Source organism: Pseudomonas chlororaphis subsp. piscium (assembly GCF_003850345.1).
In the GTDB taxonomy this organism is placed as follows: Bacteria; Pseudomonadota; Gammaproteobacteria; order Pseudomonadales; family Pseudomonadaceae; genus Aquipseudomonas; species Aquipseudomonas piscium.
In genome coordinates this window covers 6,174,673-6,230,175 of record NZ_CP027707.1, presented here as the reverse complement: position 1 = coordinate 6,230,175, position 55,503 = coordinate 6,174,673, and the positions used below count along the sequence as shown (strand labels likewise).

54 protein-coding genes (2 of these 54 cut by a window edge) are annotated in these 55,503 nt (G+C 63.6%); 27 read left to right on the top strand and 27 right to left on the bottom strand.

The window, feature by feature from the left end; translation table 11 throughout:
- The 6 genes from C4K38_RS28260 to C4K38_RS28235 all read left to right on the top strand — a co-directional run.
- Positions 1 to 979: the 3' portion of a septal ring lytic transglycosylase RlpA family protein gene (locus C4K38_RS28260; RefSeq protein WP_025807696.1), read on the top strand. 23 nt of this gene lie to the left of the window's left edge; only the last 979 of its 1,002 coding nucleotides appear in the window; the start codon falls outside the window, past its left edge; its stop codon occupies positions 977 to 979.
- A 185-nt stretch (positions 980 to 1,164) separates the two neighbouring features.
- Entirely contained in the window at positions 1,165 to 2,322 is a 1,158-nt protein-coding gene (locus C4K38_RS28255; protein WP_053281076.1) for a D-alanyl-D-alanine carboxypeptidase family protein, read from the top strand.
- An 80-nt stretch (positions 2,323 to 2,402) separates the two neighbouring features.
- Positions 2,403 to 2,678 (top strand): DUF493 domain-containing protein, encoded by a 276-nt coding sequence (locus tag C4K38_RS28250; RefSeq protein WP_008152827.1) that lies wholly within the window; start codon positions 2,403 to 2,405, stop codon positions 2,676 to 2,678.
- A complete protein-coding gene (gene lipB / locus C4K38_RS28245; protein ID WP_053281075.1) occupies positions 2,678 to 3,325 on the top strand; it encodes a lipoyl(octanoyl) transferase LipB in 648 nt (215 codons plus the stop codon). Before C4K38_RS28250 ends, lipB begins: the two co-directional genes overlap by 1 nt.
- Position 3,326: 1 nt before the next feature.
- Complete coding sequence (gene lipA, locus C4K38_RS28240; protein ID WP_053281074.1) at positions 3,327 to 4,349, top strand: lipoyl synthase; 1,023 nt, start codon at positions 3,327 to 3,329, stop codon at positions 4,347 to 4,349.
- Between the two features lie 168 nt (positions 4,350 to 4,517).
- Positions 4,518 to 5,465 (top strand): S66 peptidase family protein, encoded by a 948-nt coding sequence (locus C4K38_RS28235; protein ID WP_053281073.1) that lies wholly within the window; start codon positions 4,518 to 4,520, stop codon positions 5,463 to 5,465.
- 65 nt (positions 5,466 to 5,530) lie between these two features.
- Here C4K38_RS28235 and C4K38_RS28230 read toward each other — a convergent pair whose 3' ends face one another.
- From C4K38_RS28230 to leuS, 5 genes are all read right to left on the bottom strand, one after another.
- Positions 5,531 to 6,853: a lytic murein transglycosylase gene (locus tag C4K38_RS28230; protein ID WP_053281072.1), complete on the bottom strand. Its 1,323-nt coding sequence runs from the start codon at positions 6,851 to 6,853 to the stop codon at positions 5,531 to 5,533.
- Positions 6,854 to 6,914: 61 nt separating this feature from the next.
- Positions 6,915 to 7,076 (bottom strand): alternative ribosome rescue factor ArfA, encoded by a 162-nt coding sequence (arfA, locus tag C4K38_RS28225; RefSeq protein ID WP_007927093.1) that lies wholly within the window; start codon positions 7,074 to 7,076, stop codon positions 6,915 to 6,917.
- 155 nt (positions 7,077 to 7,231) lie between these two features.
- Positions 7,232 to 8,269, bottom strand: coding sequence for a DNA polymerase III subunit delta (gene holA, locus C4K38_RS28220; RefSeq protein WP_053281071.1), 1,038 nt, complete (start codon positions 8,267 to 8,269; stop codon positions 7,232 to 7,234).
- 39 nt (positions 8,270 to 8,308) lie between these two features.
- Positions 8,309 to 8,914 carry an LPS-assembly lipoprotein LptE gene (locus C4K38_RS28215; protein ID WP_025807686.1) on the bottom strand — a complete coding sequence of 202 codons (606 nt, stop codon included), beginning with the start codon at positions 8,912 to 8,914 and terminating at the stop codon, positions 8,309 to 8,311.
- 88 nt (positions 8,915 to 9,002) lie between these two features.
- Entirely contained in the window at positions 9,003 to 11,609 is a 2,607-nt protein-coding gene (leuS, locus tag C4K38_RS28210) for a leucine--tRNA ligase (protein ID WP_053281070.1), read from the bottom strand.
- Between the two features lie 259 nt (positions 11,610 to 11,868).
- Between leuS and C4K38_RS28205 the strand changes: the two genes are divergently transcribed.
- Positions 11,869 to 12,189, top strand: coding sequence for a hypothetical protein (locus C4K38_RS28205; RefSeq protein WP_053281069.1), 321 nt, complete (start codon positions 11,869 to 11,871; stop codon positions 12,187 to 12,189).
- Positions 12,190 to 12,316: 127 nt separating this feature from the next.
- A complete protein-coding gene (locus C4K38_RS28200) occupies positions 12,317 to 13,087 on the top strand; it encodes a YdcF family protein (RefSeq protein ID WP_053281068.1) in 771 nt (256 codons plus the stop codon).
- 70 nt (positions 13,088 to 13,157) lie between these two features.
- On the opposite strand, the gene lnt is transcribed toward C4K38_RS28200, so the two are convergent.
- The 5 genes from lnt to miaB form a co-directional block, all read right to left on the bottom strand.
- Entirely contained in the window at positions 13,158 to 14,681 is a 1,524-nt protein-coding gene (lnt, locus tag C4K38_RS28195) for an apolipoprotein N-acyltransferase (protein ID WP_053281067.1), read from the bottom strand.
- 8 nt (positions 14,682 to 14,689) lie between these two features.
- The gene (locus tag C4K38_RS28190; RefSeq protein ID WP_007927086.1) at positions 14,690 to 15,529 is read right to left on the bottom strand and encodes a CorC family transporter; all 840 of its coding nucleotides are present in this window, start codon (positions 15,527 to 15,529) and stop codon (positions 14,690 to 14,692) included.
- Between the two features lie 5 nt (positions 15,530 to 15,534).
- A complete protein-coding gene (gene ybeY, locus C4K38_RS28185; RefSeq protein ID WP_053281066.1) occupies positions 15,535 to 16,029 on the bottom strand; it encodes an rRNA maturation RNase YbeY in 495 nt (164 codons plus the stop codon).
- A complete protein-coding gene (locus C4K38_RS28180) occupies positions 16,022 to 17,041 on the bottom strand; it encodes a PhoH family protein (RefSeq protein WP_025807675.1) in 1,020 nt (339 codons plus the stop codon). Before C4K38_RS28180 ends, ybeY begins: the two co-directional genes overlap by 8 nt.
- A 178-nt stretch (positions 17,042 to 17,219) precedes the next feature.
- Positions 17,220 to 18,548 (bottom strand): tRNA (N6-isopentenyl adenosine(37)-C2)-methylthiotransferase MiaB, encoded by a 1,329-nt coding sequence (gene miaB, locus C4K38_RS28175; protein ID WP_025807673.1) that lies wholly within the window; start codon positions 18,546 to 18,548, stop codon positions 17,220 to 17,222.
- A gap of 135 nt (positions 18,549 to 18,683) precedes the next feature.
- Between miaB and C4K38_RS28170 the strand changes: the two genes are divergently transcribed.
- Positions 18,684 to 19,010, top strand: a complete 327-nt coding sequence (locus C4K38_RS28170) for a DUF1820 family protein (protein ID WP_007927079.1) — start codon at positions 18,684 to 18,686, stop codon at positions 19,008 to 19,010.
- A gap of 59 nt (positions 19,011 to 19,069) precedes the next feature.
- Here the strand turns inward: C4K38_RS28170 and C4K38_RS28165 are convergent, their stop codons facing one another.
- From C4K38_RS28165 to C4K38_RS28150, 4 genes are all read right to left on the bottom strand, one after another.
- Positions 19,070 to 19,624 (bottom strand): tetratricopeptide repeat protein, encoded by a 555-nt coding sequence (locus C4K38_RS28165; RefSeq protein WP_053281064.1) that lies wholly within the window; start codon positions 19,622 to 19,624, stop codon positions 19,070 to 19,072.
- A 217-nt stretch (positions 19,625 to 19,841) separates the two neighbouring features.
- Entirely contained in the window at positions 19,842 to 21,125 is a 1,284-nt protein-coding gene (gene hemL / locus C4K38_RS28160; protein ID WP_053281063.1) for a glutamate-1-semialdehyde 2,1-aminomutase, read from the bottom strand.
- 24 nt (positions 21,126 to 21,149) lie between these two features.
- Positions 21,150 to 21,767: a thiamine phosphate synthase gene (thiE, locus tag C4K38_RS28155; protein ID WP_053281062.1), complete on the bottom strand. Its 618-nt coding sequence runs from the start codon at positions 21,765 to 21,767 to the stop codon at positions 21,150 to 21,152.
- A 17-nt stretch (positions 21,768 to 21,784) separates the two neighbouring features.
- A complete protein-coding gene (locus C4K38_RS28150) occupies positions 21,785 to 22,582 on the bottom strand; it encodes a hydroxymethylpyrimidine/phosphomethylpyrimidine kinase (protein ID WP_053281061.1) in 798 nt (265 codons plus the stop codon).
- Positions 22,583 to 22,874: 292 nt separating this feature from the next.
- Between C4K38_RS28150 and C4K38_RS28145 the strand changes: the two genes are divergently transcribed.
- The 4 genes from C4K38_RS28145 (at position 22,875) to C4K38_RS28130 (ending at position 29,307) form a co-directional block, all read left to right on the top strand.
- Positions 22,875 to 25,256, top strand: coding sequence for a hybrid sensor histidine kinase/response regulator (locus tag C4K38_RS28145; RefSeq protein ID WP_053281060.1), 2,382 nt, complete (start codon positions 22,875 to 22,877; stop codon positions 25,254 to 25,256).
- Between the two features lie 75 nt (positions 25,257 to 25,331).
- The gene (locus tag C4K38_RS28140; RefSeq protein ID WP_053281059.1) at positions 25,332 to 26,981 is read left to right on the top strand and encodes an acyl-CoA dehydrogenase family protein; all 1,650 of its coding nucleotides are present in this window, start codon (positions 25,332 to 25,334) and stop codon (positions 26,979 to 26,981) included.
- Between the two features lie 141 nt (positions 26,982 to 27,122).
- Positions 27,123 to 28,595 carry an AMP nucleosidase gene (gene amn, locus C4K38_RS28135; RefSeq protein WP_164487027.1) on the top strand — a complete coding sequence of 491 codons (1,473 nt, stop codon included), beginning with the start codon at positions 27,123 to 27,125 and terminating at the stop codon, positions 28,593 to 28,595.
- Positions 28,596 to 28,665: 70 nt separating this feature from the next.
- On the top strand, positions 28,666 to 29,307 hold the full coding sequence (locus tag C4K38_RS28130; protein ID WP_053281058.1) for a pseudouridine synthase: 642 nt from the start codon (positions 28,666 to 28,668) through the stop codon (positions 29,305 to 29,307).
- Here C4K38_RS28130 and C4K38_RS28125 read toward each other — a convergent pair.
- Complete coding sequence (locus C4K38_RS28125; protein WP_007927060.1) at positions 29,302 to 29,511, bottom strand: DUF2788 domain-containing protein; 210 nt, start codon at positions 29,509 to 29,511, stop codon at positions 29,302 to 29,304. The genes C4K38_RS28130 and C4K38_RS28125 overlap by 6 nt on opposite strands.
- Before the next feature lie 223 nt (positions 29,512 to 29,734).
- Entirely contained in the window at positions 29,735 to 30,214 is a 480-nt protein-coding gene (locus C4K38_RS28120) for an Lrp/AsnC family transcriptional regulator (RefSeq protein ID WP_009045772.1), read from the bottom strand.
- Between the two features lie 442 nt (positions 30,215 to 30,656).
- On the opposite strand from C4K38_RS28120, the gene C4K38_RS28115 reads away from it, so the two are divergent.
- Positions 30,657 to 31,664 carry a DUF6515 family protein gene (locus C4K38_RS28115; RefSeq protein WP_053281057.1) on the top strand — a complete coding sequence of 336 codons (1,008 nt, stop codon included), beginning with the start codon at positions 30,657 to 30,659 and terminating at the stop codon, positions 31,662 to 31,664.
- On the opposite strand, the gene C4K38_RS28110 is transcribed toward C4K38_RS28115, so the two are convergent.
- Positions 31,658 to 32,554 carry a cation diffusion facilitator family transporter gene (locus C4K38_RS28110; RefSeq protein WP_053281056.1) on the bottom strand — a complete coding sequence of 299 codons (897 nt, stop codon included), beginning with the start codon at positions 32,552 to 32,554 and terminating at the stop codon, positions 31,658 to 31,660. The two genes, C4K38_RS28115 and C4K38_RS28110, sit on opposite strands and share 7 nt — an antisense overlap.
- A 30-nt stretch (positions 32,555 to 32,584) precedes the next feature.
- A complete protein-coding gene (locus tag C4K38_RS28105) occupies positions 32,585 to 33,004 on the bottom strand; it encodes a periplasmic Zn2+ metallochaperone PmcY (RefSeq protein ID WP_053281055.1) in 420 nt (139 codons plus the stop codon).
- A 117-nt stretch (positions 33,005 to 33,121) separates the two neighbouring features.
- Here C4K38_RS28105 and hrpB point away from each other — a divergent pair, with 117 nt between their 5' ends.
- Positions 33,122 to 35,653: an ATP-dependent helicase HrpB gene (gene hrpB / locus C4K38_RS28100; RefSeq protein WP_053281054.1), complete on the top strand. Its 2,532-nt coding sequence runs from the start codon at positions 33,122 to 33,124 to the stop codon at positions 35,651 to 35,653.
- 7 nt (positions 35,654 to 35,660) lie between these two features.
- On the opposite strand, the gene C4K38_RS28095 is transcribed toward hrpB, so the two are convergent.
- Positions 35,661 to 36,740 (bottom strand): endonuclease/exonuclease/phosphatase family protein, encoded by a 1,080-nt coding sequence (locus tag C4K38_RS28095; RefSeq protein WP_053281053.1) that lies wholly within the window; start codon positions 36,738 to 36,740, stop codon positions 35,661 to 35,663.
- A gap of 88 nt (positions 36,741 to 36,828) precedes the next feature.
- On the bottom strand, positions 36,829 to 37,488 hold the full coding sequence (locus tag C4K38_RS28090) for a DUF7847 domain-containing protein (protein WP_053281052.1): 660 nt from the start codon (positions 37,486 to 37,488) through the stop codon (positions 36,829 to 36,831).
- Between the two features lie 180 nt (positions 37,489 to 37,668).
- Between C4K38_RS28090 and C4K38_RS28085 the strand changes: the two genes are divergently transcribed.
- From C4K38_RS28085 to C4K38_RS28075, 3 genes are all read left to right on the top strand, one after another.
- Complete coding sequence (locus C4K38_RS28085; protein ID WP_025807645.1) at positions 37,669 to 38,457, top strand: DUF2076 domain-containing protein; 789 nt, start codon at positions 37,669 to 37,671, stop codon at positions 38,455 to 38,457.
- 137 nt (positions 38,458 to 38,594) lie between these two features.
- Complete coding sequence (locus tag C4K38_RS28080; protein WP_023969253.1) at positions 38,595 to 39,074, top strand: NYN domain-containing protein; 480 nt, start codon at positions 38,595 to 38,597, stop codon at positions 39,072 to 39,074.
- Positions 39,075 to 39,106: 32 nt separating this feature from the next.
- On the top strand, positions 39,107 to 39,718 hold the full coding sequence (locus C4K38_RS28075) for a 3'-5' exonuclease (RefSeq protein ID WP_053281051.1): 612 nt from the start codon (positions 39,107 to 39,109) through the stop codon (positions 39,716 to 39,718).
- Between the two features lie 180 nt (positions 39,719 to 39,898).
- On the opposite strand, the gene C4K38_RS28070 is transcribed toward C4K38_RS28075, so the two are convergent.
- The gene (locus C4K38_RS28070; protein WP_025807641.1) at positions 39,899 to 40,351 is read right to left on the bottom strand and encodes an Lrp/AsnC family transcriptional regulator; all 453 of its coding nucleotides are present in this window, start codon (positions 40,349 to 40,351) and stop codon (positions 39,899 to 39,901) included.
- Between the two features lie 161 nt (positions 40,352 to 40,512).
- On the opposite strand from C4K38_RS28070, the gene yedA reads away from it, so the two are divergent.
- Positions 40,513 to 41,427 carry a drug/metabolite exporter YedA gene (gene yedA, locus C4K38_RS28065; RefSeq protein WP_025807639.1) on the top strand — a complete coding sequence of 305 codons (915 nt, stop codon included), beginning with the start codon at positions 40,513 to 40,515 and terminating at the stop codon, positions 41,425 to 41,427.
- A gap of 69 nt (positions 41,428 to 41,496) precedes the next feature.
- On the opposite strand, the gene C4K38_RS28060 is transcribed toward yedA, so the two are convergent.
- Positions 41,497 to 41,952, bottom strand: a complete 456-nt coding sequence (locus C4K38_RS28060) for a hypothetical protein (RefSeq protein WP_053281050.1) — start codon at positions 41,950 to 41,952, stop codon at positions 41,497 to 41,499.
- Between the two features lie 224 nt (positions 41,953 to 42,176).
- Here C4K38_RS28060 and rhlE1 point away from each other — a divergent pair, with 224 nt between their 5' ends.
- Positions 42,177 to 43,511, top strand: a complete 1,335-nt coding sequence (gene rhlE1, locus C4K38_RS28055) for an RNA helicase RhlE1 (RefSeq protein ID WP_053281049.1) — start codon at positions 42,177 to 42,179, stop codon at positions 43,509 to 43,511.
- Positions 43,512 to 43,695: 184 nt separating this feature from the next.
- Here the strand turns inward: rhlE1 and C4K38_RS28050 are convergent, their stop codons facing one another.
- Together C4K38_RS28050 and C4K38_RS28045 are read right to left on the bottom strand one after the other, a co-directional pair.
- Positions 43,696 to 44,937 carry a TIGR03862 family flavoprotein gene (locus C4K38_RS28050; RefSeq protein ID WP_053281048.1) on the bottom strand — a complete coding sequence of 414 codons (1,242 nt, stop codon included), beginning with the start codon at positions 44,935 to 44,937 and terminating at the stop codon, positions 43,696 to 43,698.
- A 444-nt stretch (positions 44,938 to 45,381) separates the two neighbouring features.
- Positions 45,382 to 46,302 (bottom strand): histone deacetylase family protein, encoded by a 921-nt coding sequence (locus C4K38_RS28045; protein WP_053281047.1) that lies wholly within the window; start codon positions 46,300 to 46,302, stop codon positions 45,382 to 45,384.
- Positions 46,303 to 46,376: 74 nt separating this feature from the next.
- Here C4K38_RS28045 and C4K38_RS28040 point away from each other — a divergent pair, with 74 nt between their 5' ends.
- From C4K38_RS28040 to C4K38_RS28030, 3 genes are all read left to right on the top strand, one after another.
- Positions 46,377 to 46,946, top strand: a complete 570-nt coding sequence (locus C4K38_RS28040) for a GNAT family N-acetyltransferase (RefSeq protein ID WP_023969471.1) — start codon at positions 46,377 to 46,379, stop codon at positions 46,944 to 46,946.
- Between the two features lie 101 nt (positions 46,947 to 47,047).
- Positions 47,048 to 47,917, top strand: coding sequence for an acyl-CoA thioesterase II (gene tesB, locus C4K38_RS28035; protein WP_009050999.1), 870 nt, complete (start codon positions 47,048 to 47,050; stop codon positions 47,915 to 47,917).
- Entirely contained in the window at positions 47,914 to 48,507 is a 594-nt protein-coding gene (locus C4K38_RS28030; RefSeq protein WP_009050998.1) for an HAD family hydrolase, read from the top strand. The genes tesB and C4K38_RS28030 overlap by 4 nt, the downstream gene beginning before the upstream one ends.
- 120 nt (positions 48,508 to 48,627) lie before the next feature.
- Here the strand turns inward: C4K38_RS28030 and C4K38_RS28025 are convergent, their stop codons facing one another.
- Positions 48,628 to 49,605: a hypothetical protein gene (locus C4K38_RS28025; RefSeq protein ID WP_053281046.1), complete on the bottom strand. Its 978-nt coding sequence runs from the start codon at positions 49,603 to 49,605 to the stop codon at positions 48,628 to 48,630.
- Positions 49,605 to 50,501: a KPN_02809 family neutral zinc metallopeptidase gene (ypfJ, locus tag C4K38_RS28020; protein ID WP_053281045.1), complete on the bottom strand. Its 897-nt coding sequence runs from the start codon at positions 50,499 to 50,501 to the stop codon at positions 49,605 to 49,607. Before ypfJ ends, C4K38_RS28025 begins: the two co-directional genes overlap by 1 nt.
- Before the next feature lie 138 nt (positions 50,502 to 50,639).
- Between ypfJ and pcaQ the strand changes: the two genes are divergently transcribed.
- The 3 genes from pcaQ to pcaG all read left to right on the top strand — a co-directional run bounded on the left by pcaQ (position 50,640) and on the right by pcaG (position 53,008).
- Positions 50,640 to 51,569: a pca operon transcription factor PcaQ gene (gene pcaQ / locus C4K38_RS28015; RefSeq protein ID WP_053281044.1), complete on the top strand. Its 930-nt coding sequence runs from the start codon at positions 50,640 to 50,642 to the stop codon at positions 51,567 to 51,569.
- A gap of 103 nt (positions 51,570 to 51,672) precedes the next feature.
- A complete protein-coding gene (pcaH, locus tag C4K38_RS28010; protein WP_053281043.1) occupies positions 51,673 to 52,392 on the top strand; it encodes a protocatechuate 3,4-dioxygenase subunit beta in 720 nt (239 codons plus the stop codon).
- A 10-nt stretch (positions 52,393 to 52,402) separates the two neighbouring features.
- The gene (gene pcaG, locus C4K38_RS28005; RefSeq protein WP_053281042.1) at positions 52,403 to 53,008 is read left to right on the top strand and encodes a protocatechuate 3,4-dioxygenase subunit alpha; all 606 of its coding nucleotides are present in this window, start codon (positions 52,403 to 52,405) and stop codon (positions 53,006 to 53,008) included.
- A 199-nt stretch (positions 53,009 to 53,207) separates the two neighbouring features.
- Here the strand turns inward: pcaG and C4K38_RS28000 are convergent, their stop codons facing one another.
- Entirely contained in the window at positions 53,208 to 54,935 is a 1,728-nt protein-coding gene (locus C4K38_RS28000; protein ID WP_053281041.1) for an FAD-dependent oxidoreductase, read from the bottom strand.
- Between the two features lie 209 nt (positions 54,936 to 55,144).
- On the opposite strand from C4K38_RS28000, the gene C4K38_RS27995 reads away from it, so the two are divergent.
- Positions 55,145 to 55,503: the start of an IclR family transcriptional regulator gene (locus tag C4K38_RS27995; RefSeq protein ID WP_053281040.1), read on the top strand. 418 nt of this gene lie beyond the right edge of the window; only the first 359 of its 777 coding nucleotides appear in the window; the start codon lies at positions 55,145 to 55,147; its stop codon lies off the right edge, out of view.

Here is a 55,503-nt window from a genome sequence, read left to right as displayed (position 1 = left end):
ACCCCTGAAGCTGGTGGCTCTTGCCGCGTTGTCCTTGCTGGTGGTCAGTTGTTCGTCAACCCAGGCGCCGAAACAGAAAGGCCCGGCGACGGCCGTACGTGCGACGCCAGGCCTGGACATCAACCGCGCCCACAAAGACGGCGCGCCCTGGTGGGACGTCGATGTATCGCGCATCCCCGACGCCACGCCGACCCTGCACACCGGCCCGTACAAGGCCAACCCTTATACGGTGCTGGGCAAGACCTATTTCCCGATGGCCGAATCCAAGCGTTATGTCGCTTCGGGCACGGCCTCCTGGTACGGCACCAAGTTCCATGGGCAGAACACCGCCAATGGCGAGGTGTATGACCTGTACGGCATGAGTGCCGCGCACAAGACCCTGCCGTTGCCGAGTTATGTCCGGGTGACCAACCTGGACAACCACAAGAGCGTGATCCTGCGGGTCAACGACCGTGGGCCGTTCTATTCGGATCGGATCATCGATCTGTCCTACGCCGCGGCCAAGAAGCTCGGTTATGCCGAGATCGGCACCGCCCGGGTCAAGGTCGAGGGCATCGACCCGCAGGAATGGTGGGCCCAGCGCGGCCGGCCGGCACCCTTGATGCTCAACGAGCCGAAAGCCGCGCCAGTGATGACGGCATCCACGGGGACCGTCGAGCAATGGACGCCGCCTGCGCAGCAGCACGCCGCGGCCGTTGTGCCGGTGCAGCTGGATGCAAAAAAAAACGCTTCTGCGCAAGCCTCTGGCCAGTATCTGCAGGTGGGCGCCTTCGCCAACCCGGACGCTGCCGAGCTCCTGCGCTCGAAGCTGAGCGGGATGGTGAGCGCTCCGGTGTTCATCAGCTCGATCGTGCGCAATCAACAGACCCTGCATCGGGTGCGCCTGGGGCCGATCGGCTCGCAGGGTGAGATCCAGCAAGTGCAGAACAGTGTCCGGCTGGCCAATCTGGGGCAGCCGAGCCTGGTAACCGCCGAGTGATCGGATACTGATTCATGGTTCGCCTGCGGTATTTGGGGGGTGAACCCAGGTTGTTGGCTCGTCGTACAACAAAAGCCCGGCAAGGGTCAGTGAGTGAACAACTGAACACGCGACAGCCCTTTAGAAGGCTGTCTGAATAGTTTTGTCCGCGAGGACAAGTTTCCATTAGCAATTTCGAGAGACGGATGAACATCACCACCTTTGCCAAACGCCTGTGTCTGCTTGTCCCGCTGATCATCACGCCTGCCGCCTGGGCGGTAGAAGTGATGCCGTCGCCACCGCAGCTGGCCGCCAAGTCCTATGTACTCATGGAAGCCAGCAGCGGTAACGTGCTGGTGGAGAACAACGGTGACCAGCGCCTGCCGCCAGCCAGCCTGACCAAGCTGATGACGGCCTACATCGCGACCCTGGAAATCCGTCGCGGCCAGATCGGTGAGAACGACCCGGTGACCGTCAGCGAGAACGCCTGGCGTACCGGCGGTTCGCGGATGTTCATCAAGGTCGGCTCGCAAGTGACCGTCAGCGACCTGCTGCACGGCATCATCATCCAGTCGGGTAACGACGCCAGCGTCGCGGTTTCCGAGCACATCGCCGGCAGCGAAGACGCCTTTGCCGACATGATGAACAAGACCGCCGGCGACCTGGGCATGACCAACAGCCACTTCATGAACCCGACCGGCCTGCCGAACCCCGAGCACTACTCGTCGGCGCACGACATGGCGGTACTGGCTCGCGCCATCATTCACGAAGACCCGGCTCACTACGCGATCTACTCGCAGAAAGAGTTCTTCTGGAACGGCATCAAGCAACCTAACCGCAACCTGTTGCTGTGGCGTGACAAGACTGTCGACGGCCTGAAAACCGGTCACACCGACGAAGCCGGCTACTGCATGGTGTCCTCGGCCGTGCGTGACGGCATGCGCCTGATCGCCGTGGTGTTCGGTACCAACAGCGAGCAGGCTCGCGCAGCCGAAACCCAGAAGCTGCTGACCTACGGTTTCCGCTTCTTCGAAACCCAGACCTTCTACCAGAAGGGCGCCGAGCTGGCTCAGGCCCCTGTCTGGAAGGGCACCACTTCCCAGGTCAAGGCCGGTCTGGCCCAGGACCTGAGCATGACCATGCCAAAAGGCCAGCTGAAGAAGCTCGCCGCCAGCATGACCATGAATCCACAATTGACCGCACCTATCGCCAAGGGCGATGTGATCGGTAAAGTCGAAGTGAAACTGGACGACAAGGTGGTGCATAGTGCCGACCTGATCGCTCTGGACGCGGTCGACGAAGGTGGTATCTTCCGCCGCATGTGGGATAGCATCCGCCTATTCTTCTACGGCTTGTTCAACTGATATTGTCGACCCGCGTGGCCCTCGCTCTGAAGTAGAGCGGGGGCCACGTCCGTCGCCACGGCTTACGAGGCCGTTACGCCATGACAGACACCGAAGTAAAGGCGCCAAAGATCGAATTCCCCTGCGCGGATTACCCGATTAAGGTGATCGGCGACACTGGCGTGGGTTTCAAGGACAAGATCATCGCGATCCTTGAAAAACACGCGACCGTTGACCACAAGACCCTGGCCGAGCGCCAGAGCACCAACGGCAAGTACACGACCATCCAGCTGCACATCATCGCCACCGGCCAAGAACAGCTGTACGACATCAACAGCGAGTTGCGGGCCACCGGTTTCGTGCACATGGTGCTGTGATGCCGCAAACGCTGGGCTTTCGCGAGCTCGGCCAGATGGCCTACGAGCCGGTCTGGCAGGCCATGCAACGCTTTACCAACGAACGCGACACCGACGCTCCCGATGAAGTCTGGCTGGTGCAACATCCGCCGGTCTTTACCCAGGGCCAGGCGGGCAAGGCCGAACACCTGTTGCTTCCCGGGGATATCCCGGTGGTGCAGGTCGACCGGGGTGGCCAGGTGACCTATCACGGCCCTGGTCAGTTGGTGGCCTATCTGCTGCTGGACGTGCGCCGCCTGGGTTTTGGTGTGCGCGACCTGGTCAGCCGGATGGAGCAGTGCCTGATCGAGCTGCTGGCCAGCTACGGCGTGACTGCGGCGGCCAAGCCGGATGCCCCTGGCGTTTACGTCGATGGCGCGAAAATCGCCTCCCTGGGCCTGCGGATCCGTCATGGTTGTTCCTTTCATGGCCTGGCCTTGAACGTGGACATGGACCTGCAGCCGTTTCGACGGATTAACCCCTGTGGCTATGCCGGGCTGGCAATGACCCAGCTGAGCGACCACACAGGACCGATTGAATTTGCCGAGGTAAGTGCCCGGCTGCGCGCGCAGCTCGTCAAACACCTCGACTATGCTGAGCAGACGACCCTAACGGGCGGAATCGACTGATATGACTACTGCGCAAGACGCTGTGCAAACCCTGATCCCGACGCTGGATGTTTCCGAGCGCCCGGCCCGTGCGAAAGTTGAAGCCGGCGTTAAATTGCGCGGTGCCGAAAAAGTCGCACGTATCCCGGTGAAGATCATTCCGACCACCGAACTGCCGAAGAAACCTGACTGGATTCGCGTGCGTATTCCGGTTTCCCCGGAAGTCGACCGGATCAAGCAATTGCTGCGCAAGCACAAATTGCACAGCGTCTGCGAAGAAGCGTCCTGCCCGAACCTGGGTGAATGCTTCTCCGGCGGTACCGCGACCTTCATGATCATGGGCGACATTTGCACCCGTCGCTGCCCGTTCTGCGACGTCGGCCACGGCCGTCCGAAGCCTCTGGACGTCGATGAGCCGATGAACCTGGCGGTAGCGATCGCCGACCTGCGCCTGAAGTACGTGGTGATCACCTCGGTCGACCGCGACGACCTTCGCGACGGCGGTGCCCAGCACTTTGCCGACTGCATCCGCGAAATCCGCAAGCTGTCGCCGAACGTGCAGCTGGAAACCCTGGTCCCGGACTACCGTGGCCGTATGGACGTAGCGCTGGAAATCACCGCCGCCGAGCCGCCGGATGTGTTCAACCACAACCTTGAAACCGTGCCGCGCCTGTACAAGGCCGCGCGTCCGGGTTCGGATTACCAGTGGTCGCTGACCCTGCTGCAGAAGTTCAAGCAGCTGGTGCCGCACGTACCGACCAAGTCCGGCCTGATGCTGGGCCTGGGCGAGACCGACGACGAAGTCATCGAGGTCATGAAGCGCATGCGCGAGCACGACATCGACATGCTGACCCTCGGCCAGTACCTGCAACCGTCCCGCAGCCACTTGCCGGTGCAGCGTTTCGTGCACCCGGACACCTTCGCCTGGTTCGCCGAGGAAGGTTACAAGATGGGTTTCAAGAACGTCGCCTCGGGCCCACTGGTACGTTCCTCCTACCACGCCGACGAGCAGGCGAAGCTGGCCAAAGAAGGCTTGGTCTCCTGATGTAACGCGCCCGCAAGGTCTTTTCCTTGCGGGCGTCATCTTCCGTTACGCCCGCGTCTCCCTCCCTTCATAGACTTTTCCTGCAAGCGCCGTGGCGTTTCGGCACTTCTGTTTGCCCGCTTTCATGTCTACTGTGCACTAGAGAATCCACACAGGGAGAACCATTGGATGACCCTCCAACCGACTGATGTCCTTTGTGCGCAACGGCCGGTGCCGGCGCTGCCTTCGCAAGGGCTGATCGGCTTGATTGCACCTGCCGGGCCCGCTGACCTGGATACCGAGCAAGCCGTTCGCTGGATGCGCGCTCGAGGTTATTCGCTGCGGATTTATCCTGGGGTCCAGCAGAAGGACGGCTATCTGGCCGGCAGCGACGAGGTCCGCCTGAATGACCTGCACGCCGCTTTCGCCGATGACGATGTCGATACCATCCTGTGCCTGCGGGGCGGCTACGGCAGCCCGCGCTTGCTCGACCGGATCGATTACGACCTGTTACGGCGCCATGCCAAGCCGTTTGTCGGCTACAGCGACATTACCGCGCTGCATCTGGCCATCAATCGTTATGCCGGTTTCGTGACCTTTCACGGGCCGATGCTCAATGCCGACTTGCTGGGCGACAAACAGCCACCGACTGAGTCCTCGTTGTTCAGCCTGCTCAGGGGGCAACTGAAGGCCGGCAGTCTGTTGGCTCATCCGGCGGCTTATCCCTTGACCGCCGTCGAGCCTGGCATCGCCTGCGGCCAACTGCTGGGAGGCAATCTGTCGTTGATCGCCGCGACCATGGGTACGCCGTATGAGATCGGTGGCGACGGCATCATTCTGTTCATCGAGGACATCAACGAGCCGCTGTACCGGATCGACCGTCTGCTGACGCATTTGCGCCTGGCTGGCAAGCTCGACAGGCTTCGCGGTGTGCTGGTGGGGGATGTGGCGGGAGTAGAGCCTCAGGCGCTTGCAGGGCTGCTCAAGCAGACCTTCGAACCCCTGCGCATCCCGGTGTTGGCGGGATGGCGCAGTGGCCACTGCGATCCGAACCTGACCCTGCCGATGGGGGCGATGGTCAGGCTGGATGCGGGGGAGAAGCAGTTGATCCTGGAACAGGACGTGGTATTCGGCTGATCAGCCCGTGCTCGCTTCCCTTGCGGGAGCGAGCTTGCTCCTGATGATTCGGCGCGCAGATCAGCTCAACGCGTGCGCAGGCTCTCCAGCAGCTTGTGGGTCGGGTAGCCGTCGGCCGGCCAGCCCAGCGATTGTTGCGCGCTGCGAATCGCCTTGCGGGTATTGGCGCCGATAATGCCGTCCGGGTTACCGGCATCGTAATTGTTGGCACTGAGCAGGTTCTGCAACTCGATACGCTCGGAGCGGCTGAGGGGCATGTCGTCCTTCGGCCAGATGCCGTTGATCAAGCCTGAACCGTTGAAGCGTTGCGACAGCAGGTTCACCGCCAGGGCATAGGACGAAGAGTTGTTGTACTTCAGAACGGCGCGGAAGTTGTCGAGGATCAGGAACGCCGGACCGCGATAACCCGCCGGCAGCAGCAAGGCCGCCGAAAGCTGCTCGGAACCGGCCGGAACGCTGGCGCCATTGGGCAGTTTCATGCCCAGGCGTAGCCATTCGGCCACCGGTTTACGGATCGCGCCGTCCGCCAGCGCATAGTCGAAGCCGTTTGCCAGTTCCACTTCGAAGCCCCATGGCTGGCCTTTCTGCCAGCCGGAGCTTTGCAGATAGTGCGCGGTCGAGGCCAGGGCGTCGGCCGGGCTGTTCCAGATGTCGCGGCGGCCATCACCGTCGAAGTCCACGGCGTGGGTGTTGTAGGTGGTTGGAATGAACTGGGTTTGCCCCATCGCGCCGGCCCAGGAGCCGAGCATCTTCTCGGGCTGGATGTCGCCGTGCTGGAGGATTTGCAGGGCGGCCAGCAGCTGGCTGTTGGCAAAGGCCGGGCGACGGCCTTCGTAGGCCAGGGTCGCGAGGGAGCGGATGACTGATTTATTGCCCTGGAACTCGCCGAAGTTGCTTTCCATGCCCCAGACCGCCACCAGTGCCTGGCGATCGACGCCATAACGCTGCTCGATCTGCTGCAGGATGTCGGCGTATTGATTGATCAGCGTCTGGCCCTTGCGCACGCGCAGCGGCGACAGGGCGCCGTCGAGGTACTCCCACACCGGCCGGGTGAATTCCGGCTGGCTGCGGTCGGCCTTGATCACACCCATGTCCGGGGTGATGCCGGCGAACACACGGTCGAAAAGATCGGCGCGGATCCCTGCGTTCAGTGCTTCGACCCGAAAGCCTGCCTGCCATTGGGCAAAGGTCTGGGTTGGCTGGATGTCCAGATTGTCGACGGCCAGCGGAGCGACGGTCGCAGGCGCGGCGAGAGGGGCGGCTTGAATGCTTTGGAGTGGCTGGGCATCGGCGGCGGTGGGTTTTTCCGCGCAGGCGACGAGCAGGGCAAGGCTGGAGGCAGCGATCAGTTGGCGCAGGTGCCAACGACGGGAAAGACAAAAGGGCATGCACAGGTCCAGAGAATACGAATCAGATACAGACCTTATCACGCCGGCGGGGTTCTCCGCTTTATGCAGCCAGAAAGTAAGAAGCCTCCCAGCTTTTAGACTGGAAGGCTTCGCGGCGGTAGCTGCCTTTGCCCTTGGCGGGTCGTTCCTGACGGCTGCGGAACAGGGGCTGGGCGATGATGGATTTGGCCTTGTTGGGGCCATGCTTGGATGGCTTGCTCATTTTGGGTTCTCGCTTGAGGTGGGTTTGCGCGGCAGATGATCGGTCAGCTTTACCCTGCTGTCCAGCCCCGCGATGTGTAGGGCTTTTCAGCAACTCTCGCCGATTCCTCCATTTCCTGTAGGAACGGGCTTGTTCGCTTCTGCAGGACGTTGGCTTTATTCGGCAGGGAGCGGCAGACGTTGTCCGGCCATCAGCAGCGACAGGCGGCTCAGGCTGCTCCAGGGCGAACCGGCGGCCTGCCCCTTGATCTGCGCATCGATACGCTGGGCATCGAGCAGCAATTGCGCCCAGCGCGGTGCGGAATAGCGCTGCAGGGCCTTGCTCATCAGCGGTTTGCGTTTGTCCCAGACGGGCGGACGGGCCTGGCTGAACACCTTGTCCAGCGGAGTGCCCTGGCTGTACTGCAACGACATATTGGCTAGCGCCCGCAGTTCCCGGGACAGCGCCCAGAGAATCACCGGAGGCTCGACACCTTCACCGCGCAGGCCTTCGAGCATGCGCAGGGCATGCGCCGCCTCGCCGTTGAGGATGGCGTCCACCAGCCCGAAAACGTCGAAGCGCGCGCTGTCGGCGACTGCCGCTTGCACGGTTTCCACCGTGATCTGGCCACCTTCGGCCATCAGCTTGAGCTTTTCGATTTCCTGGGCTGCCGCCAGCAGGTTGCCTTCGACCCTGGCCGCGATGAGTTCCACGGCGTCCTGGCTGGCGGAAAGCCCGGCCTGGGACAGGCGTTGGCGAATCCATTGCGGCAACTGGCTGGCATCCACTGGCCAGATCTGGATGAATTGGGTCTGCTCGCCGTCGATCAGGGCCTTGCCCCATTTGGTCTTTTGCGCGCTGCCATCGAGCTTGGGCAGGCTGATCAGCAGCAGGGTGTCTTCGGCCGGCCGTGAGCAATATTCGATGAAGGCCGCGGCGCCTTTGTCACCGGGCTTGCCCGAAGGCAGGCGCAGTTCCAGCAGGCGTTTTTCGGCGAACAGCGACATGCTTGCGCCGGCTTGCAGCAGCGTTCCCCAATCGAAATTGGCGTCGGCGCTGAATACCTGGCGTTCGTCGAAGCCCTGCTGGCGGGCGGCGCTGCGAATGGCATCGGCGGCCTCCTGGCACTGCAACGGGTCATCGCCACTGATGACGTAGACCGGTGCGAGCGTGCCTTGCAGGTGTTTGCCGAGTTGAGCGGGGGCGAGTTTCATAAGGAGGGGCAAGCGGGGCGCTTGAGCGCCCCGCAAGACTTACTGGTTCGGCAGCTGCATGGGCGACTGTTGCGGGGTTTCCGCCTCAGCCTTCTGCGCGGCTTCCAGCGCCTCGGCCTCGGCCTTGGCGCGGGCATCCGCGGTCTGCTGCAGTTGATCCAGCTGGGTCGGAGTCAGCAGTTGCAGGCGCAGCATCATGTTCTGCACCAGGTCGCGACGCATTTCCTTGCGCACTTCCAGCGACTCCTGGTCGGAACCCACCAGGTTGTTGCCGTCGTGGATGTAGACCTTCTGCACTTGCAGCTTGTCGCTGAGCAGGGTCAGGTTGTTCTGGCCCTGGATGTCGTAGTTCAGCACGGTGGTCATTTCATACTCGGCCGAACGACCGGCACCGGCGTAGCTCAGGCTGCGCTGGGATTCCTGTTCGCGGGTCAGCACCAGCTTGTAGGGCGCACCGGCATAGACCTTGACGCCACTGCTCTGCAGAACCTGGCGCAGCTGGGTCACGGTTTCGCCGTAAGCGTTACGCGCGCTCAGGTCGAGTTCCTTGATTGCCAGTTCGGTAGTGCCGGTACCGCGCAGCTGAAAGCCGCAGGCGCTCAGCAGTACGGCCAGGCCCATCACCAGGAGGTTGCGTTTGATCATCTTGTTGCTCCCCTTGAAACCATGTGGGCCGATAGGGCGGCCCTGGAGGTTTTATTCGGCGCCAGCCTTGGGCTGGCGCCTGATCCAATTAGCTAGCGACGATATTGACCAGCTTGCCAGGCACGACGATCACTTTACGAATCGTCAGGCCTTCGGTGAAGCGCAGCACGTTCTCGTTGCTCCGAGCGGCGGCTTCGACCTCTTCACGGCTGGCGCTGGCCGGCATTTCGATCTGGCCACGCAGTTTGCCATTCACTTGAATGACCAGCTGCAGGCTGTCCTGAACCAGGGCGTTCTCATCCAGCACCGGCCAGCCGGCGTCGATGATGGCGCCGTTGCGACCCAGCCGGCTCCATAGCTCGTGGCTGATGTGCGGGGTGATCGGCGCCAGCAGCAGGGCCACGGTTTCCAGGCCTTCCTGCAGCAGGGCGCGGTCCTGAGGGGTGGCTTGCGGTGCTTTTTCCAGCACGTTCATCAGCGTCATGACCTGAGCGATGGCGGTGTTGAATTTGTGGTTCTGACCGACGTCCTGGCTGGCTTGCTTGATCGCCAGGTGGATGGCGCGACGAATGACTTTCTGTTCGTCGTTCAGCGCAGCCAGCTCCAGTGTGCCCGGCAGGCCCTGGGCTACGTGAGACTGGGCCAGGCGCCAGACGCGTTTGAGGAAGCGGTGGGCACCCTCGACGCCGGAGTCGGACCATTCCAGGCTCATGTCAGGCGGCGAAGCGAACATCATGAACAGGCGGCAGGTGTCCGCGCCGTACTGATCGATCATCGACTGAGGGTCGACGCCATTGTTCTTCGACTTGGCCATTTTCTCGGTACCGCCGATTTCCACCGGCAGGCCGTCGCTGATCAGCTTGGCTCCGACGATCTTGGCCTTGCTGTCACGCTCCAGCTCGACATCGGCCGGGTTGTACCAGGTGTAGGCACCGTTGGCTTCGCGGCGGTAGTAGGTTTCGGCGACCACCATGCCTTGCGTCAGCAGGTTCTTGAACGGCTCGTTGGAGCTGACCAGGCCCTCGTCGCGCATCAGCTTGTGGAAGAAGCGGGCGTAGAGCAGGTGCAGGATCGCGTGTTCGATACCGCCGATGTACTGGTCTACCGGCAGCCAGTGGTTGGCTGCAGCTGGGTCGACCAGGCCACCCTCGTATTTTGGCGAGGCGTAGCGGGCGTAGTACCACGAGGACTCGACGAAGGTGTCCATGGTGTCGGTTTCACGCTTGGCAGGCTTGCCGCATTTCGGGCAGTTGCACTCGTAGAACTCGGGCATGCGCGCCAGTGGCGAACCGGCGCCATCCGGCACCACGTCTTCCGGCAGTACTACCGGCAGTTGGTCTTCCGGTACCGGTACATCGCCGCAGCTGTCGCAGTGGATGATCGGGATCGGGCAGCCCCAGTAGCGCTGGCGGCTGATGCCCCAGTCGCGCAGGCGGAACTGGGTACGGGATTGGCCGAGGTTCTTCTTCAGCAGGGCCACTTCGATGGCGTCGAAGGCGCCGGCAAAATCCAGGCCGTTGAACTCGCCGGAGTTGATCAGTTCACCGTGCTCGCCGTAGGCGTCCTGCCAAGGCGCAGGCGTTTCATCGCCAGCGCTGGTACGCACCACGTTCTTGATCGGCAGGTTGTACTGGGTGGCGAATTCGTAATCGCGCTCGTCGTGCGCCGGAACGGCCATCACCGCGCCATCGCCGTAGTGCATCAGCACGTAGTTAGCGACCCATACCGGGAGTTTTTCACCGGTCAACGGGTGCTCGACGAACAGCGAAGTCGGCAGGCCTTTCTTCTCTTGAGTGGCGATGTCGGCTTCGGCGACGCTGCCGCCCTTGCACTCGGCGATAAAGGCTTGCAGCGCCGGATCGTTCTGCGCCGCCAGGGTGGCCAGCGGGTGTTCGGCGGCCACGGCAACGTAGGTCGCGCCCATCAGGGTGTCAGGGCGGGTGGTGAAGACTTTCAGTGCGCCCGCTTCGCCGATGGAGGCCTGGTCGTAGGGGAATTGCACTTCCATGCCACGGGATTTACCGATCCAGTTGCGTTGCATGGTCTTGACCTGCTCGGGCCAGCCCGGCAGCTCGTCGAGACTCTCCAGCAGTTCATCCGCGTAGGCGGTGATCTTGAAGTAGTACATCGGGATTTCGCGTTTTTCGATCAGCGCGCCGGAGCGCCAGCCGCGACCGTCGATCACCTGTTCGTTGGCCAGAACGGTCTGGTCGACCGGGTCCCAGTTCACGGTGCCATTTTTGCGGTAGATCACGCCTTTTTCGAACAGGCGAGTGAACAGCCATTGTTCCCAGCGGTAGTAGTCCGGCTTGCAGGTCGTGACCTCGCGGGACCAGTCCACCGCCAGGCCCAGGCTACGCAGCTGGGATTTCATGTAGGCGATGTTTTCGTAGGTCCACTTGGCCGGCGCGACGTTGTTCTTCATCGCGGCGTTTTCCGCCGGCATGCCGAAGGCGTCCCAACCCATGGGTTGCAGCACGTTCTTGCCTTGCATGCGCTGGTAGCGGGAGATCACGTCGCCGATGGTGTAGTTACGCACGTGCCCCATGTGTAGCTTGCCGCTGGGGTAAGGGAACATCGACAGGCAGTAGTAAGTTTCCTTGCCTGGCTGTTCACTGACTTCAAAGGACTTTTGCTCATCCCAGAATGACTGGGCGGCGGCTTCGATTTCACGGGGCTGATAGTGTTCGTGCATGGCTACTTTTGAACTGAATAGGGGTGGCCTAATCCTCTTCAATGCAACGTTGGGCGGTGATGACGCCAGATATGGCGTTTTCGCGACCCAGTCGAGCTGGAAGTGGAGTTACAGGAAGCGCCGTAGCATACATGACCGCGCTCTACCGAGGGAAACCCTGATTACGCGCCGTGGGCCGTTGGTCGCGGCACCCTGCCGGTTTCGGCAGTACGACTAAGCTCAAAAAGGGGAGTGAGTCTTACTTTCATGAGGTGAATGGATGGTTGAGTCGCAGCGAAAAGTTATAAAACCCGAGTTGTACGAACGATTGATAGATCGTCTGGCTTTGGCCCTGGACGCAGCGAGAACAGCAGGGAGCTTGCGTAATGAGCGTCCTGCGGAGTTGGAGTTGCGGGGACTGAGTCATGCCGAGCTCGAGGTGATCAAGGCCTATCTGGATCGTAGTGAGCGTGAGACGCAATTGAGCGTGCTCGAATGCCTGAGGCACGAAGTGACTCCACATTCGGCCAAGGTCATCTGGTTGAAAGACAAGGTGCCCGCCCGGGATGCGGTAAAGGTCCGGTCCCTGCAGTTCAAATGAGTCTGCGCCGCCCATTCGGGCATCTGCGCAGCGTCAACGCCGCGTACCTTGTGCGTGAAATCTGTTTCGTATCTGTTGTTGCTTTGCTTTTACCCACTTAGGCTTCGAGCATCTTTGGAGATGCTCGATGCCTTTTCGTTATTTCGTCAAACAACTGCTCCTGCCGCCAGGCCTTCTGTTGCTGCTGCTTCTGTTCGCCTGGTGGTTTCGTCGCTCTAGGCCGCGATTGGCCGGTGCGTGCTTTGCTCTCGGACTGGGCGGGTTCTGGCTGATGAGCCTGCCTGTGATGGTGGAGTGGGGCGCCAGTGCCCTGGAGACTGAGCCGGCGCTGACGCAAAGCCAGTGGTTGACCCTGGCCGAACAGGCCGATGCGATCGTGGTGCTGGGCTCGGGGCGGGAGCGTGGCGATCCGGCCTGGGGCAGCGACCAGCCGACCGGGGTCGGGCTTGAGCGCCAGCGTTACGCGGCGCGCCTGGCCAAGGCTTCCGGGTTACCGATCCTGACCAGCGGAGGCCTGCACTACGGCACGCCGCCCACGGAAGCGGCATTGATGGCCGAGTCGCTGCTGAACGATTTCGACGTGAAGGTGCGCTGGCAGGAAGGGCGCAGCCGCACGACCTGGGAGAACGCCCAATTCACTGCGCAAGTGCTGGAGCCGCAAGGTGTCAAACGTATAGTGCTGGTCACCCAGGCCTGGCATATGCAGCGGGCTGTCTGGAGTTTCGAGCAGGCAGGATTCACCGTGGTGCCGGCGCCGGTGGGATTCCTGGGGGTGGATAACGCCAGGCCGCTGGGCGGCTGGATGCCGGAGTTCAAGTCGATCTGGCAGAGCGGCCAGTTGCTGAACGAGGCGGTGGGGCTGGTGGGCTACAAACTGTTTTATCGTGGAGAGGACTAGATTCATCTCGAGCCAGCCCGCTCCCGCAGGAATCGTAAATCCTTGGTGCGAGCGAGCTGGTGCGATGAGGTCAGATGGTCTTGGCGATCCGGCTGGCCAGCAGGGCCCAGCCGAATAGCAAGACGCTCACAATGATCAGTGGCCACGAGCGCCACTGCAGGTAAGGTGTCAGGTTGTGCATCGGCACCACTTCGCCGTACAGGATCCCGCGTTCGAACTGTGGAATCTGCACGGTGATCTTGCCGAATGGATCGATCAGGCCGGTCACCCCGTTGTTGGTGGCGCGGATCATCCAGCGGCCGGCTTCCAGGGCACGCATCTGGGCCATCTGCAAATGTTGCAGCGGGCCGATCGAAGTGCCGAACCAGGTGTCGTTGCTGATGGTCAGCAGCAGGTCGCTACGGGCTGACAGGCCGGCGGCGAATTCCGGGTAAACCACCTCGTAGCAGATGAACGGCGCAATCTGGTAGCCCTTGGCTTGCAGCAAAGGCTGGTCGGCAGGGCCACGGGCGAAATCCGACATGGGCAGGTCGAAGAACGCGATCAGGCCGCGCAACAGGTCTTGCAGGGGCACGTACTCACCGAATGGCACGAGCTTCTGCTTGAGGTACTCGCCATCGCCTTCGCCAACCACGGTAATGCCGTTGAAGTAGCGTTTCTGGTGGTGCACTTCCTGGCGGATCGGTACGCCGGTGATCAGCGCCGAATGCCGGTCGGCGGCGAAGTTGCCCATCATGTTCAGATAACCTTCGGCCGACTCCTTGAGCACGGGCACCGCGGTTTCCGGCCACACCAGCAGGTCCACGCGCTTGGAGCTGAAACTCATGTCGCGGTACAGCGCCAGCTGGGAGTTGAGTTGCGCGGGGTCCCATTTCAGGCTCTGTTCGATATTGCCCTGGATCGCCGCCACGGTCAGCGGTTCGCCCGATGGACTGGTCCAGGCATGTCCCTTGAGCGTGATGCCGATCACCCAGGGGGCGACCAGGAGCACCAGGCCGGCGGCGATAAAACCTTTGCGTCCGGCGCGGACCAGGCCGGGCAGGTTGTAGAGCAGGGCGGCGGTCAGCGCCAGGGTAAAGGAAATCAGCCACATGCCACCCAGCGGGGCCAGGCCAGCCAGAGGGCCGTCGAGCTGACTGTAGCCGGAGTAGAGCCAGGGGAAACCCGTCAGGAACCAGCCGCGGAAGGCTTCCTGGCCCACCCAGAGGGCAGCGAAGGCCAGGGCATCGGCGAGGGGCGCCTCATTGCGGCGCAGCCAGCGTGCCCAGAGCCAGGCCGGCAGGGCGAAAAAGAACGCGATGGCGGCAATGAAGGCCAGCATCAGCAAGCTGGCCAGCAGCACCGAGGCGCCACCGTAGGTATGGATGCTGACGTAGATCCAGCTGGTGCCGGCGGCAAACAGGCCGAAGCCGAAACACCAGCCGCGCCACAGCGCCTGACGCGGGCTCAGCTCGCGCAGGCCGGCATAAAAGAAGCCAACCGCCAGCAGTGCCAGCGGCCAGATGTCGTACGGCGCCAGGGCCAGGGTGGTGATTGCGCCAGCCGCCATGGCCAGCAGGTTACCGGGCCAGCCGGGGCGGGTTAAGCGCAGCATGTCGATCCTTAGCGGGGGATAGGCGTTAGTCGCAGCAGATGAATCCGACGGCTGTCGGCATTCAGGATACGGAAGCGATAGGCACCGATTTCGGTGATTTCGTTGCGTTTAGGCAGGTGCCCGAACGCGCTCATCACCAGGCCGCCGACGGTGTCGAACTCGTCGTCGGAGAACTCGCTGTCGAAGAACTCGTTGAAGTTCTCGATCGGCGTCAGCGCCTTGATCAGGAAATCGCCGCTCGGCAGCGGCTTGATGTAGCTGTCTTCCTCGACGTCGTGCTCGTCTTCGATGTCGCCGACGATCTGTTCCAGCACGTCTTCGATGGTCACCAGCCCCGCCACGCCGCCGTATTCGTCGATGACGATGGCCATGTGGTTGTGGTTAGCGCGGAACTCGCGCAGCAGCACGTTCAGGCGCTTGGACTCGGGCACGAAGGTCGCCGGGCGCAGCAGATCCTTGATGTTGAAGCTGTCGCCGTTCTCCTTGAGGATCAGCGGCAGCAGGTCCTTGGCCAGCAGAACACCCATGACGTCGTCATGGCTTTCGCCGATCACCGGATAACGCGAGTGCGCGGAATCGAGGACGGACGGCAGGAATTCGCGGGGAGTCTGGGTCGCCTTGATGCTGATCATCTGCGAGCGCGGAACCATGATGTCCCGTACCTGCAGGTCAGCGACCTGGATGGCGCCTTCGACGATGGCCAGCGCTTCGCTGTCCAGCAACTTGTTCTGATGGGCTTCGCGCAGCAGCTCCAGCAGCTCCTGGCGGTTTTTCGGCTCATGGGCAAAAGCCTGGGTCAGTTTACCCAGCCACGACTTTTGCCCGCTGCTCGATCGGTCTTCGCTCATAGCGATTACTCTAAATCCTTGGTTGTTACAGATGGATGTTCTTCGGTTTCGTCGTCCGCATAAGGGTCGGGATGACCCAGTTCTGCAAGCAACGTTCGTTCCAGTGCTTCCATTTCTTCGGCTTCGTCGTCATCTATGTGGTCGTAACCCAATAGATGCAAGCAGCCGTGAATCACCAGATGGGCCCAGTGGGCCTGGAGGTCCTTGCCTTGTTCGGCGGCTTCGCGCTCGACTACTTCGACGCAGATCACCAGGTCGCCGAGCAATGGAATGTCCAGCAGCTCGTCCGGCACGTCGGCGGGGAACGACAGTACGTTGGTAGCGTAGTCCTTCTGCCGCCAGGTGCGGTTCAGTTCGCGGCCTTCGGGCTCGTCCACCAAGCGTATGGTCAGTTCCGAGTCGGCCGTGCGCTGGAGCAGGGCCAGCTCACACCATTGGCGGAACAGGGCTTCGCTGGGAGCAGGCTTGTCGCTTGCCAGTTGCAGATCAAGCTCAAGCATCGTGGCGATTGCCTTTTTCCGCGGCGGACTGGGCGGACTCGTCGGCCACGCGCTGCTCGAAGCGCTCGTAGGCTTCGACGATGCGTTGCACCAGCGGATGGCGCACCACGTCCTTGGGCATGAAGTGAGTGAAGCTGATGCCCGGGACGTCCTTGAGTACGTTGATCACGTGGGCCAGGCCGGACTTGGTGCCCTTGGGCAGGTCGACCTGGGTGATGTCGCCCGTGATCACGGCGGTGGAGCCGAAGCCGATCCGGGTCAGGAACATCTTCATCTGCTCGACTGTGGTGTTCTGGCTTTCGTCGAGGATGATGAAACTGTTGTTCAGCGTACGGCCGCGCATGTAGGCCAGCGGAGCAATCTCGATGACCTGGCGCTCGATCAGCTTGGCGACGTGTTCGAAGCCGAGCATTTCATACAGCGCGTCATACAACGGGCGCAGGTACGGGTCGATCTTCTGGGCCAGGTCGCCAGGCAGGAAGCCGAGCTTTTCGCCGGCTTCGACCGCTGGACGCACCAGCAGGATACGCCGTACCTGTTCGCGCTCCAGTGCGTCTACCGCACAGGCCACGGCCAGGTAGGTCTTGCCGGTACCGGCCGGGCCGATGCCGAAGTTGATGTCGTTGCCGAGGATTTCCTTGACGTAGCGCTGCTGATTCAAGCCGCGTGGGCGAATCATGCCTTTTTTGGTGCGCAGGGCCACGGCCGCTTCGGCGACTGGGTGATTGTTCAGTTCTTCGACAGCGGATTCCTGGAGGAACAGGTGCACCATGTCCGGCGACAGCTCGGTACCCTTGGTTTCCCGGTACAGGCGGCGCAGGAGGTTTTCCGCGGAGGTGGTGTGCTTGGGTTCGCCGATCAGTTCGAACTGATTGCCGCGGTTGCGGATCTCGATGGTCAGGCGCTGCTCGATCAAGCGCAAATGCTCGTCGAATTGCCCGCACAGATTGGCGAAGCGGCGAGCCTCAAAGGGCTCGAGGATGAAACGATGTGGTTCTATGGGTGCGTTCAAGGTCGTTTTTTAGCCGCCCAACGGCAATAAAGGATGAATTCAAGGATAACGCCAGTGGCCTGGGTACGAAAGCTCTTATACGAAGCAATGTCTTTCGCCACATTTTCCTTGGGAGCCGGCTTTCCGGCGATGGCGTGCCCGAGGCCGCTACCGCTGGTCAGCCAGCATCGGCAGGAGATTATTGCAGCAGCGATCCGCGCAGCGAGTGAGGCTGGGCGGAGTCGATGTGCACATCGGCAAATTGACCGATCAGCGTGGGATTGTCGCAGCGGAAGTTGACGATACGGTTGTTCTCGGTCCGCCCCTGCAGTTCGCCCGGGTCTTTCTTCGAGTAGTCGGTGACCAGGATGCGCTGGATCGAGCCGACCATCTGTCGGCTGATTTCGAACCCTTGTTGATTCAGCCGGTGTTGCAGGGCGTTCAGGCGTTCCTTTTTCAACTCTTCCGGGGTGTCGTCCGCCAGATCGGCCGCTGGGGTGCCCGGACGTTGGCTGTAGACGAACGAATAGGAGAAGTCGAAGCCGACGTCTTCGATCAGCTTCATGGTCTGTTCGAAGTCTTTTTCGGTCTCGCCGGGGAAACCGACGATGAAGTCCGAGCTGATGCAAATGCCCGGCACGGCGGCGCGCAGTTTGCGCAGCTTGGATTTGTATTCCAGCGCTGTGTGGTTGCGCTTCATGGCTGCGAGAATCCGGTCGGAGCCCGACTGCACTGGCAAGTGCAGGTGTTTCACCAGTTCCGGCACTTCGGCGTGGGCCTGGATCAGGCTGTCGGAGAACTCCAGCGGATGGGAGGTGGTGTAGCGGATGCGCTCGATGCCATCGACCGCCGCGACCACGCGGATCAGTTCGGCGAGGTCGGCCAGGCGGCCATCATGGGTCTGGCCACGGTAGCCGTTGACGTTCTGCCCCAGCAGGGTGACTTCGCGCACGCCGTTTTCCGCCAGGTGGATGATTTCGGAGATCACGTCGTCGAACGGCCGGCTGACTTCCTCGCCACGGGTGTAAGGCACCACGCAGAAGGTGCAGTACTTGCTGCAGCCTTCCATTACCGAAACATAGGCACTCGGGCCGTCGATGCGCGGCTCTGGCAGATGGTCGAATTTTTCGATTTCCGGGAACGAGACGTCGACCTGCGGCAGCTTGCTGCTGCGGGCGGCATCGATCATTTCCGGCAGGCGGTGCAGGGTCTGCGGGCCGAAGACCACGTCGACGTACGGCGCCCGGTCACGGATGGCCGCGCCTTCCTGGCTGGCCACGCAACCGCCGACGGCGATGACCATTTCCGGGTTGGCCAGCTTCAGCTCGCGCCAGCGCCCCAGTTGGGAGTACACCCGGTCCTGGGCCCGTTCGCGGATCGAGCAGGTGTTGAGCAGAATGACGTCCGCGTCTTCGGCGCGGGCGGTGACTTCCAGGGCCTGGTGTTCACCCAGCAGATCGACCATGCGCGAGCTGTCGTACTCGTTCATCTGGCAACCGTGGGTTTCTATGTAAAGCTTCTTGGCCATGGAAGGGGTCATCACGTGATTCAAAGAACCGCGCATTATAGGGAACATGCTCCGAGGTTCCTACCGCTGCGCGTCCGGTGGCTATGCTATAGTTCGCGCCCTCTTTTATATCCCCCGATGTGTTACCCGCCCACCATGACCAAACGTGAAGCTCCAATCTACAAGGTGATTTTCCTCAACCAGGGACAGGTGTTCGAAATGTACGCCAAGCAGATCTATCAAAGTGATCTGTGGGGTTTCCTGGAGGTGGAAGAGTTCGTCTTTGGCGAGCGCACGCAAGTGGTCGTCGATCCGAGCGAAGAGAAGCTCAAGGCCCAGTTCGAAGGCGTGGTGCGCAGCTTTGTGCCGATGCATTCGATCGTGCGCATCGATGAGGTCGAGCGCCTGGGTACGCCGAAGATCAGCGAGGCGCGTGGCGTGAGCAACGTCATGCCGTTTCCGATGCCGATGCCTGAGAAGTAAAAGGGCTGTATCGAGAGGCGCGTTGTATTCCGTCGCGAGCAGGCTTGCTCGCGATGTATTCAAGGCAGGGGTGAGAAGGGCGAACGCCCGTCGGCGCTCTGCAATTCCATCAGGTATTTGCGGAAAATCTGCCCCAGCACCTGGGTGGCGACTTCCAGCTCGTCGCGCTGCATGTGCTCGGCCACTTCGTCGGCCGTGTCCAGTGCCTCTTCGGCGCCATTGACCGCCGCCATCTTCAGCACGATATAGGCCTGAACGTTGTTGGCCGGTACGCCTTCGCCGTGGAAAAACATGGTGCCGAGCTTGAATTGCGCCTGGGCGTGGCCTTGCAGCGAGGCCTTTTCAAAGTAGCTGAGGGCCTGATTGAGATCGCGCGGGGTATTTTTACCTTCGTAGTAGAACTCGCCCAACTCGTATTGCGCTTGCGCATCCCCTTCGTCAGCCGCCTTCTGGCAGACCGTCAGGGCCTCGGACAGATCTTGTGACTGAGTATTGAGGGTGCAGCGACCCATCGCTGGGATCAACAACGAGTTGCCGCCTGCTTGTGCGTGCGCGAGCAGGGGCTGAAGGAGCAACAGGCAGCCCAGTGCAAGGGCGCGGCCGGTGCGGTTCATGGGAATCGACTTACCTCTGAAGGGCGCGCGGACCCATCGAGGGATCCAATAAGCGCGCATTATGAAATAAGCAGGGCCAACCTTACAAAGTCTTTACTCGTTTTTCTGCTGCGCGGACGCGATATCCGCCGCTTTCGGGGCTGTTTCGGGAGTTGGGGCGCGAATGCAGCGTAAAACCGGCGCCAGGAAGTGCTGGCGCCGGGTTTTACGGGGAAGGTTATTTCAGGGCGGCGAAAGCGCGTTCGGCCGCGTCCAGGGTCAGCTTCAGCTCGGCGTCACCGTGGGCGATCGAGGTGAAGCCGGCTTCGAAGGCACTCGGGGCCAGGTAGACACCGCCTTCGAGCATCAGGTGGAAGAAGCGTTTGAACAGATTGGCATCGCTGGCCATTACGTCGTCGAAGGTGACGATGTTGTCGGCGCCGCTGAAGTACAGGCCGAACATGCCGCCCGCCTGGGTGGTCACGAACGGGATGCCGGCGGCGTCAGCGCGTTGCTGCAGGCCGTCGAGCAGGCGGCTGGTGTAGTCGCTCAGCTCGGCGTGGAAGCCCGGGCGGCTGATCAGGCGCAGGGTGGTCAGGCCGGCGGCCATGGCCAGCGGGTTGCCCGACAGGGTGCCGGCCTGGTAGACCGGGCCCAGCGGCGCGATGTGTTCCATGATCTGGCGTTTGCCGCCGAAGCAGCCCACCGGCATGCCGCCGCCGATGATCTTGCCGAAGGTGGACAGGTCCGGGGTCACCCCGTAGTGCGCCTGGGCGCCGCCCAGGGCGACGCGGAAACCGGTCATCACTTCGTCGAAGATCAGCACCACGCCGTGCTTGTCGCACAGGCTGCGCAGGCCTTCGAGAAAACCCGGGGCCGGTGGCACGCAGTTCATGTTGCCGGCCACGGGCTCGACGATGATGCAGGCCACTTCCTGGCCGACTTCGGCGAGCATCTTCTCGACCGCGTCGATGTCGTTGAACGGCAGGGTCAGGGTGTGTTTGGCGAAGGCCGCCGGTACGCCGGCCGAGCTAGGCACGCCCTGGGTCAGCGCGCCGGAGCCGGCCTTGACCAGCAGGCTGTCGGAGTGGCCGTGGTAGCAGCCTTCGAACTTGATGATGCTGTCGCGGCCGGTGAAACCACGGGCCAGGCGGATCGCGCTCATGGTCGCTTCGGTGCCGGAGCTGACCATGCGCACCATTTCCATCGACGGCACGATGGAGCAGACCAGGTCGGCCATTTCGGTTTCCATGGCGGTCGGGGCGCCATAGGACAGACCGTGTTCCAGCTGTTTGCGCACCGCGTCCAGCACGTCCGGGTGGCTGTGGCCGAGGATCATCGGCCCCCAGGAGCCAACGTAGTCCACATAGCGCTTGTCGTCTTCGTCGGTGACGTAGGCGCCTTCGGCGTGCTTGAAGAACAGCGGTGTGCCGCCCACGCTCTTGAACGCACGCACGGGCGAGTTCACGCCACCGGGGATGTGTTTCTGGGCATTGGCAAACAGGGTTTCGGAACGAGACATGATCGGACTCTCGGAAATCAGCGGTTAGAAGAGGGTGTTGAAGGCGCGGGCGCGGCGGGTCACTTCCTGGACGCTGTCGGCGCCGAACAGGCCATGGACCACGGCCAGCAGGTCGACGCCATGGGCGACCAGCGGTGCGGCGTTCTCCAGGGTGATGCCGCCGATCGCGCAGATCGGCAGGTGCAGCCTGGCGCGGGCCTGGTCCAGCAGTTCCAGGTTGGCCATCGGTGCGCCGGGCTTGGTGTTGGAATTGAAGAAGCGACCGAAGGCGACATAGCTGGCGCCTTCCTTGGCGGCTTGTTCGGCCAGCTCCAGCTGGGCGTGACAGGTCGAGCCGATGATCGCCTGGCGGCCAAGCAGGGCGCGGGCTGGAGTTAGCGGACCGTCGGTCTGGCCCAGGTGCACGCCGACGCCGATGCGCGCGGCCAATTCGGCGTCGTCGTTGATGATCAGTTGGGTCTTGTAGCGCTCGCACAAGCTGTGCAGGGCTTCGGCTTCGCGCAGGCGGCGAGCCTCGTCGCTGCTCTTGTCGCGGTATTGCAGGAGGGTCACGCCACCGTCGAGCGCCGCCTCCACGTACTGCAGGAACTTGCCGGCCAACAGTTGGCTGTCGGTAATGGCATACAGGCCACGTAGTTTCATCGAGCGAGCCTCATGGCTTACGAGCAGAAGTCCAGCGGCAGGCGGCGCGGTACGAACTGGCCTTGGCCCAGTTGCTCGGCGTCGCGCAGGGTGCGCCAGGTGTAATCGAGGGCCGACTTCACGGCGCTGGCCAGGCTTTCGCCCTGGGCCAGGCGTCCGGCCAGGGCGCTGGCCAGGGTGCAGCCGGAACCGTGATAGCTGCCCGGCAGCCGCTGGCAGGTGTAGGTGTGACGGCTGCCGTCGCGGTTGTACAGGCGATTATGCACTTCGTGCTCGTCGCCATGGCCGCCGGTGATCAGCAGGTGCTTGACGAACGGCAGGAGTTTTTCCGCGCACTGGTCCGCGCTGCCTTCGGGCAATTCGGCGAGGATCCGTGCCTCAGGAAGGTTCGGGGTGGCGATGGTCGCCAGTGGCAGCAGGCGCTCACGCATGGCGTAACCGACCTCGTCCTTGCCCAGGCGTCCACCGCCGCCGGCGCGCAATACCGGGTCGCAGACCATCGGCAGGTGTGGGTGTGCCTGCAACAGCTCGACCACGGTGTCGACCATTTCCAGCGAGCCGAGCATGCCCAGCTTGACCGCGGCGACCCTGGAGTCGTTGAGCACGGCGTTGGCCTGGGCCAGCACCCACTCGCGATCCAGCACACGGAAGTCGCTGACGTTGACCGTATCCTGCACGGTCAGCGCGGTCACAGCGGGAGCTGCATGGCAACCCTGGGCGAGCAGGGCTTCGATATCTGCCTGCAGGCCGGCGCCACCACTGGGGTCGTGGCCGGAGAGACAGAGGACAACGGGGCGAGAGCTGTAGATATTCATGGTGCGCGAGCTTACCACCAAACGTCTTTTTTGCACGGCTCCTCGCGCGTTGGCCGGGGCTGGTTTTTCCACCTTGCCGGCAAGTTGACCGAGGCAACAGCTCTAGATCAATAGATAGCGCTGAAACGCCCGTTCTAGAGCCTTTAAACTAAAACTTTTCATGGTGTTCTTTGGCCGCCAACGGCTATGCTAGAGTGGATCCAAACCAATAACAGGTCATGCCGGTTTCACGTCTACTCAAAGGGAAATGGGGGGCTTCCTGACACCACCGGACAGGCCACGCTGGGGCTTTATGCGCTATTTGCTGATGTTGCTGTTGAGCTTGCCGATGCTGGCTGGCGCGGTCGAGTTCGACGAGTTCACCCAAAGCCTGCCCTTGGGTCGGGTGATGCAGGTGTTTGAAGACGCGAGTGGTCAGGCAACGATCGCGGATGTCAGTTCACCGGCCATGGCCGGCAGTTTCAAAGCCCATGACAAGCCCACCCTCAACGCCGGTTACTCCCGCTCGGCATTCTGGCTGAAAATCAACCTCAGCTACCGTCCCGCCAACCCCTCCATACGACACACCTGGCTGCTGGAACTGGCTTATCCGCCGCTCGATCATCTGGAGCTGTATCTGCCCGATGAGGCCGGTGGCTACCGTCTGGCCCAGCGCACCGGCGATGCCTTGCCGTTCGACAGCCGGCAGATCCGCCAGAACAATTACCTGTTCGACCTGAGCTTCGCGCCCTACGAGCAAAAGACCCTGTTCCTGCGCCTGCAGAGCCAGGGCTCGGTCCAGGCGCCGGTGACGCTCTGGTCCAGCACGGCGTATCTGGAAGCACAGCCGGTGCGCCTGTATGTGCTCGGCCTGATCTACGGCGTGCTGCTGGGGATGCTGGTCTACAACCTGTTCATTTACCTGAGCGTGCGCGACACCAGTTACCTCTATTACATCCTCTACATCGCCTCGTTCGGGCTGTACCAGCTGTCGGTGAACGGCGCCGCGGTGGAGTACTTCTGGCCGGACAATCCCTGGTGGGCCAACGCGGCGACTCCATTTTTCATTGGTGCGGCGGCCTTGTTCGGCAGCCAGTTCGCCCGCAGTTTCCTGCAGACCGCCCGCCACAGCCGCTGGGTCGATCGCCTGCTGCTGGTGCTGATCCTGTGCAGCGCCGTGGTGGTGGCCCTGTCGCTGATGACCAGCTACGCCCTGGCGTTGCGCCTGGCCACGGCCCTGGCGCTGATCTTTACCGTGGTGATCTTCGTCTCCGGCATCGTCGCCTGGTGCCGCGGCATGCGGGTGGCGCGTTACTTCATCATCGCCTGGTCGGCGTTCCTGGTGGGCGGGATCGTCAATACCCTGATGGTGCTGGGCTATCTGCCGAATATGTTCCTGACCATGTATTCCAGCCAGATCGGTTCGGCCATCGAAGTGGCGCTGTTATCGCTAGCCCTGGCCGACCGCATCAACTCGATGCGCGAGCAGCAGGCCCAGACCCTGTTCGATGCCGGGCAGAAGCTCGAAGTACTCAACCAGCAGTTGGCCCACAGCAACCGGCTCAAGGATGAATTCCTCGCCACCCTGACCCATGAACTGCGCACGCCAATGAATGGTGTGATCGGTTCCCTGGAGCTGATGCAGACCGTCGATCTCGACCCGGAACTGGAGCAATACCAGCAGACCGCCGCCGGTTCGGCCCGGGACATGATGCGCATGGTCAACGGCATCCTGACCCTGACCGAGCTGCAGGCCGGCAAGCTCAGCGCCCAACGCGAGACCTTCAGCCTGCGTTCGCTGCTCGATGCCTTGCTGGGCCAGTTTTCCGCCAACGCCTCGGCCAAGGGGCTGGGCTTCGATGTCGACCTGGCCGCCGGGCTGCCCGATCGGCTGTTGGGCGATCGCGGCAAGTTGAGCCAGTGCCTGGAGTGCCTGCTGGACAATGCCATCAAGTTCACCCGGGTGGGCGGCCTGGTCCTGCGCGTGACCGGCAAACCGGTGGCGCCGGGACGGATGGCGATGACCTTCGCGGTGATCGACACCGGCATCGGTTTCGTCAATCTCGATGAGGCTTCGTTGTATCAGCGTTTCTTCCAGCTCGATGGTTCGATGACCCGGGAATACGGCGGGCTGGGCGTGGGGCTGGCGATCTGTCGGCAGCTGGTGGATCTGTTGGGTGGCCATCTGACCCACGAATCGGAGTCGGGGCGCGGCAGCTGCTTCCGCCTGGAAGTAACCTTCGATCTGGACGGCGAGCAGCCGATGGCTCCCCAGCCGGCCCTGCGTGTCCGCTCCACCCGACGCATGCCACAGGATTGCAGCGTGCTGCTGGTGGACGACAACAGCATCAATCAACTGGTGATCCGCGGCATGCTGCTCAAGCTGGGGTATCAGGTGCGCACGGCCGAGAACGCTCGCACCGCGCTGGCGTTGTTGCGCCGAGAGTCGGTGGACGCGGTATTGCTCGATTGCCAGATCGAGCAGGCCGAGGCGCTCAAACTGTGCGACCAGGTGCATGGCATGCCGGGTTGTGCCGGGTTGCCGGTGCTACTGGTATCGGCCTCGACGCATGGTCTGGATGCTGAGCGCTGCCTGCTCGATTACCTCTCCTGGCCGGTGAAATTCGAAGAGCTGCAAAGCGTTCTGGCGCGTCGGGTGCTGGCTCCGGAACAGGGCGAAAGCGCCGGCATTTAGGCGGGTATGCCACTTTGTTCGTCGGGGAGGGGGTGCTTAACTGAGGTTCTGGCACACCCCTCAAGGAGCCCCGACATGAACCTGCACCAGTTCGCCGAGACCCACGAAGTCACCAACCAGCCACCCTCCCTGGACGGTACCAACCTCTATCGAATCGATCTGCCGTTGCAGGAGTGGGCACGGCGTTTCGGCGCCGGCTGGGCCGAATCGCGGATCGACGCCTACGGTGCCCTGGCCGGTGGGCCGTTGATGGAGGCGGGGTTCCTGGCCAACCAGAACAAGCCGGTGTTCACCAGCCATGATCGTTACGGGCATCGCCTCGACCTGGTGGAGTTTCACCCGGCGTATCATGAGCTGATGCGTACCGCTATCGAGCACGGCCTGACGTCCTTGCCCTGGACTCATCCGCAGGCAGGGGCGCATGTCGCCCGCGCGGCCATGTCCTATCTGCATAGCCAGGCCGAAGCCGGTAGCGGTTGCCCGCTGACCATGACCTTCGCCTGTGTGCCGGCGCTGAAGCTGCAGCCGGATCTCGCCGAGCAATGGCTGCCGAAAGTCCTCGCCACCGAATATGACCCGCGCAATGTCGGCATGGCCCACAAGGCCGGCGTCACCATCGGCATGGCGATGACCGAGAAACAGGGCGGTACCGATGTGCGCGCCAACACCACCAAGGCGTATCCGGTGGGCGCTACGGGGCCGGGGCAGGCCTATGAACTGGTGGGCCACAAATGGTTCTGTTCGGCGCCGATGTGCGACGCCTTCCTGACCCTGGCTCAGACCGAAAAAGGCCTGACCTGCTTCCTGTTGCCTCGCCATCGCCCGGACGACAGCCGCAACCAGTTCTATATCCAGCGTCTGAAAAACAAGCTCGGCAACTGCTCTAATGCCTCCAGCGAAGTGGAGTTCCGTGGCGCTCTGGCGTGGATGATTGGTGAAGAAGGGCGCGGTGTGCCGACCATCATCGAGATGGTGGCCATGACCCGCTTCGATTGCATGGTCGGCTCCAGCTCGCTGATGCGCCAGGCCCTGACCCAGGCCAGCCATCACTGTGCCCATCGGCTGGTGGGCGGTCGGGTGCTCAGCGAGCAACCCTTGATGCAGAACGTACTGGCCGACCTGGCGCTGGAAAGCGAGGCGGCTCTGGCCTTGAGCCTGCGCATGGGTCGCGCGCTGGACAACCTGGATGATCCGCAAGAAGCAATGTTCTCGCGACTGGTGACGGCGGTGGGCAAATACTGGATCTGCAAGCGGGCCCCGGCAATGATCAACGAGGCCGCCGAGTGCATGGGCGGTGCGGGTTATGTCGAGGAGAGCATCCTGCCGCGGCTGTACCGCGAAGCACCGGTCAACTCGACCTGGGAAGGCTCCGGCAACGTGCAGTGCCTGGACGTGCTGCGCGCCTTGTCCAAGGAGCCGGGCGTGCTCGATGCCTTGTTCGCCGAGCTGGGCGACGGTCATGGCGACAAGCGCCTGGCCGCCCATATCGTCAATCTGAAAGGCGCCTTCCGCGACACTGACGACATTCAGTACCGCGCCCGCCAGTTGACCGAAGACATCGCCCTGGGCCTGCAGGCCAAGCTGCTGCTGGAGGCTGGCAACGCGGCGGTCAGCGATGCCTTTATCGCCAGTCGCCTGGGCTCGGCGGGACGGGTCTACGGCACCTTGCCGCGGGGCCTGGATGTGGAGGCGATAGTCGCGCGCTCGACCCCGACAGGCTTCTGATCAATCTTCAGGCGAGAGGGTGCGCCCGGTTCTTGTTCGTGATGAGGATCGCGAGCAAGAACCTGACGGCCCGGGCCATTCCACTGTTCCCGTGAGACGGCGTTGCAGGCAAGATGAAGGCCTGCAAGATCAGAACACAGGATGCTTATCGTGACCGAAGCTTTTATTGTTGTTCAAACCGCCGAGCAAGCCGTGGACCGGCTTGCCGCTTTGCATGAGCGGGCCACCACGTCGCTGAGCCAGGCGCTCAAGCGTTACCTCAAGGATCGCGTCGAACCGGATGCCGAGCAGCGCGCCCTGTTCCGTTACCCGGAATTGCGCCTGACCTATCTCTGTCAGGGCGAAGTTCCACAGACCACCCGGGCCTACGCCAAGGTCCAGTTGCCGGGCACCTACAGCGTCACGGTCACCCATCCCGCCGCCTTCCGTAAGTACCTGCTGGAACAGCTGATACCACTGATGCACGACTTCACCGTGACCGTGGAAGTGGGCGTCAGCGAGCAGAACATCCCGTATCCGTACGTGGTCGAGCAGGGCGATGAACTGGCCGGTTCCGGCGTCACCGCCGCGGTGCTGGCGCGGGTATTCCCCAGCACCGACCTGTCCGCCGCCACCGACGGCATCGCTGACGGGCTGTACGATTGGGAAAACACCCATCCGCTGCCCCTGGCGCTGTTCGATGCCGCGCGGGTGGATTTCTCCCTGCGCCGCCTGGTGCACTACACCGGCAGCGACTGGCGCCATGTGCAGCCATGGATCCTGCTGACCAACTACCACCGCTATGTCGACCAGTTCATCACCCACGGCCTGGAGCAGCTGCGCAGCGATCCGAGGTTCGTGCGCATGGTCCTGCCGGGCAATGTGATCATCGAGAAGGGCATGGACCACGGCGAGGCTTCATCGATCGCCGCCGGGGTGGTCTGGCACCGCTACCAGATGCCGGCTTATCACCTGCAGGCCAGCGACGGCCACGGCGTGACCCTGGTGAACATCGGCGTCGGCCCGTCCAATGCCAAGAACATCACCGACCACCTGGCGGTATTGCGTCCGCACTGCTGGCTGATGATCGGCCACTGCGGTGGCCTGCGGCAGTCGCAGACCATCGGCGACTACGTGCTGGCCCACGCCTACATGCGTCGCGACGGCATTCTCGATCGCGTGGTGCCGCCGAATATCCCGATTCCGGCTCTGGCCGAAGTGCAGTTGGCCTTGCAGCAGGCCGCCGCCAACGTCACCGGCGAGAAGGGCGACGATCTGAAAAAACGCCTGCGCACCGGTACCGTGCTGACCTACGACGACCGTAACTGGGAGTTGCGCTGGGCCCAGGAGCGTCCGCTGATCAACCTGTCCCGCGCCGTGGCGGTGGACATGGAAAGCGGCACCATCGCCGCCCAGGGTTATCGTTTGCGGGTGCCATACGGCACTTTGCTCTGCGTCTCGGACAAGCCGTTGCACAGCGAAATCAAGCTGCCGGGTTCGGCCAACGCCTTTTATGAGCGCGCGGTCAGCCAGCACCTGAAGATCGGTATTGCTGCGGTGGACCTGCTGCGTACCGAGCTCAATTCGCTGCACTCGCGCAAGCTGCGCAGCTTCGACGAGCCGCCGTTCCGCTGATCGCGGGATGGTCATTTAACGGTCGGGCCACTAGCATGGTCGGCCCTGACCGTTAGATGTTCTTTTCGCCATGTCTCGTCCTCCGCGTCCCGCTTCCCGCCGCCCTGGCGTGAAGAGTCCTTCGTCTTCTGCCGCGCCGCGCCGTGTTGCCAAAGCGCCACCGGCCGAGCCGAAGCTGATTCTGTTCAATAAACCCTTCGACGTGCTGACCCAGTTCAGCGACGGCGAAGGGCGGGCGACCCTCAAGGACTTCATCGCGATACCCGGCATCTACCCGGCCGGCCGCCTGGACCGCGACAGCGAAGGCTTGTTGCTGCTGACCAACGATGGCCAGTTGCAGGCGCGTATCGCCGATCCCAAGCACAAGCTGGCCAAGACCTATTGGGTGCAGGTGGAAGGCGAGCCCACGGCCGAGCAGTTGCAGCGTCTGCGCGATGGCGTGGAATTGAATGACGGCATGACCCTGCCGGCCGAAGCCCGGCAGCTGGAGGAGCCGCAGCTGTGGCCGCGCAACCCGCCGGTGCGCTTTCGCAAGAGCGTGCCCACCAGCTGGCTGGAATTGATCATTCGTGAAGGGCGCAATCGCCAGGTACGGCGCATGACCGCTGCCGTGGGCTTGCCGACATTGCGCCTGGTGCGGGTCAGGATCGGTGACTGGACGATCGACGGGCTCGACCAGGGCCAGTGGAAGGAGGTTCCGGCGCGCTTATAAGGCGCCGGATTCGATCAGGCCGATCACCACGCTCTTGATGATGAACGCGGCCACGCCCAGGCCCAGGACGAAGAACAGGATGAACGAGCCGAAACGGCCGGCCTTGGACTTCTTCGCCAGATCCCAGACGATGAAGGCCATGAAAATGATCAGGATGGTCACCAGACCGGTCATCATCCACTCTTCGAATACTGCAGGATCCATCGAACATCTCCAGCGCAGGCAAGGCTAAAAGGCGGGGGCGAGTATACGCCAAGGGGCCGCGGCCGGGCATTGATCCGGGTGCGCTTCGTCGTCACACCGTTGGGGGGCTTCTGTAGGAGCGAAGCTTGCTCGCGATAAATGTTCCTGACTACACATCGGCTGCAACCGAACGCCCCTGTCGCGAGCAAGAACTGGGCGTCTCCCTTGCTCCTACAGATACAGGTCAGTTGCGCAGGTGAGTCAGCGGCAGTTCGGTGCTGTTGAGTACCTGGTTGAGCACGAAGCTGGAGCGTACGCTGGTCACGCCTTCGATACGGGTCAGATGGCCCAGCAGCAGTTTCTGGTAGTGGTCCATGTCCGGCACCACCACCTTGAGCTGGTAGTCGGCGTCCATCCCGGTCACCAGGCTGCATTCGAGGACCTGCGGCAGGCTGCGGATCGCCGCCTCGAAGTTCTCGAAACGCTCGGGGGTGTGGCGGTCCATGCCGATCAGCACGTAGGCGGTGAGGCTCAGGCCGAGCATCTTGCGGTCCAGCAGGGCGACCTGGCGGGAAATATAGCCGTCGTCTTCCAGTTGCTTGACTCGACGCGAGCACGGCGAAGGCGACAGGCCGATACGTTCGGCCAGTTCCTGATTGGAGATGCGGGCGTCGCGCTGCAATTCCGCCAAAATGCTGAGGTCGTATCGGTCGAGTTTGCTCATGGATCAGGCCTTTGTCATAACTATTGCGCGATATTATCTATCCTGAGTTAAAAATTGCGCAAGTCATGTTTATTAGAGCAATCTTCGCAATCCTCTGTCGACGCGTCAGGCCTATTCTTATCACCAGAATCACTGCCCGGACATAGAGTCCACTGCGGCCCGCCGAATCAGGCCTGCCGCGGCCGCCAATCCCACAGGGTTGAGCCGGCCCCCGGGCTACACACTGTCCAGAAGACGGCGTGAGGTGAGCCGGCGTCATAAGCGTCGAGCACGGACGAAATTCTCAAAGGGGGGCCGACGGGTCCCCCTTTTTTATTGCCTGCGCGGCAGGAAATATCCCCGGGTCCTCAATAAATAAGTTTTGCGACTGATAACCTGTGGCAGAACCGGCCTGGGCTTTTCCAGTCTTAACTAAAGGCCCCCATCCGTAGTGAGGAATAGCATGAAATCGCGCATCTGGCGTTTGGCAGGTGTTGGTTTGCTGTGTGTGAGCGTCAGTGCGCAAGTGCTCGCCGATGAGCGCGATAACCGCAATGACGGCCGTGGCGGGCCCGATGGCGGCCAGCGCGGTGGCGAGTGGCACCCGGACAGGGGGCAGGGACGAGGCGAAAACCAGCAGCCGCGCCCGCAGACTGAAATCATTCGTGGCGACAACAGCCAGCAGTTCGAGCGCAACGTCCAGAACGGGCGCTGGCAGAACCACGGGCCGAATGATGACGGGCGGGGACGACTGGCACAGCCGTCCGCCAACCTGCCGATCCAGGGCCGCCCCGATACCGTCCGCCAGACCCAGGAGCCGCGCCAGGGTTATTACCAGGACATCCCGCGCCGTAACGACTACAACCAGCATTGGCAGGCCGGCGGTCGGGGCTCGCGTCTCTACGACTATCGCTGGCCGGGCCGTCCGGACGGCCGTGGCGACGGCTGGGGGGCTGGCCAGCAATATCGGCCGGGTTATGTGATCGATCGTTTTCCGGACCGGCATTACCGCGTGCCTTATCGCGGCCGGGACTATTACTTCTCCGGCGGCTATTGGTACCGCCCACAGGGGCCGCGCTACATAGTGGTGCGCCCACCCTACGGGATTCGCGTGGCCTACCTGCCGGACTACGCGCGCGAGGTGTGGATCGGCAGCGCGCTGTTCTTCCTGGCCGCGGGCGCCTACTACAGCTACGAGGCCAGTACCCAGCAGTACGTGGTGGTCGAGCCGCCGCAGGCCAGCCCGCCGCCGCAGGCCGGCAATGATTACAACGTGCTGGCCTACCCGGTCAGAGGGCAGAGTCCGCAGGAGATCAATCAGGATCGCTACGACTGTTATCGCTGGGCGGTGCAGCAGAGCGGCTTCGACCCGGCGGCGATGACCTACCCACCGGCGCCGGAAGTGGTCCAGACCTACCGCCAGGCCCAGGGCGGTTGCCTGAGCTCGCGCGGCTATCAGGTGACTTACTGAGCCCGGGCGGCCTGCACCACTTCCTGCGGGTCGGCGTGCACCAGCACCTCGGCCCGCGGATAGGCCGCATGAATCGCCTCGGCGGCCTGATCGCTGATGCCGTGGGCCACCGAAAGGGTCAACTCCCCGGGTAACTCCAGGTGTAGCTGCACGAACCAGTGGCTGCCGGAAATCCGCGTGCGCAGGTCATGGGCACCGAGCACCCCGGGCACGCTACAGGCCAGTTCCAGCATGTGCTGGCTGACCTCGGGCGGCAGTTCCTCGTCCATCAGCACCGCCACGCTTTCGCGGGCGATGTGGATTGCGCTCCACAGGATATAGACGGCAATCGCCAGGCCGAACCAGGCGTCCAGTTGCTGCCAGCCGAAACTGGCCAGCACCAGCGCCAGCAGGATGCTGCCGTTGAGCAGCAGGTCGGAGCGATAGTGCAGCGAATCGGCACGCACCGCGGTGGAGCCGGTTTCGCGGATCACCCGGTACTGCACCAGCAGTAGCGCCATGGTCAACGCCAGGGACAGCAGCATCACGCCGATACCGACCCAGGGCGCGCCCAGCGGTTCCGGGTTCTGCAGGCGCTCGACGGCCTGTACCCCGATCAGCACCGCGCTCACCGCGATGAACAGCGCCTGGGCCATGCCCGACAAGGACTCGGCCTTGCCATGGCCGTAGCGGTGATCGGCGTCGGCCGGGCGCAGGGCGTAATGCACGGCCAACAGGTTGAGGAACGACGCGGCGCCATCGAGCAGCGAGTCGGTGAGGCCCGCCAGCAGGCTGACCGAGCCACTCAGCCACCAGGCGATGGCCTTGGCCACGATCAGGATACTGGCCACCGCCAGCGAAGCGCGGGTGGCCAGGCGCAACAGGCGCGCGTGTTCCGGGTTACTGCTCATCAAGGCTTGTTCCTTCAAGAAACGCGAGTGTCAGGCGGCCGGTTGCAGACCGTACAGGGCCAGCTGCTGCGCGCTGCCCTTGTGCTGGATCAGGCGTGGATCGTCCAGCGGGAAGCTGCGGCCCAGCTCGCTTTCGAGGATAGCCTGCAACTTGTGGTTATCGACCTGGCCGTCGGCGCCTATGGCTTGCTGCAGCTTGTGCGGGTCGATCTGCGCGGTCTTGCCCGGTTCCAGGTAGATGGCGCCGGTGGCGAAGTCGACGCCAAAGGCGATCAGCCCCGGAATCACATAAAACAGCAGGCCCACGGCGTCGAGCACGGCTACCAGCGGGTCGATCTTGCCGTCGATCTGGCCGCGCCGGTCGGGGAAGAAGATCGAGCCGCAGGCGGTGAGCTGAGTCAGCAGGGTGGCAACCAGCACGCTACCTATGATGCGGAAAGGAATACCCATGTAAATCTCCTGAACAGACACGAAAGAGCAAGGCTGAAGCGTTGCCGGTATGAATTCAGACCGTGATTAACGCCAGGCAGTTCGCCGTTATACTCGCGCCTCTGTTTGGGAGCCAGTATGAATTCTTTGCCAATTGATGAAGTTTTACCCGCCCTGCGTGAAGCCCTGGCGACACGCCACGAGGCCGTGCTCGAAGCACCGCCCGGCGCCGGTAAGACCACCCGCGTGCCTTTGGCCCTGTTGAACGAACCCTGGCTGGCCGGACAACGCATTCTCATGCTCGAACCACGACGCCTGGCGGCGCGGGCGGCGGCCGAACGGCTGGCCAGCGAACTGGGGGAAAAGGTCGGCGAAACCGTGGGCTACCGGATTCGCCTCGACAGCAAGGTCGGCCCGAATACCCGCATCGAGGTGGTCACCGAGGGCATCCTGACCCGTCGCCTGCAGGATGATCCGGCGCTGGAAGGCGTCGGCCTGCTGATCTTCGACGAATTTCATGAACGCAGCCTCGACGCCGACCTGGCCCTGGCCTTGAGCCTCAATGGCCGCGATCTGTTCCGCGACGAGCAACCGCTGAAAATCCTTCTGATGTCGGCAACCCTGGAAGGCGAGCGTCTGGCCGGGCTGCTGGACGACGCGCCGATCCTGCGCAGCGAAGGCCGCATGTTCCCGGTCGATGTGCGCTGGGGACGGCCTTTCCAACCGGGCGAGTTCATCGAGCCGCGGCTGGTGCAGACCATTGTTGAAGCGCTGAACGATGAAAGCGGCAGCGTCCTGGTGTTCCTGCCGGGGCAGGCCGAGATCCGTCGGGTGCATCAGCAGCTGGTCGAGGCCGTGGGCGAGCGCTCGGAGATCCTGCTCTGTCCGCTGCACGGCGAACTGGACCTGATGGCGCAGCGCGCGGCCATCGAACCGGCTCCGCCCGGCAAGCGCAAAGTGGTGCTGGCGACCAATATCGCCGAGACCAGCCTGACCATCGACGGCGTGCGTGTGGTGGTCGATGCCGGGCTGGCGCGGGTGCCGCGTTTCGACCCGGGCAGCGGCATGACCCGCCTCGACACCCAGCGTATTTCCCGGGCCAGCGCCACCCAGCGCGCCGGTCGGGCCGGGCGCCTGGAACCGGGTGTGTGTTATCGCCTGTGGTCCCAGGACCAGCACGAACAGCTGGCGGCCTATGGCAGTGCGGAGATTCTCCAGGCGGACCTGGCGGGCCTGGCCCTGCAACTGGCGCGCTGGGGCGTGACGCCGACGCAACTGGTGTGGCTGGATGTGCCGCCCGGCGCGGCCTATGCCCAGGCCCAGGACCTGCTCGAACGCCTTGGTGCGCTGACGGCCAAAGCGGGTGAGGACTGGAAGCTGACGCCCCACGGCCAGGCAATGGCTGAGTTACCGGCCCATCCACGCATTGCCCATCTGCTGTTGCGCGGCCAGGCCCTGGGGCTGGCGAACATGGCCTGCGACGTCGCCGCCTTGCTCGGCGAGCGCGACATCCTGCGCGGCGGCGGTGCCGACCTGCATAGCCGCCTGGTGCTGTTGTCCGGCGAGGAGCGCGCGGCCCGTGGCGCCCAGGGCGGGGTGCAGCGGGCTCGGCAACTGGCCCGGCAGTACCGCGGTTATCTGCGCGGGCAGCCGAGCCAGGCGGTGGCGGACCCGGACCATCCGCGCTGGCTGGGCGCCTTGCTGGCGCTGGCCTATCCGGACCGGGTCGCCCAGCAACGCCGTCCCGGCGGTGCCGAGTACCGGCTGGCCAACGGCCGCGCGGCGCTGTTCAGCGAGACCGACAGCCTGATGAAGCAACCCTGGCTGGTGATCGCCGACCTGGGCAGTCGCCAGGGGCAGCGGGAAGAGCGCATCTACCTGGCGGCGGATTTCGATCCGGCGCTGTTCGACTCGGTCCTGGCCGAGCAGGTGCGTAGCGTCGATCAGCTTGATTGGGACGAGCGCGAAGGGGTGTTGCGGGCCGAGCGTCAGCGCAAGGTCGGTGAACTGGTGCTCAGCCGCGAGCCGTTGACCGGGCTGGACGAGGCAGCGCGGTGCCAGGCCCTGGTCAATCTGGTGCGGCGCAAGGGCCTGGAACTGTTGCCCTGGACCCCGGAGCTGCGCCAGTGGCAGGCCCGGGTGGCCTTGTTGCGCCAGCTCGATCTAGAGGCCAAGGACGAAAGCCAGTGGCCGGATGTCAGTGACGCGGCCCTGCTCAAGAGCCTGGAGAGCTGGCTGCTGCCGTACCTAGGCAAGGTTTCGCGCCTCAGCCACTTCGCCAACCTGGAGCTGGCCAGCATCGTCCACAACCTGCTGCCATGGCCATTGCCGCAGCGCCTGGACGAGCTGGCGCCGCATCACCTGAGGGTGCCGTCCGGCTCGTCGATCCGCCTCGATTACAGCGAGCAGCCACCGATTCTCGCGGTGCGCCTGCAGGAGTTGTTCGGCCTGGCGGAAACGCCACGGATCGCCGGTGGCCGGCAGGTGGTCAAGCTGCACCTGCTGTCCCCGGCACGGCGGCCGGTGCAGGTCACCCAGGACCTGGCGAACTTCTGGCGCAGCACCTACGCCGAGGTGAAGAAGGACCTCAAGGGCCGCTACCCGAAACACTACTGGCCGGATGATCCGCTGGTGGCCGAGGCCACGGCCCGCGCCAAACCGCGCAAGTAATCTAGGGCTACTGCGCGGCGGGCAACAGGAAGCGGGCGATCAGCGGCAGGTGGTCGGAAATGCGCAGGGTGTCGTCTTGCCGTACCTGGGCCTCGACCCGTTTGAGCCGCGGGCTGTGGAACAGATAGTCGACTGTGCGATCCGGGCCGCTCAGGGCCGGGTCGTTGGGGTAATGGGTCAGCCACAGGGCGCGGTCGATGCCGCTGGCTTCGTTGTTGGTGGGGATCATCGGGTACTTGTCCCAGAGCCTGTGCAACGCGCTATCGGCGGAATAGGGCGTGCGTTGCTCGGGGGCGAGCCGCTGGTACTGGCCCAGGGGCAGCAGATTGAAGTCTCCGCCGATCAGCCAGGGCGTGCCGCGGGCCTCGAAGCGGTCGAGGATCCTGCTTACCGCGTTCACCTGGGCTTGCAGGGTGTCGTCGGGTTTGGTCGCGCGGTCCAGGTGGGTGTTGAGCACCGCCATCTGTCCACCATCGCTCAAGGGCAGGTAGCTCACCAGCACGGCGTTTTTCGGCTGGAACTGGCGGCTGAGGAGATTGGCCTCGGGCACCGGCAATTGCAGGCGTTCGGCGTGTTCGATGCGATAGCGGCTCAAGGTCGCCAGTTGCCGGCCGACGCTGCCGAAGATGTGCGGGGAGGGGACGAAATCGGCCTTCCAGTCGAAGGCCTGGGTGCTGCAGGGATACAGATCGGTCAGGCGTTCCTGCAGCAACTTGAACTGGTCCTGGTAGTCGCTGGCCTTGGCGCTGTCGTCCAGTTCCTGCACCAGCACGATATCCGGCTGTTCATCGCGAATCACCCGGGCCACTTCATCCAGGCTGAAGGCCATGTCTTCCGGGGTCGGGCGCTCGTCCGGCCCCTGGGCCTGGTCGTTCCAGAACACGTAGCGCTTGCCCGCCAGGTACTGCAGGTTCCAGGTCATCACCTTCAGCGCCTGGCCCGGTACCAGGCTGGGCACCTTGCCCGTGCAGGCGACCGGCAGCGACTCCTTGGCGTCGGGGCGCCAGGTCAGGCTGTAGACCAGGGCTGACAACAGGCCTGCGCTGATCAGCAGGCCCAGGAGGATGAAGCGAAATGGACGGGGCATCGGCTCGGCTTATGGCGTTGCAAGATTGAGCCCGAGCATAACCGAGAGCGGGGCCGCGGCCCAAGGGGTAGAGCGGTCGGCCCCGGAGTCATTGCTTGTCAGGCAAATCGCCGATCAGCATGAACAGGCGGAACACCACCACGCTGGTGAACAACTGCAGGAAGCTGTGGGCGCTTTCGATCAGCAGCGATAGCATCGGCCCCGGCTCGGGATACACCGCCAGGCTGGCGCCCTTGAGCACCCACAGCGGGGCCATCACGGCCAGGATGCAGACCAGGATCCGCAGGAAGTGCCCGCGGGTCAGGCGGAAGCTTTCCTTGATCGCGGCCAGCGGTTGCAGGCCCTTGAGCACCAGCAGGTATTCGGCGAAGGCCAGGGTCACCATCAACCACAGCCCGGGCAGGAAGTACAGCGACAGGCCCAGCAGGATCAGCAGGGTGTTGATGGCGGTCAGCAGGGCAAAACGCGGCCACAGGCTGACAGTCGCGGCGAACAGGTCGCGGGCCAATGGCGATTCGCCACGGCTGCGGGCATCGAGAAACAGGATCAGCACCCCGGTGTACAGCGGGTAGATCAGCAGGCCGACGACCACGCTGTAGCCGGGAAAGGCCTCGGGGCCCAGCGAGCTGTCGACCGCTTGCTGCAGCAGCGCTTCGAGGACCACCAGCGGCAGGCACAGCTGGACGATGCGCCCCAGGTTGCGCTGGCAGAAGTACAGGGAGTCGCGCAGAACGGTTAATGGATTCATCAATGGTTATCGCAGATCACAAAAAGCGGTTGGACACTTTAACCGATGCGACCCCCGGGCGAGCAAACGTAAACCTTAGGTAAAGGCTATTGAAAGCCCGCTGGGCAGCCCCATTACTGGTTGCACCTTGTGCATGACAGGCAAGGCCCAGTTTTTTACCGGCAATCTAAAGAGGTCGCCATGAACAGCGAAGAGCAAACCCTGATCGATGGACTGTTTTCACGGTTGCAGCAAGCCGAGAAGGATTCAGCCCCGCGCGACGCCCAGGCCGAGGCGCGGATCAAGGAGCATCTGACCCGGCAGCCTGCCGCCGGGTATTTCATGACCCAGGCGATTCTGGTGCAAGAGGCGGCAATCAAGAGCCTCGACGAGCAGAACAAGCAACTCACCCAGCAGGTCCAGCAACTGCAGGCCGAACTGCAGCAGGCCAGATCCCAGGCTGCGGCACCGGCGCCCAGCAGTGGTGGCGGGTTTCTTTCGAGCATCTTCGGCAGCGGCTCCCGCGATCCGCAGCCGGCGCCTACGCAAAGCGCTCCGGCCTCGTCCGGCGGTGGTTGGCGCGAACCGGCGCGGCCGGCGTTCAACCCGCAGCCACAGCAGAACTTCGGCGCGCCGCAACAGGGCTATCCCCAGCAAAACTATGCCGCGCCACCCCAGCAGGCTCCGGCCGCGGCTGGCAGCAGCTTCCTCGGCGGTGCGCTGAAGACCGCCGCCGGCGTGGCGGGCGGCGTGATGCTGGCGCAAGGGCTCAGCAGCCTGTTCCACGGCAACCAGCAGCCGCAGGAAATCGTCGAAGTGATCAAGGAAGAACCGGCACCCGCCAGCGACAACGCGGGTGGCTGGGGCAATGACGAGCAGCGCATGGCCAACAACGACTCCTGGGGTAACAACGACCAGGGTGGCTTCAGCGATGCCGACTACGGCAACGACGACAGCTCGTTCTTTTCCGACGACGATTCCTTCGTCTGATCCGCCATCGGTCCGGAACGCCGTTGCGTCCCGGACCGATTATTCGCGGAACCTTCCTTCTGGCTGGCATACTGGGCGACTTTTCAGGGTTTGAGTCCCGGCCCAGTTCGCGCGCGTGAGCGCCATGAGGATAAGCGGTGAAAAAAATCGCTGTGTTCGCCGATGTCCAGAATCTCTATTACACCGTGCGCCAAGCCTATGGTTGTCACTTCAACTATGCCGCCCTGTGGGCCGATATCAGTCAACGCGGGCAGATAGTCGAGGCCTACGCCTATGCGATCGACCGGGGCGACAGCAAGCAGCAGCAGTTCCAGCAGATCCTGCGCAACCTGGGCTTCACGGTAAAACTCAAACCCTACATCCAGCGCAGCGACGGCTCGGCCAAGGGCGACTGGGACGTGGGCATCACCATCGACATCATGGACGCCGCCGCCCATGTCGACGAAGTGGTGCTGGCCTCCGGCGACGGCGATTTCGACCTGTTGCTCGAGCGCATCATCAACAAGCACGGCGTCGAAGCGGTTGCCTATGGCGTGCCGGGACTCACCGCCAATTCGCTGATTCGCGCGGCCACGCGCTACGTGCCGATCGAAGGCGCGCTACTGCTCAAAAGCTGAGCTGACTATTTTTTGTACGGAGCTGGACAGGTTTGGAACGCATCGCAGTCATCGACTTTGAAACCACCGGGATCTCCCCGAGCAGCAGTTGCCGGGCCACGGAAATCGCCGTGGTGATTCTTGAGCAGGGGCGCATCGTCGAGCGTTACCAGAGCCTGATGAATGCCGGTGTGCGGGTGCCGGCCTTTATCGAACAGCTGACCGGCATCAGCAACGCCATGCTGCGCGGCGCGCCGCCGGCCGAGCAGGTGATGAACGAGGTCAACGAGTTCGTCGGCACCACGCCGCTGCTGGCGCACAACGCCGCGTTCGACCAGAAGTTCTGGGACTATGAGCTTGGTCGGATCAAGCGCACCCGCTTGCAGAACTTCGCCTGTTCCCTGTTGCTGGCGCGACGGCTGATGCCGGCGGCGCCCAACCACAAGCTCGGCACCCTCACCACGTTCGCCAGCCTGCCCCATACCGGCCAGGCTCACCGGGCCATGGCCGATGCGGAAATGGCCGCCAACCTCACCGCGCACCTGGCGCTGGAGCTGCGGCAGAAACACGGGCTGCGCGAGCTGTCCCACGACTTCCTGTGCAAATTGCAGAAAGTGCCGGCCGCCAAGATCGGTGAACACCTCAAGCGCCATCGCGGCGCCTGACCCGCAATCCCTGTAGCCGCTGCCGAGCGACAGCGAGGCTGCGCACGACCGCGCAGCGGTCGTAAAACCGGGCACGGCGTTTCTCCAGGCGGATCGCGGACGCGGGTTTTGCGGCAACTGCGTTGCTGTTCGCAGCCTCGCTACGGCTCGGCAGCGGCTACAGATCAGCGCTGGCTGGGCTCACTTGCCGTTGCTCTCCAGATGCCCCAGCGGCACGCGCTGTTCGATGGCGCTGGAGAGCACGATCGAGGTCTTGCTGAACCCGAACTTCGCCACCCGGTTGATCAACTCTTCCAGTTCCGGCATCGAGCCGACGGCGGCGCGCATGATCACGCACGGATCGCCGGTAACCCGCTGGCATTCGGTGAGTTGCGGGATCCGGCTCAGTTCGTCGTAGGCCTTCTGATTACCGTGCTGGGCCATGCGCAGTTCGATCACGCACTGGATCGGCAGGCCGAGCTTGGCCAGGTCGACCTTGGCCTGGTAGCCGGTGATCACTCCGCTGGCTTCGAGTTTGGCCACCCGTTCGGCCACGGCCGGGGCGGAGAGGTTCACCTTGCGCGCCAACTCGGCGTAGCTCGCCCGGCCATTTTCCAGCAGGGCGGCGAGGAGCATGCGGTCATATTTGTCCATGATAAGGCTTCCAAACACAGCGACTTTCGAAAGCATGGGTTATAGCCAGAATCTCCATGTTTTGAAAAGTGTACTGCCGCTTTAAACAGGTTTTGTAGCTTAAGTTCCGTCGGCCGGCTTTCTAGAATAAGCCCTCTCCCTTGCCTGTTTTCGAGCTTCCCATGCCTGGCCTACGCCGTTTTCCCTTGCCCTTGATTGCCGCCTTTTTTGCGCTGTACGTGATCTGGGGCTCGACCTACCTGGTGATCCGTATCGGGGTCGAATACTGGCCGCCGCTGATGCTCGCCGGCATCCGTTTCGTCCTCGCCGGCAGCCTGATGTACGGCTTCCTGCGTTGGCGCGGGGCGCCGGCACCGACCTGGGCGCAATGGCGGGCGGCAGGGGTGATCGGCATCCTGCTGCTGAGCTGCGGTAATGGCGCGGTCACTGTCGCCGAACATATGGGCGTGGCGTCCGGAGTGGCGGCCCTGGCGGTGGCCACGGTGCCGCTGTTCACCCTGCTGTGCGGCTACTTCTGGGGCGCGCGCAACACCCGCCTGGAATGGGCCGGGATCGTCCTCGGGCTGATCGGCATCGCTATGCTCAACCTCGGTTCCAACCTGCAGTCGAGCCCGACCGGCGCGGCCCTGCTGGTGTTCGCGGCGGCAGCCTGGGCCTTCGGTTCGGTGTGGAGCAAACACCTGCCGTTGCCGCAAGGGGCGATGGCCAGTGCCGTCGAGATGCTGGTGGGCGGCGTGGTGCTGCTGATCGGCAGCTGGTTGAGCGGCGAGCAACTGGCCGCCGTTCCGCCGATCGAAGGCTGGGCAGCCCTGGCGTACCTGACCGGCTTCGGCTCGATCATTGCCTTCAACGCCTACATGTACCTGCTCAAGCATGTGCGTCCGGCGGCGGCCACCAGCTATGCCTACGTCAACCCGGCGGTGGCGGTGCTGCTGGGAATAGTGTTTGTCGGCGAGACCATTGGCCTGGAGGAGGCGCTGGCGATGGTGGTGATCATCAGCGCCGTGGTGTTGATCGGCCTGCCGCAATGGCGCAAGCCAAAAGCCGCCGCGATACAGGAAGAAGCCACGGCTTGAAGTGGCCTGTTGGCGCACGATCGAAAACGCCGGGCATTGCCCGGCGTTTTTGGTTCCAGCCTGTCGTGATCAGGCCGGGTTGAACAGCATCACCAGCGGTATCAGCGCCACGACGAAGGCCAGCATGAACAGCAGGCTGATCCCGGCAACGCGCCACAACGAGAAGAAAGGCCCCTTGCTGAGTTTGTGTTCGATGACAACCGGACCGAAGAGCTGGCGCGCGTAGGCGTTCATTGCAAAGAGCGGTGGCAGTACGAAGACCATGGCTGGAACGCTTTCCGGCAACACTCCGCCCAGCACCATCATCAGGACGAGCAGGCCGATGCCGACATACCAGGCCTTCTTCACTTCGCTTTCGCGACCGAGCGCCTTGAGGTTGGCGGCGATCATGTAGGACCCCGCCAGGGAAGTGCCGAGGAAGGTAGCAAGGCCGACGGCGTTGATGCTGTACAGGCGCAATGGCGCGGTCGCCGCCGGGGTCTGCAACTCGGCGGCCGGTGTCTGGAAGGGGTTGGGGGTATCCATACGGGTCAAGCTCCTGAATCTTCAAAGGTGCGATAGGGACAAAAGGGAGCCGGATTCTCCCCCGGCGCCTCAAGGTGCGTCCACTCACATTATCCGTGCTCGCCGCCTGCCGACCCGTAATGGCGGCATGCAGGCAACTCGTCAGCCCGAAAGAAACCCGCCTGAATTAGGGTAAACTGCCGCCCATTGCACACCTGCGCTGACTTTTTCCCTACGGTATCCCCATGACATTCGCCACTCTTGGCCTGATCGAACCCTTGCTGCGCGCCCTCGAAACGCTTGGCTACCAGACCCCGACACCGGTGCAGGCGCAAGCCATTCCGGCGGTGCTGGCCGGTCGCGACCTGATGGCCGCGGCCCAGACCGGCACCGGCAAGACCGCCGGCTTCGCCTTGCCGCTCCTGCAATCGCTGACCATGGAAGGGCCGAAAGTGGTCAGCAACTCGGTGCGCGCGCTGATCCTGGTGCCGACCCGCGAGCTGGCCGAACAGGTGCACGAGAGCGTGCGCCAGTACGCCGAGCACCTGCCGCTGAGCACCTACGCGGTATACGGCGGCGTCAGCATCAATCCGCAGATGATGAAGCTGCGCAAAGGCATCGACCTGCTGGTGGCGACCCCGGGTCGCTTGCTCGACCTGTACCGGCAGAACGCGGTGAAGTTCAGCCAGTTGCAGACCCTGGTGCTGGACGAAGCCGACCGCATGCTCGACCTGGGCTTCTCCGAAGAACTGAAGGACATCTACGCGGCACTGCCGAAAAAGCGTCAGACCCTGCTGTTCTCCGCGACCTTCTCCGATGCCATCCGCCTGTTGGCCGGGCAGATGCTCAATGACCCGCTGAGCATCGAAGTCAGCCCGCGCAACGTCGCCGCCAACACCGTCAAGCAATGGGTGGTGACGGTGGACAAGAAGCGCAAGCCGGAGCTGTTCAGCCACCTGCTGCGCAAGAACCGCTGGAAGCAGGTGCTGGTGTTCGCCAAGACCCGCAACGGCGTGGACGCGCTGGTGGAAAGGTTGCAGGGCCAGGGCGTGAATGCCGACGGCATCCATGGTGACAAGCCCCAGGCTACTCGTCAGCGTGCGCTGGACCGTTTCAAGGCCAGCGAGATCCAGATCCTGGTGGCCACCGACGTGGCGGCCCGTGGCCTGGACATCGAAGACCTGCCGCTGGTGGTCAACTTCGACCTGCCGATCGTCGCCGAGGATTACATCCACCGCATCGGCCGTACCGGCCGCGCCGGCTCCACCGGTGAGGCGATCTCGCTGGTCTGTGCCGATGAAGTGAACCTGCTGTCGGCCATCGAGATGCTGACCCGCCAGACCCTCAAGCGCCATGACGAGCCGGACTTCATCCCGGAACACCGGGTGCCGGAAACCGACGCCAGCGGCCAGGTGATCAAGAAGCCGAAAAAGCCGAAGAAACCCAAGACTTCCGGCGGTGGCGGCAAGCGCAACCTGGGCAAGTGGGTGGACAGCGGCGAAGTGGCCGAAGCCCCGGCGGTGAAACCGGTGCGCAAGGTGCCGGCGTTCAACACCGGGCCGCGCAAGCGCAAGCCGTAAGGCTGGCGAGCGATCAACACCGCTCGCTTCTGTAGCCGCTGGCGCAGCCTGCGATCGAGGGCGTAGTCCTCGCAAAACGAACGCCCCGGTTTTCCTGGAAAACCGGGGCGTTTGCTTTTACGCCGCTACGTTGGAGTGTCGCCCGGACCGAACTCAGGCTGCGCCAGCGGCTACACGAAAGGCCTCAGGCCTTTTCCCGCAACCACTCGATCATCCCCAACCCCGCCGCCCGCCCGCTGGCGAAACACGCGGTGAGCAGGTAGCCGCCGGTGGGCGCCTCCCAGTCGAGCATTTCTCCGGCGCAGAACACACCCGGCAATTGCTTGAGCATCAAGCGTTGGTCCATGGCTTCGAACGTCACGCCGCCAGCGCTGCTGATGGCTTCGTCCAGCGGCCGGGTTTTCACCAGGGTCAACGGCAGGGCCTTGATCGCCTTGGCCAGCAGCGCCGGGTCGGCGAAGCAGTCGGCGCTGGTCAGTTCACGCAAGAGCGCGGCCTTCACCCCGTCGATGCCTAGCTGGCTGTGCAGGTGCTTGGCCATGGAGCGTGAGCCCCGTGGCTTGCTCAGTGCGGCCTGGATCCGGTCATGGGGTTTGCCTGGCAGCAGGTCGATATGCACGGTGGCCGAGCCGTGGCGGTTGATGGCTTGCCGAATCGGTGCCGACAGCGCGTAGATCAGGCTGCCCTCGATCCCGGTGGTGGTGATCACGCATTCGCCGAGGCGGGGGATGTCGTCGTTCAGGCCGATGGCCACGTTCTTCAGCGGGGCGCCGGCGAACTTGCTGCGCAGCAGATCGCTCCAGTCCTGCACTTCGAACCCGCAGTTGCTCGGTTGCAGGGGCGCCAGTTGCACGCCGCGCTGTTCCAGCGGCAGCATCCAGGCTCCATCCGAACCCAGGCGTGCCCAGCTACCGCCGCCCAGCGCCAGCAGCAGGGCGTCGGTCTGAACCGACTTTTCGCCTTCCGGGCTGTGGATGCGCAGGCTGCCATCGACATTCCAGCCGAGCCAGCGATGGCGGGTGTGGATAACCACGCCGGCATCGCGCAGGCGCTTGAGCCAGGCACGCAGCAACGGCGCGGCTTTCATGTCGGTGGGGAACACCCGGCCCGAGCTGCCGACGAAAGTGTCGATGCCCAGGCCGTGAATCCATTGGCACAGGGCCTCGCTGCCGAACTCGCGCAACAGCGGGGCAATCTGCGGGGCCCGTTCGGCATAACGCGAGAGGAAGACCGGGTAGGCCTCGGAATGCGTGATGTTCATGCCGCCGACCCCGGCCAGCAGGAATTTGCGGCCCACCGATGGCATGCCGTCGTAGAGATCGACGCGGATGCCCGCCAGGCTCAGCACCTCGGCCGCCATCAAGCCGGCGGGGCCGCCACCGATAATGGCGACGTGATGGGGCAGGGTGGTGCTGGATAAGGTCATGGCGGGCGGCGGCGTGGCGGAATAAGCCAGGCATTCTACCCGAGGCAGGCCCGTCGCCAATGATTCATGCGTCCCGCAGCGGCTTATGCAGGGGCTGATCAAAAAGCGCTCAGTGCTCTGCAGGGCTTGTATGGCATAGCCTGCAGAAGCTTGCGCTCAGGTTATCCACAAGCGGCTCCACAGAGATTGGGGGTAAGGCACTCACATTTTCATGACCGTCCGATGAAGCCTTTTGTCGCCGCTGCCGTAGGCTGCGAAAGATCCGCAGGGCTTCCATTGGCATCACTATCAGCGCTCCCGCTTCGCAGTATTCAGCAGTGCTTACCGGGCTTGGTCAAAAAGTGATCGCCTGTCTGTAAGGTACAGCCAGCATGGCCTGCAGCCGCTTGCACTCAGGTTATCCACAAACGGCTCCACAGCCATTGTGGGTAAGGCGCCCAGCTTTCAGTGACAACCTGATGACGTCCACACCCGTTGCGCGCTGTGGTGGAGGATGCCGTGGCGCCGCGCCAGAGCCTGGCGATCCTTGCTGTAGCCGCCGCCGATCACCCCGAGCACCGGGATGTCGCGCCCCAGGCAATGGCGCATCACCTGTTCGTCGCGGGCGGCGACGCCCTGGTCGGTCAGCTTCAGGTAACCCAGGGCATCGTCCTTGTGTACATCCACCCCGGCGTCGTACAGCACCAGGTCTGGCTGGTACAGCGGCAGCAGGTAATTGAGGGCATCGTCGACCACCTTCAGGTAGTCGGCGTCGCCCATGCCCATGGGCAGGGGGATGTCCCAGTCGCTGGTGGCCTTGCGCGCCGGGAAGTTTTTTTCGCAGTGCAGCGAGACGGTCACGGCGTCCGGGGTATGTTCGAGAATCCGCGCGGTGCCGTCGCCCTGGTGCACGTCGCAGTCGAAGATCAGCACTCGGCCGACCCGCCCGGCTTCCAGCAGGTAATGGCTGATCACCGCCAGGTCGTTGAAGATGCAGAACCCCGCCGGGTGGTCGTAGTGGGCGTGATGGGTGCCGCCGGCCAGGTGACAGGCCAGGCCATGCTCCAGGGCCTGCTCGGCGGCCAGCAGCGAGCCGCCGACAGCGCGCACGGTGCGCCGGGCCAGGGCTTCGTTCCAGGGCAGGCCGAGGCGCCGTTGGTCTTCCCGCGACAACTCGCCGGCCATATAACGTTCGATATACCCAGGGTCGTGGGCCAGGGCGAGAATCTCCGTCGGGCACAGCTCCGGGCGCAGCAGGTCGGTATCGCGGGTCAGGCCGCTGTCCACCAGGTGGTCGCGCAGCAGGCGGAACTTGTCCATGGGGAAGCGGTGCTCCGCCGGGAACTCGGGGCTGTAGTCGTCGTGGTAGATCAGCGGCAGTGGCATGGCAATTTCATGTAGGAATCCGAAAAGGATCCTACCAGCGATGTAGACTGGCACGCATGGAAATGGAGGGGACGATGGAGCCGATACTGCAACTCGAAAGTGCTCGACTGCTGTTGCGCCAGTGGCGCGACGAGGATTTGCCAGCGTTTGCGGCGATGTGCGCCGATCCGCAGGTCATGCGTTACTTTCCGGCCCCCCTGAGCCGCCTGGAAAGCGCCGCGCTGATCGGTCGGATCCGTGGGCATTTCGCCGAGCACGGTTTTGGCACCTGGGCGCTGGAGCGCAAGGATACCGGGGCCTTCATCGGTTTTACCGGGCTGGGCGTGGTGGGCTTCGAGGCGCCGTTCACCCCGGCGGTGGAAATCGGCTGGCGCCTGGCGCGCGAACACTGGGGCCTGGGCTACGCCAGCGAAGCGGCCTGGACCGCGCTGCGTTGCGGCTTCGATCGCCTGGCTCTGAACGAGATCGTCGCCTTCACCACCACCAGCAACCTGCCGTCGCAGAAAGTCATGCAGGCCATCGGTATGCAACACGATGCGGACGACGATTTCGATCACCCAAAGCTCGGCAGCGAGCATCCGCTGCGTCATCATGTGCTGTATCGCATCAACCGCGAACAATGGTTGGAAACCTTGCATGGATAGCAGGTCGGGGGCATCTGGAGTGTGCCCATGTGTGTGAACCCGATTGAATCGACCGCGACAGCCAAGACTGCGCGGCATTGCTCTGTGTGAGGAGAGTCTGAATGAGCCACGTGTTGGATGATCTGGTCGACCTGTTGACCCTGGAACCGATCGAGGAAAACCTGTTTCGCGGTCGTAGCCAGGACCTGGGCTTCCGCCAGCTGTTCGGCGGTCAGGTGTTGGGCCAGTCCCTGTCCGCGGCCAGCCAGACTGTCGAAGAGGCGCGCCATGTGCATTCGCTGCACGGTTACTTCCTGCGTCCGGGCGATGCGGCGTTGCCGGTGGTGTACCAGGTCGACCGGGTGCGCGATGGCGGCAGCTTCAGCACCCGCCGGGTAACGGCGATCCAGAAGGGCAACCCGATCTTCACCTGCAGCGCTTCGTTCCAGTACGACGAGGAAGGCTTCGAGCACCAGGACACCATGCCCCAGGTGGTCGGCCCGGAAAACCTGCCGTCGGAGCTGGAGATCACCCAGCAGCGCGCGCACCTGATCCCGGAGCACATGCGCGAAAAACTGCTGTGCCCCAAGCCCATCGAAGTGCGCCCGGTGACCGAGAAAGACCCCTACAACCCGCAGCCGGCGGACCCGATCAAATACGTCTGGTTCCGCGCCGACGGCGAGCTGCCGGACATTCCCGCGCTGCATAAATACCTGCTGGCCTACGCCTCGGACTTCGGCCTGCTGACCACCTCAATGCTGCCCCACGGCAAATCGGTGTGGCAGAAGGACATGCAGGTCGCCAGCCTCGACCATGCGCTGTGGTTTCATGCCGACCTGCGCGCCGACGACTGGCTGCTGTATGCCATGGACAGCCCGTGGGCCGGCAATTCCCGTGGTTTCTCCCGTGGCAGCGTGTTCAACCGCGCCGGCCAGTTGGTGGCGTCGGTGACCCAGGAAGGCCTGATCCGCCATCGCAAGGACTGGGCATGAGCCTGGCCGAGGTGCGTCATTGGGTGTTCGACATGGACGGCACCCTGACGGTGGCCGTGCATGATTTCGCGGCCATCCGCGAAGCGCTGGGGATTCCACCGGAGCACGACATCCTGACCCACCTCGCGGCCTTGCCCGCCGCCGAAGCCGCGGCGAAACACGCCTGGCTGCTGGAACACGAGCGCGACCTGGCCCTGGGTTCGCGTCCGGCGCCGGGGGCGGTGGAACTGGTGCGGGAGCTGGCGGCGCGGGGCTATCGGCTGGGCATCCTGACCCGCAATGCGCGGGAGCTGGCCCATGTCACCCTGGAGGCCATCGGCCTGGCCGACTGCTTTGCCGTCGAGGACGTGCTGGGGCGCGACGAAGCCCCGCCCAAACCTCACCCGGGCGGCTTGCTGAAACTGGCCGCGGCCTGGGAGGTGGCGCCCGCTGAGATGGTGATGGTCGGCGACTACCGCTTCGACCTCGACTGCGGTCGCGCGGCGGGCACCCATACGGTGCTGGTGAACCTGCCGGATAACCCGTGGCCGGAACTGGCCGACTGGCACGCCGAGGATTGCAGCGTTCTACGGCGGATGGTGTTGGCTTGAAACGCTTCGCGGGCAAGCCTCGCTCCTACGGATCTGCGGTGTAGCCCTCTGCCGGGTACGACAACGAACCTGTAGGAGCGAGGCTTGCCCGCGATAGCGTCATTGCTGATTTCACCGTGCCTACTTGCCGAACAACGCCTTCTGCCCCTCGGGCGAGGTGAACATCTTGTCGCCGTCATGCCCGACCCCGGGCACTTCGACCAGTTGCTGTTGCAGTCCTTGCGGATGGCGCTGTTTCAGGTAGTCGAAGTAATTGTGCCCGCGAATCAACCGGTAGGCGCCCTGGGCCTCGGCGGCGCAGCTGGTGTCCAGCGCCGGGTGGTGCGGGTCGGTGTCCTGTTTGCCCAGCAGGTAGGTGATATCGCGTTTGACGTAGCGCTGTTCCAGTTGCTGCGCGGTCTGGCCGGCGGCGTAGGCAGGCAGCTTGAGCAGGCCGTACTTCCAGTGGTTGAAACCGGGGCACGCGCTGGCGTCGACCTTCACCGGGCGCTGCTCGTCGAAATAGGCATAGGACGATGGGTTGGCGATGACGTAGCGCAGTTTGATGCCGTCATCCTCCAGGCCCGGATGATGCTGGCCGAGCAGGGCAAAACGCTGCACTACCTGGGCGCCACCGGAGTGGCCGGCGATGACGATCTCGGTCAGGGCCGGAAACTGCTGGCGATCGCTCAGCCGCGTGATGATCGCGTCCAGCACCGCATAAGAGCTTTGTGGCTTGGGCCCGCTGGACGGCTCGCCGGCCATCCAGTCATTGCCCTGCCAGCGCAGCAGCGAGTCGGGTAGCTGGTGGCGCTCGATATCGCTCTGATTGAGAAACTGCGGGGCGATCACCAGGGTGGCCGCGCTTTGCCCGGCCTGGTTGGCGACCTGTTCGGCGCTGTGCAGGTAGGTCTGGGCGTTGCGCAGGCGCCCGTGGACGATGATCAGTGCCCGCTGGATCTCAGGCAGCGGCTGCTGCCAATCCTGACTCAGGCCGATGGCCAGTTCGCCGCCTTTGAGGTTCAGCCGCGCGGGGCTGATCGTCTTGACGCCATTTTCTGCTGCCTGCGCGCCGGCGCAGATCATCCATAACGTGAGCAGCACCAGTGCCCGGCGCATTACAGACTCTTCGCCGCGAAGGTATCGCACTGGCCGACTTGGCCCTGAGTGAAGCCTGCCTTGAACCAGCGCACCCGTTGCGCCGAGCTGCCGTGGGTAAAGGAGTCCGGTACCACGCGGCCCTGGCCTTGCTGTTGCAGGCGGTCGTCACCGATGGCGTTGGCGGCGTTCAGGGCTTCTTCGATATCCCCCGGCTCCAGCCAGTTCAGGCGTTTCTGCGCATGGTTGGCCCAGACGCCTGCCAGGCAGTCGGCTTGCAGTTCCTGGCGCACCAGCAGGCCGCCGTCGCCTTCCATCTGCCGGCCCTGTTGGCGGGCGGCCTGGATCTTCGCCGAGACGCCGAGCAGGGTCTGTACGTGGTGACCGATTTCGTGGGCGATCACGTAGGCCTGGGCGAAGTCACCGGCGGCCGAGAAGCGCTGGTCCATTTCGCGGAAGAAGTCCATGTCCAGGTACACCTGCTGGTCGGCCGGGCAATAGAAGGGGCCGGTGGCGGAGGTCGCCGAGCCGCAGGCGGAATTCACCCGGCCACGGAACAGGATGAGCTTGGGTTGCTGGTAGGAGCGTCCGGCCTGCTGGAAGATCTGGCCCCAGGTGTCTTCGGTATCGCCCAGGATCGAGCGCACGAATTCCGCCTGCTCGTCGTTGGCCGGCGGCGCCTGGCGGGTCTGCTGGGTGGTGGCGGGCGCCGAGGACTGATCCATCTGCCCGACGAGTTGCCCGAGGATTTGCAGCGGGTCCTGGCCGGTGACCCAGCCGATGCCGACAATCAGGATGACGGCGGTCAGGCTCAGGCCCTTGCCGCCACCAAAGCGCAGACCGCCACCGCCCCCACCACCACTGTCATCGCGAGCATCCACCACGTTGTCGCTGCGCCGTCCTTTCTTCCAAAGCATGGGTGAACCCTCGTCTTATTTGCTGATCAGTGTTGCTGGTGAGTAGAGCTGACGCCAGTCCGGTCGTCAGCCATTTGCATGCACGCTACCATTGCCCGCAGCCGCATCGATCCTATTGCGACACATCCGGGGCCTCCTTTGAACATCGATACCCGTATCAAATTCCGTCACCTCGTATGTTTTCTTGAAATGTCTCGTCAGGGCAGCCTGGCGCGGGCGGCGGATGTGCTCGCGGTGAGCCAGCCGGCGATGTCGAAAACCCTCAAGGAACTGGAAGAGCTGCTCGACACCCGGCTGTTCGCCCGGAGCAAGGCCGGGCTCAGCCTGACCGAGGCGGGAATGGCTTTTCTGCGTTACGCCGGGCCCTCGGTGCAGGCCCTGCGCGAGGGGGTGAACACCTTGCGCGGCGGTGAATATGCCGCCGGTGTGGTACGCCTGGGTGTGCTCTCGACCGCCGAAAGCCTGCTGCTGCCGGAGGTGGTGCGGCGCCTGCACGAACGGCATTCGGCGCTGGTGGTGAGTGTGGTCACCGGCCCCAGCGCCTATCTGCTGTCGCAGTTGCGGGTCGGCGATGTCGACTTGGTGGTCGGGCGCATGACGGACAGTCCGCAGATCCAGGGCCTGAGCTTCGAGCATCTGTACAGTGAGTCCATGACTCTGGTGGCGCGCCCCGATCATCCGTTGCTGAACGGGCCATTGAACCGGCATGCGCTGGAGCAGTACCCGCTGGTGCTGCCGCTGGCCGGCACCACCATCCGCAAGTTCGCCGACAGCCTGTTCGTGCAGTGCGGCATCAGCCAGTCGCGCCAGCGCCTGGAAACCCTCTCAGTGGCCCTGAGCCGGCGCTATGCGCTGTCCAGCGATGCACTGTGGATCGCCCCGCTGGATGCGGTACGCCTGGACCTGGCCAATGGCGAGCTGCGCGAGATCGACCTCGGGCAGCGCGAGCCGGGTGGCTCGGTGGGCATCTCCAGCAATGCCAGCCTGCCGCTGTCGCTGGCGGCGCAATGGTGCGTCGAGGTGCTGCGGGAGGTTGGGCAAGCCTATCGCGAGGGGCGTTATCCATAACCTCTTGGTTATGTATGGGAGAAGCCTTTTCAATATTCGTCGGGCTGCTGTTGTTTGAAACTGCGTGGGCTGCGCTCCATAAATCAAACAACAGGAGATCGACATGTCTGATGCAGACAGCAGTCGTTTCGTTATCCGTGACCGTAATTGGCATCCCAAGGCCCTGACCCCCGACTACAAGACCTCCGTGGCCCGTTCGCCGCGCCAGGCGCTGGTGAGCATCCCGCAATCGCCGAGCGAGACCAGTGGCCCCGATTTCTCCCATCTGAAGACCGGGCGTTTCGATAACGACCTGCTGCTCAACTTCAATAACGGCGGCTTGCCGGTGGGCGAGCGAATCATCGTTGCCGGTCGGGTCTGCGATCAGTACGGCCAGCCGATTCCCCACACCCTGGTGGAGATGTGGCAAGCCAACGCCGGTGGTCGCTACCGGCACAAGAACGACCGCTACCTGGCGCCCCTGGATCCGAATTTCGGCGGCGTCGGCCGGGCCCTGACCGACCGTGACGGCTACTACAGCTTCCGCACCATCAAGCCCGGTCCTTACCCATGGCGCAACGGCCCGAACGACTGGCGCCCGGCGCATATCCATTTCTCCATCAGCGGGCCCTCGATCGCCACGCGGTTAATCACCCAGCTGTATTTCGAAGGCGACCCGCTGATTCCGCTGTGCCCGATCGTCAAGTCGATCGCCAACCCGGACGCGGTGCAGAGCCTGATCGCGCGCCTGGACATGAGCAGCGCCAACCCGATGGACTGCCTGGCCTATCGCTTCGACATCGTGTTGCGCGGCCAGCGCAAAACCCACTTCGAGAATTGCTGAGGAGCCTGCCATGCCTATCCAATTGCTGCCTGAAACCCCCTCGCAAACGGCCGGCCCTTACGTGCACATCGGCCTGGCGCTGGCTGCCGCGGGCAACCCGACCCGCAGCGACGAGATCTGGAACCGGATGGCCGGACCCGATGCCCAGGGGGAAAAGATCCTGCTGATCGGCCACGTGTATGACGGCAACGGCCACCTGGTGCGCGACTCGTTCCTCGAGTTCTGGCAAGCCAACCACGAGGGCGTCTACGACCCGTTGTTCGATTCGGAGAAAGCCTTCAACAGCTTCGGGCGCACGGCCACCACTTTCGATGCCGGCGAGTGGACGCTGCACACCATCAAGCCGGGCGTGGTGAAGAATGCTGTCGGGGTGCCGATGGCGCCGCATATCAACGTGGCGCTGTTCGCCCGGGGGATCAACATCCACCTGCACACCCGCCTGTATTTCGCCGACGAAGCCGAAGCCAACGCCGCCTGCCCGGTGCTGAACCTGATCGAGCAGCCGCAACGGCGCGACACCCTGCTGGCCCATCCCTGTGAGGTGGACGGGCAGCGGGCGTACCGGTTCGATATCCGCATCCAGGGGGAAGGGGAGACGGTGTTCTTCGATTTCTGATCCGCCATCCGGGCACATCGCGGTGTAGGTTTGCGTCTCCTGCGGAGACGATCGCAGCCTCGCGGGGCTCGGCAGCGGCTACAGGAGCCACGTGCTTCCTGTAGCCGCTGGCGCAGCCTGCTATAAGCCCGGGCCACGCTGGTCGAAGGGCCTTCAAGCGATCTCAAGAACCACACTCTTTTCGAGGTTGATTGCCGCCTTATTCATAAGCGCTGGCCCCGGCGATGTGCCGACCGGCGATATAGCCGAAGGTCAGCGCCGGGCCGAGATTGATACCGCCGGCGGGGTAGTGGCCGCCCATGATGCTGGCCATGTCGCTACCGGCGGCGTACAGGCCGGCGATGGCCTGGCCCTGGCCGTCGAGCACCTGGGCGTGGGGATTGACCTTGAGCCCGGCGAAGGTGCCGAAGCAGCCCGGCTGGACTTTCACCGCGTAGAACGGCCCCTGCTCGATGGGCGCCACGCACGGGTTGGGTTGCTGGCGCGGGTCACCCTGCTTGCGGTTGTAGGGCGTCGAGCCTCGGCCGAACTGCGGGTCGTGGCCTTGTCGGGCATGCCGGTTGTATTCCGCCAGGGTGGCGCGCAGGCCGTCCGCATCGATGCCGCAGGCCTGGGCCAGCGCCTCGATGCTGTCGCCGCGTTTCAGGTAGCCACTGCGGATAAAGGGCGCCAGCGGCACGGGGAAGGGCCGGGAGATGCCCAGGCCATACAAGCGCTGGAACCTGTGGCTGCAGATCAGCCACGACGCCACTTCTTCGCCCTCGGGGGCCGCCGCGACCATCGCCCGCACATAGTCGTAGTAACCGTCGGCTTCGTTGACGAAGCGCTGGCCGTTGCGCAGGACACCGATGATCCCCGGTTTGCCACGCTCGATGATGTGCGGGAAATGCCCGCGGCTGCCGTCCTTGTAAGGCACCGCGGAAACCGGGGCCCAGGCCACGGGCGATGCCATGTCGGTATCGACCCGGGCGCCGACGCTTTCCCCCAGGCGCAAGCCGTCGCCCGAGACCGCCAAGGGTGGCAGGGCCAGATGCTCGTGGCCGGTGGGCGTGCGTGGGAACAGCGCTTTGCGCCGCTCGATGTCGTTGGGGAAACCGCCGGCCGCCAGCACCACCGCTTTGCGGGCGCGGATCCGAATGGGGCCCCGGCTGGCGATGCTGACAATCGCCCCCGTCACCGCGTCGCCGTCGCGCAGCAGCTCGGCGACCGGCGCCGATTCCCAGAGCAGCACGCCAAGGTCCTCCGCCGACTTGGCCAGGCGCGCCACCAATGCCACGCCATTGACCAGTTGCAGGGCGCGGCGGTGAGTGACGAGGTCGCGCAGGTGGCGGCCGAAGCGCTTGCTCACATGCCAGGCCGCCGGCAGCGAACGGCTCAGGTTGAGGAACGCCGCAAGGTCGGCGCCGGCCATGATCGGCATGCCCATGAACGAGGTTTCGCGCAGGGTCTTGCGCAGGCGCTTGAGCAGTTTGCCGACCTCGCGCCCATCGTAGGGCGCGGCGATCACCGAGCGTCCGCCGGTGCCGGCGCCCGGCGTATCGCCGTGGATATCGGCGATGGCGTTGCCGTCGGCGAATTGCAGCGCGGTATGGCGCTCGAAGAACGACACCATGCGCGGGCCGGCTTCGAGGAAGGCGTCGATCAGTGCTGGCTGGTAGCGTTCGCCCAGTTCGTGTTTCAGGTAGGTGCGCGGCAGTTCCACGTCCTCGACTATGCCGGCCCGTCGCGCCAGCGGGTTGCACGGCACCCAGGCCCAGCCGCCGGACCAGGCGGTGGCGCCGCCGAACACCGGGTCTTTCTCCACCACTATGACCTTCAGGCCATGCCAGGCCGCGGTCACGGCCGCCGAGAGGCCGGCGGCGCCGGAGCCGACGACCAGCACGTCGCAATCGATATCGGGGTGGTGCGGGGAGGCGGTGGCAGGCATGGAAGAAGCAACTCCGTTAAACGAACAGTTATTATTTTTGGAACTTGATTCCAAAAAATATACGGAGTCGAATAGTCGGCAGCAAGGCGAGGGCAGGATCATCTGCGCCATGCCGAGGTTTTTATGGGCGGTTATCGAACGATGCCGCGGTGTGTTTCCCATTGCGCCGGTTGTCACTAGAATCGGCCAAATTTCGTCTGGACCCGACCATGGCCGGCAGTCAAATCGAGCGCGTCTTCAGCGTTCTGGAAAGTCTTACCAGTGACCCCCGCGGCCTGCCGATGCAGACCCTGGCCGAGCAACTGGACATCCCCAAAAGCGCCACCCACCGGCTGTTGGCGGAGCTGATCCGCCTGGGTTACGTACGGCAGAACCCGGACAACCTGCGTTATCACCTGTCGACCAAGCTGGTGGCCATGGGCTTTCGCTACCTGTCCAGCAGCGGCGCGGACATCGTCCAGCCGGTGCTCGACCGGCTGGCCCAGGAAACCGGCGAACTGGTGCGCCTCGGGGTGATCGAGGACGAGCGCCAGACCTGGATCGCCAAGTCCCAGGGCGCCCGTTCCGG

Coding starts and splice junctions, on each gene's coding strand:
- C4K38_RS28110 (WP_053281056.1), bottom strand. CDS start 32,554: ATGAGCAGTAACCCGGAACACGCGCGCCTGTTGCGCCTGGCCACCCGC.
- C4K38_RS28000 (WP_053281041.1), bottom strand. CDS start 54,935: ATGCCTGCCACCGCCTCCCCGCACCACCCCGATATCGATTGCGACGTG.
- C4K38_RS28255 (WP_053281076.1), top strand. CDS start 1,165: ATGAACATCACCACCTTTGCCAAACGCCTGTGTCTGCTTGTCCCGCTG.
- C4K38_RS28070 (WP_025807641.1), bottom strand. CDS start 40,351: ATGGACAAATATGACCGCATGCTCCTCGCCGCCCTGCTGGAAAATGGC.
- pcaH (WP_053281043.1), top strand. CDS start 51,673: ATGTCTGATGCAGACAGCAGTCGTTTCGTTATCCGTGACCGTAATTGG.
- C4K38_RS28105 (WP_053281055.1), bottom strand. CDS start 33,004: ATGGGTATTCCTTTCCGCATCATAGGTAGCGTGCTGGTTGCCACCCTG.
- C4K38_RS28140 (WP_053281059.1), top strand. CDS start 25,332: ATGAACCTGCACCAGTTCGCCGAGACCCACGAAGTCACCAACCAGCCA.
- hrpB (WP_053281054.1), top strand. CDS start 33,122: ATGAATTCTTTGCCAATTGATGAAGTTTTACCCGCCCTGCGTGAAGCC.
- C4K38_RS28130 (WP_053281058.1), top strand. CDS start 28,666: ATGTCTCGTCCTCCGCGTCCCGCTTCCCGCCGCCCTGGCGTGAAGAGT.
- amn (WP_164487027.1), top strand. CDS start 27,123: ATGCTTATCGTGACCGAAGCTTTTATTGTTGTTCAAACCGCCGAGCAA.
- C4K38_RS28125 (WP_007927060.1), bottom strand. CDS start 29,511: ATGGATCCTGCAGTATTCGAAGAGTGGATGATGACCGGTCTGGTGACC.
- C4K38_RS28115 (WP_053281057.1), top strand. CDS start 30,657: ATGAAATCGCGCATCTGGCGTTTGGCAGGTGTTGGTTTGCTGTGTGTG.
- leuS (WP_053281070.1), bottom strand. CDS start 11,609: ATGCACGAACACTATCAGCCCCGTGAAATCGAAGCCGCCGCCCAGTCA.
- C4K38_RS28150 (WP_053281061.1), bottom strand. CDS start 22,582: ATGAATATCTACAGCTCTCGCCCCGTTGTCCTCTGTCTCTCCGGCCAC.
- C4K38_RS28085 (WP_025807645.1), top strand. CDS start 37,669: ATGAACAGCGAAGAGCAAACCCTGATCGATGGACTGTTTTCACGGTTG.
- C4K38_RS28250 (WP_008152827.1), top strand. CDS start 2,403: ATGACAGACACCGAAGTAAAGGCGCCAAAGATCGAATTCCCCTGCGCG.
- C4K38_RS28230 (WP_053281072.1), bottom strand. CDS start 6,853: ATGCCCTTTTGTCTTTCCCGTCGTTGGCACCTGCGCCAACTGATCGCT.
- ybeY (WP_053281066.1), bottom strand. CDS start 16,029: ATGCTTGAGCTTGATCTGCAACTGGCAAGCGACAAGCCTGCTCCCAGC.
- C4K38_RS28215 (WP_025807686.1), bottom strand. CDS start 8,914: ATGATCAAACGCAACCTCCTGGTGATGGGCCTGGCCGTACTGCTGAGC.
- C4K38_RS28205 (WP_053281069.1), top strand. CDS start 11,869: ATGGTTGAGTCGCAGCGAAAAGTTATAAAACCCGAGTTGTACGAACGA.
- lipB (WP_053281075.1), top strand. CDS start 2,678: ATGCCGCAAACGCTGGGCTTTCGCGAGCTCGGCCAGATGGCCTACGAG.
- C4K38_RS28170 (WP_007927079.1), top strand. CDS start 18,684: ATGACCAAACGTGAAGCTCCAATCTACAAGGTGATTTTCCTCAACCAG.
- C4K38_RS28030 (WP_009050998.1), top strand. CDS start 47,914: ATGAGCCTGGCCGAGGTGCGTCATTGGGTGTTCGACATGGACGGCACC.
- C4K38_RS28095 (WP_053281053.1), bottom strand. CDS start 36,740: ATGCCCCGTCCATTTCGCTTCATCCTCCTGGGCCTGCTGATCAGCGCA.
- C4K38_RS28045 (WP_053281047.1), bottom strand. CDS start 46,302: ATGCCACTGCCGCTGATCTACCACGACGACTACAGCCCCGAGTTCCCG.
- C4K38_RS28050 (WP_053281048.1), bottom strand. CDS start 44,937: ATGACCTTATCCAGCACCACCCTGCCCCATCACGTCGCCATTATCGGT.
- ypfJ (WP_053281045.1), bottom strand. CDS start 50,501: ATGCTTTGGAAGAAAGGACGGCGCAGCGACAACGTGGTGGATGCTCGC.
- C4K38_RS28200 (WP_053281068.1), top strand. CDS start 12,317: ATGCCTTTTCGTTATTTCGTCAAACAACTGCTCCTGCCGCCAGGCCTT.
- C4K38_RS28060 (WP_053281050.1), bottom strand. CDS start 41,952: ATGGATACCCCCAACCCCTTCCAGACACCGGCCGCCGAGTTGCAGACC.
- C4K38_RS28090 (WP_053281052.1), bottom strand. CDS start 37,488: ATGAATCCATTAACCGTTCTGCGCGACTCCCTGTACTTCTGCCAGCGC.
- arfA (WP_007927093.1), bottom strand. CDS start 7,076: ATGAGCAAGCCATCCAAGCATGGCCCCAACAAGGCCAAATCCATCATC.
- thiE (WP_053281062.1), bottom strand. CDS start 21,767: ATGAAACTACGTGGCCTGTATGCCATTACCGACAGCCAACTGTTGGCC.
- pcaG (WP_053281042.1), top strand. CDS start 52,403: ATGCCTATCCAATTGCTGCCTGAAACCCCCTCGCAAACGGCCGGCCCT.
- C4K38_RS28165 (WP_053281064.1), bottom strand. CDS start 19,624: ATGAACCGCACCGGCCGCGCCCTTGCACTGGGCTGCCTGTTGCTCCTT.
- C4K38_RS28040 (WP_023969471.1), top strand. CDS start 46,377: ATGGAGCCGATACTGCAACTCGAAAGTGCTCGACTGCTGTTGCGCCAG.
- C4K38_RS28190 (WP_007927086.1), bottom strand. CDS start 15,529: ATGAGCGAAGACCGATCGAGCAGCGGGCAAAAGTCGTGGCTGGGTAAA.
- rhlE1 (WP_053281049.1), top strand. CDS start 42,177: ATGACATTCGCCACTCTTGGCCTGATCGAACCCTTGCTGCGCGCCCTC.
- C4K38_RS28120 (WP_009045772.1), bottom strand. CDS start 30,214: ATGAGCAAACTCGACCGATACGACCTCAGCATTTTGGCGGAATTGCAG.
- holA (WP_053281071.1), bottom strand. CDS start 8,269: ATGAAACTCGCCCCCGCTCAACTCGGCAAACACCTGCAAGGCACGCTC.
- yedA (WP_025807639.1), top strand. CDS start 40,513: ATGCCTGGCCTACGCCGTTTTCCCTTGCCCTTGATTGCCGCCTTTTTT.
- lnt (WP_053281067.1), bottom strand. CDS start 14,681: ATGCTGCGCTTAACCCGCCCCGGCTGGCCCGGTAACCTGCTGGCCATG.
- hemL (WP_053281063.1), bottom strand. CDS start 21,125: ATGTCTCGTTCCGAAACCCTGTTTGCCAATGCCCAGAAACACATCCCC.
- C4K38_RS28235 (WP_053281073.1), top strand. CDS start 4,518: ATGACCCTCCAACCGACTGATGTCCTTTGTGCGCAACGGCCGGTGCCG.
- miaB (WP_025807673.1), bottom strand. CDS start 18,548: ATGGCCAAGAAGCTTTACATAGAAACCCACGGTTGCCAGATGAACGAG.
- C4K38_RS28025 (WP_053281046.1), bottom strand. CDS start 49,605: ATGCGCCGGGCACTGGTGCTGCTCACGTTATGGATGATCTGCGCCGGC.
- tesB (WP_009050999.1), top strand. CDS start 47,048: ATGAGCCACGTGTTGGATGATCTGGTCGACCTGTTGACCCTGGAACCG.
- C4K38_RS28145 (WP_053281060.1), top strand. CDS start 22,875: ATGCGCTATTTGCTGATGTTGCTGTTGAGCTTGCCGATGCTGGCTGGC.
- lipA (WP_053281074.1), top strand. CDS start 3,327: ATGACTACTGCGCAAGACGCTGTGCAAACCCTGATCCCGACGCTGGAT.